Source organism: Streptomyces sp. NPDC093260 (genome assembly GCF_040683715.1).
Classification (GTDB): domain Bacteria; phylum Actinomycetota; class Actinomycetes; order Streptomycetales; family Streptomycetaceae; genus Streptomyces; species Streptomyces sennicomposti.
Window position 1 is genome coordinate 57,672 of sequence record NZ_JBFBEK010000017.1, and the last position, 55,849, is coordinate 113,520.

At 71.3% G+C, this 55,849-nt stretch carries 56 protein-coding genes, 3 pseudogenes and 1 riboswitch (2 of these 60 only partly in view); of the genes and pseudogenes, 12 read left to right on the forward strand and 47 right to left on the reverse strand.

Annotated features, from left to right (window positions below; all coding sequences use genetic code 11):
- Nucleotides 1–255, forward strand: partial view of a zinc ribbon domain-containing protein gene (locus AB0N63_RS22045; protein ID WP_365530696.1) — the 3' end only. 1,323 nt of this gene lie to the left of the window's left edge; only the last 255 of its 1,578 coding nucleotides appear in the window; its start codon lies off the left edge, out of view; its stop codon occupies nt 253–255.
- A gap of 65 nt (nt 256–320) precedes the next feature.
- Here AB0N63_RS22045 and AB0N63_RS22050 read toward each other — a convergent pair whose 3' ends face one another.
- Complete coding sequence (locus AB0N63_RS22050) at nt 321–1,535, reverse strand: spermidine/putrescine ABC transporter substrate-binding protein (RefSeq protein ID WP_365530697.1); 1,215 nt, start codon at nt 1,533–1,535, stop codon at nt 321–323.
- A 295-nt stretch (nt 1,536–1,830) separates the two neighbouring features.
- Nucleotides 1,831–3,270 (reverse strand): gamma-aminobutyraldehyde dehydrogenase, encoded by a 1,440-nt coding sequence (locus AB0N63_RS22055; RefSeq protein WP_365530698.1) that lies wholly within the window; start codon nt 3,268–3,270, stop codon nt 1,831–1,833.
- Nucleotides 3,271–3,440: 170 nt separating this feature from the next.
- Between AB0N63_RS22055 and AB0N63_RS22060 the strand changes: the two genes are divergently transcribed.
- The 6 genes from AB0N63_RS22060 to AB0N63_RS22085 all read left to right on the forward strand — a co-directional run bounded on the left by AB0N63_RS22060 (nt 3,441) and on the right by AB0N63_RS22085 (nt 9,197).
- Entirely contained in the window at nt 3,441–3,965 is a 525-nt protein-coding gene (locus tag AB0N63_RS22060) for an Lrp/AsnC family transcriptional regulator (protein WP_009190909.1), read from the forward strand.
- Nucleotides 3,950–5,329 carry an aspartate aminotransferase family protein gene (locus AB0N63_RS22065; protein WP_365530699.1) on the forward strand — a complete coding sequence of 460 codons (1,380 nt, stop codon included), beginning with the start codon at nt 3,950–3,952 and terminating at the stop codon, nt 5,327–5,329. Before AB0N63_RS22060 ends, AB0N63_RS22065 begins: the two co-directional genes overlap by 16 nt.
- A 282-nt stretch (nt 5,330–5,611) precedes the next feature.
- The gene (locus tag AB0N63_RS22070; protein ID WP_365530700.1) at nt 5,612–6,355 is read left to right on the forward strand and encodes an ATP-binding cassette domain-containing protein; all 744 of its coding nucleotides are present in this window, start codon (nt 5,612–5,614) and stop codon (nt 6,353–6,355) included.
- Nucleotides 6,337–7,596, forward strand: coding sequence for a hypothetical protein (locus AB0N63_RS22075; RefSeq protein ID WP_365530701.1), 1,260 nt, complete (start codon nt 6,337–6,339; stop codon nt 7,594–7,596). Before AB0N63_RS22070 ends, AB0N63_RS22075 begins: the two co-directional genes overlap by 19 nt.
- Nucleotides 7,597–7,728: 132 nt before the next feature.
- On the forward strand, nt 7,729–8,136 hold the full coding sequence (locus AB0N63_RS22080) for a VOC family protein (protein ID WP_365530702.1): 408 nt from the start codon (nt 7,729–7,731) through the stop codon (nt 8,134–8,136).
- A gap of 332 nt (nt 8,137–8,468) precedes the next feature.
- Entirely contained in the window at nt 8,469–9,197 is a 729-nt protein-coding gene (locus AB0N63_RS22085; RefSeq protein ID WP_365530703.1) for an LAETG motif-containing sortase-dependent surface protein, read from the forward strand.
- Nucleotides 9,198–9,328: 131 nt separating this feature from the next.
- On the opposite strand, the gene AB0N63_RS22090 is transcribed toward AB0N63_RS22085, so the two are convergent.
- The 9 genes from AB0N63_RS22090 to rpsB all read right to left on the reverse strand — a co-directional run bounded on the left by AB0N63_RS22090 (nt 9,329) and on the right by rpsB (nt 19,797).
- On the reverse strand, nt 9,329–10,348 hold the full coding sequence (locus AB0N63_RS22090) for an ABC transporter ATP-binding protein (RefSeq protein ID WP_365530704.1): 1,020 nt from the start codon (nt 10,346–10,348) through the stop codon (nt 9,329–9,331).
- The gene (locus tag AB0N63_RS22095; protein ID WP_365530705.1) at nt 10,348–11,952 is read right to left on the reverse strand and encodes an iron ABC transporter permease; all 1,605 of its coding nucleotides are present in this window, start codon (nt 11,950–11,952) and stop codon (nt 10,348–10,350) included. The genes AB0N63_RS22090 and AB0N63_RS22095 overlap by 1 nt, the downstream gene beginning before the upstream one ends.
- 47 nt (nt 11,953–11,999) lie before the next feature.
- Nucleotides 12,000–13,076 (reverse strand): thiamine ABC transporter substrate-binding protein, encoded by a 1,077-nt coding sequence (locus AB0N63_RS22100; RefSeq protein WP_365530706.1) that lies wholly within the window; start codon nt 13,074–13,076, stop codon nt 12,000–12,002.
- Between the two features lie 83 nt (nt 13,077–13,159).
- Nucleotides 13,160–13,265: riboswitch (TPP riboswitch) on the reverse strand.
- Between the two features lie 80 nt (nt 13,266–13,345).
- On the reverse strand, nt 13,346–14,452 hold the full coding sequence (gene rlmN, locus AB0N63_RS22105) for a 23S rRNA (adenine(2503)-C(2))-methyltransferase RlmN (protein ID WP_365530707.1): 1,107 nt from the start codon (nt 14,450–14,452) through the stop codon (nt 13,346–13,348).
- A gap of 346 nt (nt 14,453–14,798) precedes the next feature.
- The gene (locus AB0N63_RS22110; protein ID WP_365530708.1) at nt 14,799–16,040 is read right to left on the reverse strand and encodes a phosphatidate cytidylyltransferase; all 1,242 of its coding nucleotides are present in this window, start codon (nt 16,038–16,040) and stop codon (nt 14,799–14,801) included.
- A gap of 131 nt (nt 16,041–16,171) precedes the next feature.
- Nucleotides 16,172–16,729, reverse strand: a complete 558-nt coding sequence (gene frr, locus AB0N63_RS22115; RefSeq protein WP_009190895.1) for a ribosome recycling factor — start codon at nt 16,727–16,729, stop codon at nt 16,172–16,174.
- Between the two features lie 209 nt (nt 16,730–16,938).
- A complete protein-coding gene (pyrH, locus tag AB0N63_RS22120; RefSeq protein WP_027758276.1) occupies nt 16,939–17,697 on the reverse strand; it encodes a UMP kinase in 759 nt (252 codons plus the stop codon).
- A gap of 207 nt (nt 17,698–17,904) precedes the next feature.
- Nucleotides 17,905–18,741 carry a translation elongation factor Ts gene (tsf, locus tag AB0N63_RS22125; RefSeq protein ID WP_365530709.1) on the reverse strand — a complete coding sequence of 279 codons (837 nt, stop codon included), beginning with the start codon at nt 18,739–18,741 and terminating at the stop codon, nt 17,905–17,907.
- 156 nt (nt 18,742–18,897) lie between these two features.
- Nucleotides 18,898–19,797, reverse strand: coding sequence for a 30S ribosomal protein S2 (gene rpsB / locus AB0N63_RS22130; RefSeq protein WP_365530710.1), 900 nt, complete (start codon nt 19,795–19,797; stop codon nt 18,898–18,900).
- Nucleotides 19,798–20,067: 270 nt separating this feature from the next.
- On the opposite strand from rpsB, the gene AB0N63_RS22135 reads away from it, so the two are divergent.
- Nucleotides 20,068–20,820: a M23 family metallopeptidase gene (locus AB0N63_RS22135; RefSeq protein WP_365530711.1), complete on the forward strand. Its 753-nt coding sequence runs from the start codon at nt 20,068–20,070 to the stop codon at nt 20,818–20,820.
- 79 nt (nt 20,821–20,899) lie between these two features.
- Here the strand turns inward: AB0N63_RS22135 and AB0N63_RS22140 are convergent, their stop codons facing one another.
- The 13 genes and pseudogenes from AB0N63_RS22140 to AB0N63_RS22200 form a co-directional block, all read right to left on the reverse strand.
- Entirely contained in the window at nt 20,900–21,457 is a 558-nt protein-coding gene (locus AB0N63_RS22140; protein ID WP_365530826.1) for a helix-turn-helix domain-containing protein, read from the reverse strand.
- 88 nt (nt 21,458–21,545) lie between these two features.
- Nucleotides 21,546–22,388, reverse strand: a complete 843-nt coding sequence (gene whiG / locus AB0N63_RS22145) for an RNA polymerase sigma factor WhiG (protein WP_365530712.1) — start codon at nt 22,386–22,388, stop codon at nt 21,546–21,548.
- 308 nt (nt 22,389–22,696) lie between these two features.
- A pseudogene (locus tag AB0N63_RS22150) lies at nt 22,697–23,074 on the reverse strand (DNA-protecting protein DprA); the annotation flags it as partial.
- Between the two features lie 144 nt (nt 23,075–23,218).
- A pseudogene (locus AB0N63_RS22155) lies at nt 23,219–24,982 on the reverse strand (recombinase family protein); the annotation flags it as partial.
- 96 nt (nt 24,983–25,078) lie between these two features.
- Entirely contained in the window at nt 25,079–25,582 is a 504-nt protein-coding gene (locus AB0N63_RS22160; protein WP_365530713.1) for a hypothetical protein, read from the reverse strand.
- Nucleotides 25,583–25,892: 310 nt separating this feature from the next.
- Nucleotides 25,893–26,336: a hypothetical protein gene (locus AB0N63_RS22165; RefSeq protein WP_365530714.1), complete on the reverse strand. Its 444-nt coding sequence runs from the start codon at nt 26,334–26,336 to the stop codon at nt 25,893–25,895.
- Between the two features lie 413 nt (nt 26,337–26,749).
- Nucleotides 26,750–27,166 carry a hypothetical protein gene (locus AB0N63_RS22170; RefSeq protein WP_365530715.1) on the reverse strand — a complete coding sequence of 139 codons (417 nt, stop codon included), beginning with the start codon at nt 27,164–27,166 and terminating at the stop codon, nt 26,750–26,752.
- The gene (locus AB0N63_RS22175) at nt 27,153–27,731 is read right to left on the reverse strand and encodes a hypothetical protein (protein ID WP_365530716.1); all 579 of its coding nucleotides are present in this window, start codon (nt 27,729–27,731) and stop codon (nt 27,153–27,155) included. Before AB0N63_RS22175 ends, AB0N63_RS22170 begins: the two co-directional genes overlap by 14 nt.
- Nucleotides 27,718–27,924 carry a hypothetical protein gene (locus AB0N63_RS22180; RefSeq protein WP_365530717.1) on the reverse strand — a complete coding sequence of 69 codons (207 nt, stop codon included), beginning with the start codon at nt 27,922–27,924 and terminating at the stop codon, nt 27,718–27,720. The genes AB0N63_RS22175 and AB0N63_RS22180 overlap by 14 nt, the downstream gene beginning before the upstream one ends.
- Nucleotides 27,917–28,267 carry a hypothetical protein gene (locus AB0N63_RS22185; RefSeq protein ID WP_365530718.1) on the reverse strand — a complete coding sequence of 117 codons (351 nt, stop codon included), beginning with the start codon at nt 28,265–28,267 and terminating at the stop codon, nt 27,917–27,919. Before AB0N63_RS22185 ends, AB0N63_RS22180 begins: the two co-directional genes overlap by 8 nt.
- A complete protein-coding gene (locus tag AB0N63_RS22190) occupies nt 28,264–28,479 on the reverse strand; it encodes a helix-turn-helix transcriptional regulator (protein ID WP_365530719.1) in 216 nt (71 codons plus the stop codon). Before AB0N63_RS22190 ends, AB0N63_RS22185 begins: the two co-directional genes overlap by 4 nt.
- 621 nt (nt 28,480–29,100) lie before the next feature.
- Entirely contained in the window at nt 29,101–31,428 is a 2,328-nt protein-coding gene (locus AB0N63_RS22195; RefSeq protein ID WP_365530720.1) for an AAA family ATPase, read from the reverse strand.
- A gap of 106 nt (nt 31,429–31,534) precedes the next feature.
- Nucleotides 31,535–31,765: a helix-turn-helix transcriptional regulator gene (locus tag AB0N63_RS22200; protein WP_365530721.1), complete on the reverse strand. Its 231-nt coding sequence runs from the start codon at nt 31,763–31,765 to the stop codon at nt 31,535–31,537.
- Between the two features lie 807 nt (nt 31,766–32,572).
- Here AB0N63_RS22200 and AB0N63_RS22205 point away from each other — a divergent pair.
- Entirely contained in the window at nt 32,573–32,818 is a 246-nt protein-coding gene (locus AB0N63_RS22205; RefSeq protein ID WP_365530722.1) for a hypothetical protein, read from the forward strand.
- A 457-nt stretch (nt 32,819–33,275) separates the two neighbouring features.
- The gene (locus AB0N63_RS22210; RefSeq protein WP_365530723.1) at nt 33,276–33,488 is read left to right on the forward strand and encodes a hypothetical protein; all 213 of its coding nucleotides are present in this window, start codon (nt 33,276–33,278) and stop codon (nt 33,486–33,488) included.
- Nucleotides 33,489–33,618: 130 nt separating this feature from the next.
- On the opposite strand, the gene AB0N63_RS22215 is transcribed toward AB0N63_RS22210, so the two are convergent.
- A complete protein-coding gene (locus tag AB0N63_RS22215; protein ID WP_365530724.1) occupies nt 33,619–34,269 on the reverse strand; it encodes a hypothetical protein in 651 nt (216 codons plus the stop codon).
- A 135-nt stretch (nt 34,270–34,404) separates the two neighbouring features.
- Complete coding sequence (locus AB0N63_RS22220) at nt 34,405–34,638, reverse strand: winged helix-turn-helix domain-containing protein (RefSeq protein ID WP_365530725.1); 234 nt, start codon at nt 34,636–34,638, stop codon at nt 34,405–34,407.
- A 116-nt stretch (nt 34,639–34,754) separates the two neighbouring features.
- On the opposite strand from AB0N63_RS22220, the gene AB0N63_RS22225 reads away from it, so the two are divergent.
- Nucleotides 34,755–34,940, forward strand: coding sequence for a hypothetical protein (locus AB0N63_RS22225; protein WP_365530726.1), 186 nt, complete (start codon nt 34,755–34,757; stop codon nt 34,938–34,940).
- Here the strand turns inward: AB0N63_RS22225 and AB0N63_RS22230 are convergent.
- The 16 genes and pseudogenes from AB0N63_RS22230 to AB0N63_RS22305 all read right to left on the reverse strand — a co-directional run bounded on the left by AB0N63_RS22230 (nt 34,937) and on the right by AB0N63_RS22305 (nt 46,898).
- Entirely contained in the window at nt 34,937–35,248 is a 312-nt protein-coding gene (locus AB0N63_RS22230; RefSeq protein WP_365530727.1) for a hypothetical protein, read from the reverse strand. The two genes, AB0N63_RS22225 and AB0N63_RS22230, sit on opposite strands and share 4 nt — an antisense overlap.
- Before the next feature lie 229 nt (nt 35,249–35,477).
- Nucleotides 35,478–36,251 (reverse strand): annotated as a pseudogene (gene dprA, locus AB0N63_RS22235) (DNA-processing protein DprA); the annotation flags it as partial.
- A gap of 326 nt (nt 36,252–36,577) precedes the next feature.
- Nucleotides 36,578–38,206, reverse strand: a complete 1,629-nt coding sequence (locus tag AB0N63_RS22240; RefSeq protein WP_365530728.1) for a YifB family Mg chelatase-like AAA ATPase — start codon at nt 38,204–38,206, stop codon at nt 36,578–36,580.
- The gene (locus AB0N63_RS22245) at nt 38,206–38,607 is read right to left on the reverse strand and encodes a YraN family protein (protein WP_365530729.1); all 402 of its coding nucleotides are present in this window, start codon (nt 38,605–38,607) and stop codon (nt 38,206–38,208) included. Before AB0N63_RS22245 ends, AB0N63_RS22240 begins: the two co-directional genes overlap by 1 nt.
- A 77-nt stretch (nt 38,608–38,684) precedes the next feature.
- On the reverse strand, nt 38,685–38,993 hold the full coding sequence (locus AB0N63_RS22250) for a DUF2469 domain-containing protein (protein WP_009190879.1): 309 nt from the start codon (nt 38,991–38,993) through the stop codon (nt 38,685–38,687).
- A 56-nt stretch (nt 38,994–39,049) separates the two neighbouring features.
- Nucleotides 39,050–39,574, reverse strand: a complete 525-nt coding sequence (locus AB0N63_RS22255; RefSeq protein WP_365530730.1) for an NUDIX hydrolase — start codon at nt 39,572–39,574, stop codon at nt 39,050–39,052.
- Complete coding sequence (gene lepB / locus AB0N63_RS22260) at nt 39,564–40,340, reverse strand: signal peptidase I (RefSeq protein ID WP_365530731.1); 777 nt, start codon at nt 40,338–40,340, stop codon at nt 39,564–39,566. The genes AB0N63_RS22255 and lepB (AB0N63_RS22260) overlap by 11 nt, the downstream gene beginning before the upstream one ends.
- 109 nt (nt 40,341–40,449) lie before the next feature.
- Nucleotides 40,450–41,460: a signal peptidase I gene (gene lepB / locus AB0N63_RS22265; protein WP_365530732.1), complete on the reverse strand. Its 1,011-nt coding sequence runs from the start codon at nt 41,458–41,460 to the stop codon at nt 40,450–40,452.
- Nucleotides 41,348–42,442, reverse strand: a complete 1,095-nt coding sequence (gene lepB / locus AB0N63_RS22270; RefSeq protein ID WP_365530733.1) for a signal peptidase I — start codon at nt 42,440–42,442, stop codon at nt 41,348–41,350. Before lepB (AB0N63_RS22270) ends, lepB (AB0N63_RS22265) begins: the two co-directional genes overlap by 113 nt.
- A complete protein-coding gene (gene lepB / locus AB0N63_RS22275) occupies nt 42,435–43,244 on the reverse strand; it encodes a signal peptidase I (RefSeq protein WP_365530735.1) in 810 nt (269 codons plus the stop codon). Before lepB (AB0N63_RS22275) ends, lepB (AB0N63_RS22270) begins: the two co-directional genes overlap by 8 nt.
- Nucleotides 43,245–43,289: 45 nt before the next feature.
- Nucleotides 43,290–43,640, reverse strand: coding sequence for a 50S ribosomal protein L19 (gene rplS / locus AB0N63_RS22280; RefSeq protein WP_009190873.1), 351 nt, complete (start codon nt 43,638–43,640; stop codon nt 43,290–43,292).
- 133 nt (nt 43,641–43,773) lie between these two features.
- Nucleotides 43,774–44,607 carry a tRNA (guanosine(37)-N1)-methyltransferase TrmD gene (trmD, locus tag AB0N63_RS22285; protein WP_365530737.1) on the reverse strand — a complete coding sequence of 278 codons (834 nt, stop codon included), beginning with the start codon at nt 44,605–44,607 and terminating at the stop codon, nt 43,774–43,776.
- The gene (gene rimM, locus AB0N63_RS22290) at nt 44,607–45,221 is read right to left on the reverse strand and encodes a ribosome maturation factor RimM (RefSeq protein ID WP_365530739.1); all 615 of its coding nucleotides are present in this window, start codon (nt 45,219–45,221) and stop codon (nt 44,607–44,609) included. Before rimM ends, trmD begins: the two co-directional genes overlap by 1 nt.
- A 109-nt stretch (nt 45,222–45,330) precedes the next feature.
- On the reverse strand, nt 45,331–45,570 hold the full coding sequence (locus AB0N63_RS22295; protein ID WP_009190870.1) for an RNA-binding protein: 240 nt from the start codon (nt 45,568–45,570) through the stop codon (nt 45,331–45,333).
- Between the two features lie 5 nt (nt 45,571–45,575).
- The gene (rpsP, locus tag AB0N63_RS22300) at nt 45,576–45,995 is read right to left on the reverse strand and encodes a 30S ribosomal protein S16 (RefSeq protein WP_365530741.1); all 420 of its coding nucleotides are present in this window, start codon (nt 45,993–45,995) and stop codon (nt 45,576–45,578) included.
- A gap of 300 nt (nt 45,996–46,295) precedes the next feature.
- Nucleotides 46,296–46,898, reverse strand: a complete 603-nt coding sequence (locus tag AB0N63_RS22305; RefSeq protein WP_009190868.1) for a hypothetical protein — start codon at nt 46,896–46,898, stop codon at nt 46,296–46,298.
- 545 nt (nt 46,899–47,443) lie between these two features.
- Between AB0N63_RS22305 and AB0N63_RS22310 the strand changes: the two genes are divergently transcribed.
- Complete coding sequence (locus AB0N63_RS22310; RefSeq protein ID WP_365530743.1) at nt 47,444–48,325, forward strand: SAM-dependent methyltransferase; 882 nt, start codon at nt 47,444–47,446, stop codon at nt 48,323–48,325.
- Nucleotides 48,326–48,418: 93 nt separating this feature from the next.
- On the opposite strand, the gene ftsH is transcribed toward AB0N63_RS22310, so the two are convergent.
- The 5 genes from ftsH to AB0N63_RS22335 all read right to left on the reverse strand — a co-directional run.
- Nucleotides 48,419–50,449, reverse strand: coding sequence for an ATP-dependent zinc metalloprotease FtsH (gene ftsH / locus AB0N63_RS22315; protein ID WP_365530745.1), 2,031 nt, complete (start codon nt 50,447–50,449; stop codon nt 48,419–48,421).
- Between the two features lie 168 nt (nt 50,450–50,617).
- Nucleotides 50,618–52,168, reverse strand: coding sequence for a signal recognition particle protein (gene ffh / locus AB0N63_RS22320; protein ID WP_365530747.1), 1,551 nt, complete (start codon nt 52,166–52,168; stop codon nt 50,618–50,620).
- A gap of 117 nt (nt 52,169–52,285) precedes the next feature.
- Nucleotides 52,286–54,739 (reverse strand): [protein-PII] uridylyltransferase, encoded by a 2,454-nt coding sequence (locus tag AB0N63_RS22325; RefSeq protein ID WP_365530749.1) that lies wholly within the window; start codon nt 54,737–54,739, stop codon nt 52,286–52,288.
- Between the two features lie 25 nt (nt 54,740–54,764).
- Nucleotides 54,765–55,103: a P-II family nitrogen regulator gene (locus AB0N63_RS22330; RefSeq protein WP_009190863.1), complete on the reverse strand. Its 339-nt coding sequence runs from the start codon at nt 55,101–55,103 to the stop codon at nt 54,765–54,767.
- On the reverse strand, nt 55,100–55,849 hold the 3' portion of the coding sequence (locus tag AB0N63_RS22335) for an ammonium transporter (RefSeq protein WP_365530751.1). 603 nt of this gene lie beyond the right edge of the window; only the last 750 of its 1,353 coding nucleotides appear in the window; its start codon lies off the right edge, out of view; its stop codon occupies nt 55,100–55,102. The genes AB0N63_RS22330 and AB0N63_RS22335 overlap by 4 nt, the downstream gene beginning before the upstream one ends.

Genomic DNA, 55,849 nt, shown 5'->3' on the forward strand with positions numbered 1-55,849 from the left:
GTGTCCACGCGCCCCGACCAGCTCTCCCAGTCGGCGCTGCCGCACCGCGTGGAGGCGCTGATCACGCTGGCCGACGGCAAGACGACGAAGCGGGAACTCGTCCTCGACCAGGGCGCGGGCGGCCAGCGCCGCGCGTTCCGGGTGGGCAAGGTCTCGGCGGTGCGCTTCGTCCTGGAGACCGCGTACCAGCCCTCGGCCAGCAAGCAGGTCTCCATCGCCGAGATCGAGTTCTTCGGCCCGTCCAACGGCGGCTGAGCCGCCCCTGCGGCAGGACAGACGAAGGCCCCGCCGCCCGCGGGGCCTTCGGCCGCACCCGCGGCCTACAACCCCACGATCTTGTTCCACCGCCGGGCGAACTCCAGGCGTTCCGTGGACGTCATGTCGCGGGCGACGGCCAGGCGGCGGCGCATGGCGGCGTCGGGGAAGATCAGGGGGTTGCCGGCCAGGGCGGCCGTGTCCTCGTCCTTGGACCCGGCCAGCACCTCCTGGGCGGCCGGGACCGGGCACACGTAGTTCACCCAGGCGGCCAGCTCGGCGGCGACCTCGGGTTCGTAGTAGTAGTCGATCAGGCGTTCGGCGTTGGTCTTGTGGGCGGCCCGGTTGGGGATCATCAGGGAGTCGGACCACAGCTCGGCGCCCTCCTCGGGGACGACGAAGCGGATGTCCGGGTTGTCCGCCTGGAGCTGGATGACGTCGCCGGAGTAGGCCTGGCAGGCCAGGACGTCGCCGCTGACCAGGTCCTTGGTGTAGTCGTTGCCGGTGAAGCGGCGGATCTGGCCGCGCGCCACCTGCTTCTCGACCTGGTCGCACATCCGGTGGAAGTCCTCCGCCTTCCACCTGCGGATGTCGACGCCGTCGCCCTGCATCAGCAGCGCGAACGCCTCGTCGAGCCCGGACAGCAGGGTCACCCGGCCCTTCAGGTCGCTCGCCCACAGGTCGGAGACGGCTCGGATCTCGCGGCCGAGGCGGCGGCGGTCGTAGGCGATGCCGGTGATGCCCGACTGGTACGGCACGGTGAACCGCCGGCCGGGGTCGAAGGCCGGCGTGCGCAGCAGCGGGTCCAGTTCGGCGGCCACGTGGGGCTGGCGGGCGCGGTCCATCTCCTGCACCCAGCCGAGGCGGACGAACCGCGCGCACATCCAGTCGCTGATGACGATGAGGTCGCGGCCGGGCTTCTGGTGGTTCATCAGCGCGGGACTGATCTTTCCGAAGAACTCGTCGTTGTCGTTGATCTCCTCCGAGTAGTGCACGGAGATCCCGGTGCGCTTCTCGAAGGCCTCCAGGGTGGGCCGCCGGTCGGGGTTCTTGTCGTCGGTGTCGATGTAGAGCGGCCAGTTCGACCAGGACAGCTGCTTGTCGGTGGCGGAGGTGTCCGGGACCGCGCGCTCGCCGGGCCGGACGTAGGCGGCGGGCACCCCGCAGCCGGCGAGCGCGCCGAGCGCGGACGCGGCGCCGAGCGCGCGCAGCAGGGAACGGCGGGAGGGTGCGGGCGCGCTCGCGAGGGGCTTCGGGGGCGTCATCGGTGTCCGGGGCATTGGCGCAGCATGCCGCGACGGCCGGGACCGGGACAATCGACGCTCCGTCGAGCCCGCCGGTACACAGGCGACACGTTGTCGATCAGCGCCCGCCCCCTCGGTCCCGCCGGCGGGCCGGAGCGCGGTGCCGCTCGCCGGACGGCACGACGCGACCCCGGACGGTCCGTCCTCCGTCCGGGGTCGCGGGTCATACGGCGGGCGCCGGTCGTACACCGGGCGCCACGGGTGCCGGAGGGCCGCCGTTGCGACGGCGACTTCTCGCACCCGAGGACGGACCCGGCGGCCCCGCGGAGCGTTACGCGTCCAGCGACGTCATCACGTGCTTGATCCGCGTGTAGTCCTCGAAGCCGTACGCCGACAGGTCCTTGCCGTAGCCGGACTTCTTGAAGCCGCCGTGCGGCATCTCGGCGACCAGCGGGATGTGGGTGTTGATCCACACGCAGCCGAAGTCGAGCTTCTTGGACATCCGCATGGCGCGGGAGTGGTCCTTGGTCCACACCGAGGAGGCCAGCGCGTACTCGACGCCGTTGGCCCACTCGACGGCCTGGTCCTCGTCGGTGAAGGACTGGACGGTGATGACCGGGCCGAAGACCTCCTTCTGGATGATCTCGTCGTCCTGCTTGAGGCCCGAGACGACGGTCGCGGCGTAGAAGTAGCCCTTGTCGCCGACCTGGTGGCCGCCGGCCTCGACCTTGGCGTGGGCGGGCAGCCGCTCGATGAAGCCGGCGACCTGCTTGAGCTGGTTGGGGTTGTTCAGGGGGCCGAAGAGCACGTCCTCGTCGTCCGGCTGCCCGGTCTTGGCCTCCTCGGCTGCCTTGGCGAGCGCGGCGACGAACTCGTCGTGGATCGACTCGTGCACGAGCACGCGGGTGGCGGCCGTGCAGTCCTGGCCGGCGTTGAAGAAGCCCGCCACCGAGATGTCCTCGACGGCCTTCTCGATGTCGGTGTCCTCGAAGACGACGACCGGGGCCTTGCCGCCCAGCTCCAGGTGGACCCGCTTGAGGTCCTTGGAGGCGGACTCGGCGACCGACATGCCGGCGCGCACGGAGCCGGTGATGGAGGCCATCGCCGGGGTGGGGTGCTCCACCATCAGACGGCCGGTGTCGCGGTCGCCGCAGACGACGTTGAAGACGCCCTTGGGCAGGACCGAGCCGATGATGTCGGCGATCAGGACCGTGGAGGCGGGGGTGGTGTCCGAGGGCTTGAGGACGACCGTGTTGCCCGCGGCGAGGGCCGGGGCGAACTTCCACACGGCCATCATCATCGGGTAGTTCCACGGCGCGACCTGCGCGCAGACGCCGATCGGCTCGCGGCGCACGATGGAGGTCAGGCCCTCCATGTACTCGCCGGCCGAGCGGCCTTCCAGCATCCGCGCCGCGCCCGCGAAGAAGCGGATCTGGTCGACCATCGGCGGGATCTCCTCGGAGCGGGTGAGCCCGATGGGCTTGCCCGTGTTCTCCACCTCGGCCGCGATCAGTTCCTCGGCGCGCTCCTCGAAGGCGTCCGCGATCTTCAGCAGGGCCTTCTGGCGCTCGGCCGGGGTGGTGTCGCGCCAGGCCGGGAAGGCCGCCGCGGCGGCGGCCATGGCGGCGTCGACGTCCGCCTGGCCGGACAGGGGCGCGGTCGCGTACGCCTCGCCGGTCGCGGGGTTGACCACCTCGGTGGTCCGTCCGTCGGCGGCGTCCCGGAACTCACCGTCGATGTAGTTGCGCAGACGACGCAGCTCGGTGCTCACTGCCGGCCCTCCTTGGCTGGTGCAGGTGTCCAATCACTGAGACACCCACCCTAGTCGGCGCGGCCGCGTTTTCAACACCCCCGCCGCCACCAGTTCTGCGAAATCCGCAAACCGCGAGCACTCAAACAACGAATTTCATCGCCCAAGCCTTGCAAAACTGTCGAGACGTCGTGCACAGTGAGGTCGTGGCCAGTCGAAGCGCAGAGCAGAGGGACTCGTCCCGCGAGTCCCGCAACGGGAACGGCACCCCCCAGCTGGACGCCGTCTCCCTCGCCATCATCCAGCAGCTCCAGGAGGACGGCCGCCGGCCCTACGCCGCGATCGGCAAGGCGGTCGGCCTCTCCGAGGCGGCCGTGCGCCAGCGCGTCCAGAAACTGCTGGACCAGGGCGTCATGCAGATCGTCGCCGTCACGGACCCGCTCACCGTGGGCTTCCGCCGGCAGGCGATGGTCGGCATCAACGTCGAGGGCGATGTCGAGGCCATAGCGGACGCGCTGACTGACATGTCGGAAGTCGAGTACGTGGTGATGACCGCGGGCTCGTTCGACATCCTCGCCGAGATCGTCTGCGAGGACGACGACCACCTGCTGGACGTCATCAACAAACGCATCCGGGCCCTGCCCGGCGTGCGCTCCACCGAGAGCTTCGTTTACCTGAAGCTCAAGAAGCAGACCTACATGTGGGGAACCCGATAACCGTGAGCAAGGACCTCAGCCGAACCGCGTACGACCACCTGTGGATGCACTTCACCCGCATGTCCTCGTACGAGAACGCGCCCGTGCCGACCATCGTGCGCGGCGAGGGCACCTACATCTACGACGACAAGGGCAAGCGCTACCTCGACGGTCTCGCGGGTCTGTTCGTGGTCCAGGCCGGCCACGGCCGCACCGAGCTGGCCGAGACCGCCTTCAAGCAGGCGCAGGAGCTGGCGTTCTTCCCGGTGTGGTCGTACGCCCACCCCAAGGCCGTCGAGCTGGCGGAGCGGCTGGCCGACTACGCGCCGGGCGACCTGAACAAGGTCTTCTTCACCACCGGCGGCGGTGAGGCGGTGGAGACCGCCTGGAAGCTCGCCAAGCAGTACTTCAAGCTGGTCGGCAAGCCCACCAAGCACAAGGTCATATCCCGCGCGGTCGCCTACCACGGCACCCCGCAGGGCGCCCTGTCCATCACCGGCCTGCCGGGCCTGAAGGCCCCCTTCGAGCCGCTGGTGCCGGGCGCGCACAAGGTCCCGAACACCAACATCTACCGCGCCCCGCTCTTCGGCGACGACCCCGAGGCCTTCGGCCGCTGGGCCGCCGACCAGATCGAGCAGCAGATCCTCTTCGAGGGCCCCGACACCGTCGCGGCCGTCTTCCTGGAGCCGGTGCAGAACGCCGGCGGCTGCTTCCCGCCCCCGCCCGGCTACTTCCAGCGGGTGCGCGAGATCTGCGACCAGTACGACGTGCTGCTCGTCTCCGACGAGGTCATCTGCGCCTTCGGCCGCCTCGGCACCATGTTCGCCTGCGACAAGTTCGGCTACGTCCCGGACATGATCACCTGCGCCAAGGGCATGACCTCGGGCTACTCCCCGATCGGCGCGTGCATCATCTCCGACCGCCTGGCCGAGCCGTTCTACAAGGGCGACAACACCTTCCTGCACGGCTACACCTTCGGCGGCCACCCGGTCTCCGCCGCGGTCGGCCTCGCCAACCTCGACCTGTTCGAGCGCGAGGGCCTCAACCAGCACGTGCTGGACAACGAGGGCGCGTTCCTGTCCACCCTGCAGAAGCTGCACGACCTGCCGATCGTCGGCGACGTCCGCGGCAACGGCTTCTTCTACGGCATCGAGCTGGTGAAGGACAAGAACACCAAGGAGTCCTTCAACGACGAGGAGACCGAGCGCGTCCTGTACGGCTTCCTCTCCAAGGCGCTCTACGACAACGGCCTGTACTGCCGTGCCGACGACCGCGGCGACCCGGTCGTCCAGCTCGCCCCGCCGCTGATCTCCGACCAGGAGACCTTCGACGAGATCGAGCAGATCCTGCGCGCCACGCTGACGGAGGCCTGGACCAAGCTGTGACCGACGCGTCACGGTGAACGCGCGCCCGGGGCGCCTGCCGCACGGTGGGCGCCCCGGGCGCGAGCCTGCGATCAGATGATCATCACCGGCCCCGGAGCCGTCCGTTCGAGTGGGAAACGGCGGCCCGGGGCCGTGTGCTGTCCGGGCTCCCGGCGTCGGCTGCCTAGCGTTCAGTGACCGATCGGCTTCGCCTTCGTTCCCTCGTACGGGGGATTCGTACGAAGGATCCCCGAACCCGTACGGCAACGCGCGGCATTTCTGATCCGAACCGAGGTGTACGCCATGGTGGACCCGCCGGACAACGACGTGCTCTGGGCACGCGCCCTGCACTACACCCACAAGGACGGCTCGCCCGCACTCGCCGGCGTCTCGCTCGGCGTCCGGCAGGGGGAGATCCTCGCCGTCGGCGGCCCGAGCGGGAGCGGCAAGACCACGCTGCTGCGCTGCCTGTCCGGCATGGCGCGGGTGCGCGAGGGCGAGGTCTGGTTCAACAGCTCCCCCGTGCACACCCTCGGCCCGCTCGCCCGCGAACGCCTGCGCCGCGAGCGGTTCGGCTGGATCGACCCGGCGCCCGCGCTCGTCCCGGAACTGAACGTCTGGGAGAACACCGCCCTGCCGCTGATGCTGCGCGGCTCCACCCGCCGCCGGGCCAAGGCGGCCGCCCTTGAGTGGCTGGAACGCCTGGACGCCGGCGAGCTCTCCGGCAAACGCCCGCACCAGCTGCGCCAGGCCGAACGGCAGCGCGTCTGCATCGCCCGCGCCCTCGCCTCCACGCCGACCGTGCTCTTCGCCGACGAGCCGACCGCCCCGCTGCACCGCGCCGACCGCGCCCACGCGCTGCGCACCCTCACCACCGCCGCCCGCTCGCACGGCATCACCGTCGTCCTGGCCACCCACGACGCGCAGACCGCGGCCCTGGCCGACCGCACGGTGAACCTGCTCGACGGCCGCTGTGTGAAGACCGTGCACCTGCCGCCGGCCGGTGACACCACGGAAGGCCGGGCGGCGTGCTCGCTCTCCGTCTGATCCGCGTCGCGCACCCCGCCGTCCAGCTGCGCCGGCTGACCGTCGTGGCGGCCTCGGCGGGCACCGGCTTCCTGCTGCTGTGCAGCCTCGGCCACGCCCTCGGCCACCCCGCCGACCCGTCCGCCGCGCTGCTGCGCCTGGCCTGGTGCGGGGTGCCGCTGGCCGCCACGGCCTATCTCGCCGTCGCGGTCGCCCGGTCCGACCCCGGCACCCGGCCGCGTGGCGGCCTGTCCGCGCTCGGCCTCGGCCCCGCCCGGATGATGGCCGTCTCGGCCGCCACGACCGCCCTGTCCTGCGCCTTCGGCGCGCTGCTCGCCCTGCTGCTGTTCCTCTCCCTGCGCGGTGACCTGCCGGGGCCGCCGTTCCCGCTCGACGGCGCGCCGCACGCGGTCCTCGCCGCGCGCGAACGGCTGCCGGTGCCCGGCACGCTGCTCCTGCTCGCCGCCGTCCCGGCGGCAGCCTCCGCCGCGGTCGCCGCCGCCCTGCGCCCGCGCGAGCCGAAGGCCCCGCCCGCGCGCGCCGCCGGAGCCGGGCGGGAGACGGCCGGCACCGGCCAGGAGACGCCCGCCGACGGGGCCGAGACGGCCACCGCCCCGGCCGTGGAAGACGATCCCGGCCGACCGCTCCCGCCCGACCGGTCCCCCACCGGCCTGCCCTGGGGCATCGCCGTGCTCGCCGCCGGCCTCACCGTCGAGACCTACGCCGGGGGCACGGGCGACGGCGCGCGCGCCGTCCTGCCCGGCGGGCTCAGCGCGGGCTCCGCGCCCGTGCTCGTCGGCTGGCTGCTCACCGCCGTCGGTCTCGCCCTCGCCGGTCCCGGCCTGACCCATCTGTGCGGCCGACTGCTCCAGGCGGTGCGGCCGGGCGCCGTACGCCTGCTGGCCGGGCGGGTCCTGATGGCGGAGGCGGGCCGGATCGGCGGTCCGCTCGGCGTCCTGTGCGCGGTCGCCTCGGCGGCGTTCGCCGTGATCGCGCTGCACGGCCGCGCCTCCGGCCGCTTCGGCCCGCTCACCGCGCTGGGCGCGCTGCTGGTGGCCGGCTGCGCGGTGGCCGCGCTGGTCACCGCCGCCGTCGAGGCCCGGCAGCTGCGGGTCGGCACCACCGCCGCGCTCCGGCGGCTGGGCGCACCCGCCACCGTGCTGCGCTCGGCGGCCGCCCTGCGCACCGCCACCCTGCTGGCCCTGTTCGCCCCGCTGACCTGGGCGATCGCCACGCTTGCCGCACTGCCCCTGTCCCGCTGAGGCAGCCGGCCACGGCGCTCCGGGAAAACCGACGGAAGAAGTCCGCCGGCCACCGATGAGTTGCGCGGGCCCGCTCCGTCTACCCCTGCGCACGGCACGCACGGCACCACCCACGACGGGAGCGACCCCACCATGTACCAGCAGATGATCTTCGTGAACCTGGCGACCGCCGACGTGGCCGCGGCGAAGAAGTTCTTCACCGCCCTCGGCTACCCGATCAACCCGCAGTTCTCCACCGACGACTGCGCCTGCGTCGTCATCAGCGACACGATCATCGCCATGCTGCTCGGCAAGAAGCGCTACGCCGACTTCACCGACAAGGAGATCGCGGACTCCACCCGCACCAGCGAGGTGCTGATCTGTCTGAGCGCCGAGAGCCGCGAGAAGGTGGACGAGCTGGTCGAGAAGGCGGTCGCGGCCGGCGGCACGGCGTCGGACAAGGTCCAGGACCACGGCCACATGTACGGCCGTGCCTTCGACGACCTCGACGGCCACACCTGGGAGGTCGTGTGGATGGACCCGGCGGCGGTGGAGGGCTGATCCTGATGTCGGGGGGTCGTTCCGACGGCGGTGGTCCTGCGGGGGCCGCCCCCGGACGGATTCGTTCCGGCCCGGGCGGGATGCGCCCGGGCGGGCCCAATCGGCCCCGCCGTCCGGATCGGACCGGTTCACAACGCGTCCAAACATGCGGACGGTTAATGAACGGGCAAAGTCAACGCCCATACAGGACGGACGCGTTGACACTGCTGACCGAGCGCCTATAGATGTGGGCCTCCTGGGGGTGCCGGGGCACTCCTCGTCGTCCGGTGGCCGCCCCAACACCCCCTTCACCCCCCGCAATCGCACCTCCCGTGAAGGGCAAAGTGGCCATCTTGTCGATATCCCGCCGCACCGCACGTCCCCTGCGCATCCTGGGGATCGCCGCCGCGTCCGCCGCAGTCGCCCTCGGCACGGCGGGCACCGCGCTCGCCTGCGACATCAGCGAGTTCTCCGCCGAGGCCAAGTGCCTCGATGGCAACGGTGTCATCGTCGTCACCGACAAGGACGCCTCCGGCACCCCGGCCGTCGTCACCGTCTTCCTGGAGAACAACGGCGCGGACGTGAAGCAGATCGGCAGCCCGCAGACGGTCAGGGGCACCGCCAAGGGCGCCACGGCCTCCTTCGCCGAGGCATGGGAACCGAACGCCGAGTACCGCGTCCACGTCAAGGCCGGCGGCAAGCTGGTCGACGCGGACATCAAGCCGAACCTCAGGACCCCGTCCGCCGCCTGCGCGCCCGCCACCCCGAGCGCGCCGGCCACCCCGTCCGCGCCGGCCACACCCTCGCAGCCGGCCACCGCGACCCCGTCGGCCCCGGAGACCTCCGCGGCGCCCTCGACGCCCCCGGCCGGGACTCCGGCCCCCTCGCAGAGCAGCACCGCCCCGGCGGGCACCACCGTGGACAACGCCCCCTCGCCCGCAGCCGGTGACTCCAACCTCGCGGAGACCGGGGCGAGTTCCAACACCGGACTGATCGCCGGCGTCGCCGTCGCCCTGGTCGCAGTCGGCGGTGGCGCCGTCTTCTACGGCATGCGCCGCCGTGGCGCCAACAGCGGTCGCTGACACCACCGCTCGACGTCCCGTCCGTGGCCCGCGTCCCGACCAGGGTGCGGGCCACGGGCATTGATCCGCGCTGCGGACGCCCTGGGGCGGAGCGGCGGCGCGCCGCCACGGCCGCCATCCGCCGCGCGGGATCAGCCCAGCAGGACGACGTCGGCCGGGTCGAACTCCACCCCCACCTCGGCGCCGACCTCCGGCGCCGACCGCAGTGCGCAGGCCGCCTCCAGTCGCGGCGCGTCCGCCGGCTGGAGGTGGACCGCGACATGAGTGCCCTTGAAGGCGCGGGCGGCGACCGTGCAGCGCAGGCCGTCCCCCGCGGGGACCAGGCGGACGCCGGCCGGCCGGACGAGGAGGGTGCGGGCGCCCACGGCGGAGCCTTCCGGGACCGGCACCTTGCCCCAGGGGGTGAGCGCGGCCTCCCCCTCGACGCTCGCCTCGACCACGTTCTCGAAGCCGAGGAAACGGGCCACGAAGGCGTCCGCCGGGCGCTGCCACACCTGAAGCGGGGTGCCGGACTGCGCGATCTCGCCGTCCCGCATCACCACGACCCGGTCGGCGAGCGCGAAGGCCTCGCCCTGGTCGTGGGTGACGGCGAGCACGGTGGTGCCCAACCGGCCGAACAGCTCCCGCAGTTCGACCACCAGGCGTTCGCGCAGGGTGCGGTCGAGCTGGCCGAGGGGCTCGTCCAGCATCAGCAGCCGGGGCCGGGGGGCGAGCGCGCGGGCCAGCGCGACACGCTGCTGCTCGCCGCCGGACAGGGCGGCGACGGCCCGGCCGCCGGCCCCGGGCAGCCCGACCAGGTCCAGCAACTCCTCGACGCGTGCGATCCGTTCGCCCTTCGCAGTGCCGTGCATCCGCAGTCCGAAGCCGACGTTCCCGGCCACGTCGCGCTGTGGGAAGAGCTGGTGGTCCTGGAACATCAGCCCGACCTCGCGCCGGTGCACCGGCACAACTGCCTGGTCCCGGCCGTCGAGCAGCACCCGTCCCGAGTCCAGCGGTTGCAGTCCGGCCACCGCGCGCAGCAGCGTGGACTTGCCGCTGCCGCTGGGGCCCAGCACGCACACGATCTCGTGCTCGGCCACCGCCAGATCGACGGCGTCGAGCACCGCCCGACCGCCGAAGCGGACGGTGGCGGCTTCCAGCCTCAGCAGCATCAGAACTCCCCGCTCCGGTCGGCGGTCCGCAGCCGCTCCAGCAGGAGCAGGGCCACGGCGCACACCACCATCAGAATCGTGGACAGGGCCATCGCCTGCCCGTAGTTGAGGTCGCCGGGGCGGCTCAGCAGCCGGGCCACGGCGACCGGCAGCGTGGGGTTGTCGGGCCGCGCGATGAACACGGTGGCCCCGAACTCGCCGAGCGAGACCGCGAAGGCGAACCCGGCGGCGACCAGCAGCGCCCGCCGCGCCATCGGCAGATCGACCTCCCGCCACACCCGCCACGGGGACGCGCCGAGCACGGCGGCCGCCTCCCGCAGGCGTACGTCGACCGCGCGCAGCACCGGCAGCATGGTCCGTACGACGAAAGGCACGCCGACCAGGGCCTGGGCGAGCGGGACCAGGATCCAGGACTGGCGCAGGTCCAGCGGCGGTTTGTCCAGGGCGATGAGGAAGCCGAAGCCGACGGTCACCGCGGAGACGCCGAGCGGCAGCATCAGCAGCGCGTCGAATCCGCGGACGAGGCGTCCGGCGTCCCTGCGGGTGAGCGCGGCGGCGGCCAGGGAGCCGATCACGACGGCGATGGCGGTGGCCGCGGCGGCGTAGGACAGGGAGGTGCCGATGGCGGTGATCGGGGCGACGAGGAAGACGCCGCCGTCGGGGTCGGTGAGCGCCCGGTAGTAGCCGAAGCCGGGTGCCGTCAGGGAGCGTTGCACGAGGACGGCGAGCGGCAGCAGGAGCAGCAGCGCGATGGTGGCGAGCACTGCGGCGAGCAGCGCCCACTGCCCGGCCCCGCGCGGCCGGCGGGCGGTCAGGGCGGCGTCCACCAGCTTCAGCGCGCCCTCCCGGCGCCGTACGGTCCAGGCGTGCACGGCGAGGATCGCCCCCACGGCCAGGAACTGGACGAGGGTGAGGACGGCGGCGGTGGACAGGTCGAAGATCTCGGAGGTCTGCCGGTAGATCTCCACTTCGAGGGTGGAGAAGGCGGGGCCGCCGAGGATCTGCACGATGCCGAAGGAGGTGAAGGTGAACAGGAACACCATGAGCGCGGCGGCGGCGACGGCGGGGGCCAGCGCGGGCAGGGTGACCTTGCGCCAGGCGGTCAGCGGCGAGGCGCCGAGCATCCGGGCGGCCTCCTCCTGCCGGGGATCGAGCTGGGCCCACAGGCCGCCCACCGTGCGGACGACGACGGCGTAGTTGAAGAAGACGTGGGCGAGGAGGATCGCCCACACGGTGGTGTCCAGGCGTACGCCCCACAGCTGGTCGAGGAGGCCGCCGTGCCCGAGCAGGGCGAGGAAGGCGGTGCCGACGACGACGGTGGGCAGCACGAACGGCACGGTGACCACGGCGCGCAGCACCTGGCGGCCGGGGAAGTCGAAGCGGGCCAGGACGTAGGCGCCGGGCAGCGCGATGAGCAGGGTGAGCGCGGTGGAGGCGAGGGCCTGCCAGGTGGTGAACCACAGCACGTGCCGGATGCCCTCGTCGCCGAGGACGTCGGCGAACCGGCCGAACTGCCAGGCGCCGCCGACCCGCAGGCCGCGGCGGACGATCGCGGCGACCGGGTAGGCGAAGAACACCGCGAAGAACGCGACGGGCAGGGCCATCAGGCCGAGCCGCGCCGCGTTCCGCGGACGGCGGCGTCGCCCGCCGGTCACTTCACCGCGAGCGAGGTCCACGACTTGACCCACTGGTCGCGGTTGGCGGCGATCTTCTCGGGTGCCATGGTCTCGGGGTTCTTGGCCTGGGGGCCGTACTGGGTGAACTCCGCGGGGACCCGGGCGTCTTGGCGCACCGGGTAGACGAACATGTTCAGCGGCATGTCCTCCTGGAACCGCTTGCCGATCAGGAAGTCGAGGAAGGCCTTGCCGCCCTCGGGGTTCCGGGCGCCCGCGAGCAGTCCGGCGTACTCGACCTGGCGGAAGCAGGTGCCCTCGGCGACGCCGGTGGGTGCGGTCCTGGGCTGCGGCTTGGCGTAGATGACCTCGGCGGGCGGCGAGGAGGCGTAGGAGACGACCAGCGGGCGGTCGGCCTTGGCCTTCTTACCGCCGGCCGAGCCGGAGAACTCCTGGTCGTAGGCCTGCTCCCAGCCGGAGACGACCTTGACGCCGTTGGCCCTGAGCTTCTTCCAGTACGCCTGCCAACCGGTGTCGCCGTACTTGGCCGCGGTGCCGAGCAGGAAGCCGAGGCCGGGCGAGGAGGCGGCGGCGTCCTCGGTGACGAGGAGGTTCTTGTACTGCGGCTTGACCAGGTCGTCGAAGGTGGCCGGCGGGGCCAGCTTGTGGTCGGCGAAGTACTTCTTGTCGTAGTTGACGCAGATGTCGCCGGTGTCGATCGGCGTCACCCGGTGCTTGGCCTCGTCCGCCCGGTACCGCGGCTGGATCCGGTCGGCGCCCTTCGGCTCGTAGGGCTGGAAGAGGCCGTTGTCCAGGGCGCGGGACAGAAGGGTGTTGTCGACGCCGAAGAAGACGTCGCCCTGCGGGTGGTCCTTGGTGAGGATGGCCTTGTTGACGGCCTGCCCGGCATCGCCGTCCATGAGGACCTTGACCTTGTAGCCGGAGGACTTCTCGAACTCCGTGATGACGCTCTGGGACGCCTTCCACGAGTCATGGCTGACCAGGGTCACGGTCTTGGAGTCGGCGGCGCTCTTCTGCCCGCCGGACGATCCGCACGCGGACAGCGTGACCAGTCCCAGCCCGACCGCGGCTGCGACGAACGTCTTGGTGTGCACTGGATTTTCCTCCTGGATGGTGGCCAGGAAGAGACGCGGCCCTGCCCGGGCATCCGCGGGGATGCCCGGGCAGGGCGCAACAGCTCGAGTGATGACCGAACTTCCTACCCAGAATGACCTGGGCGAGGTTCAGAGGGTCTGCGGCCGGTGCCGCACTCTCAGCGCTGTGGCGCTCCCCTGTCGGAATATGAAGATGTGTACGGCCTCAGAGTACCGCCCGGCCGCCGTACGACGGCCTGCGGCCCACGGTCGTGGCCCTCCCCGGGGAGCTACCGCTCGGTGGCGGCCAGCTGACCGCAGGCGCCGTCGATCTCCTGGCCGCGGGTGTCGCGGATGGTGACGGGCACGCCGTGGGCGGCGATCGCCTCCACGAAGGCCTTCTCGTCCTCGGGCCGCGAGGCGGTCCACTTGGAGCCGGGGGTCGGGTTGAGCGGGATGCAGTTGACGTGCACGGGCCTGCCCTTGAGCAGCCGGCCGAGCCGGTCGCCGCGCCAGGCCTGGTCGTTGATGTCGCGGATCAGCGCGTACTCGATGGAGAGCCGGCGCCCGGACTTCGCGGCGTACTCGAAGCCCGCGTCCAGCACCTCGCGCACTTTCCACCGCGTGTTGACGGGCACGAGGGTGTCGCGCAGCTCGTCGTCGGGGGCGTGCAGGGAGATGGCGAGCCTGCACTTGAAGCCCTCGTCGGCGAACCGGTGGATCGCCGGGACCAGGCCCACGGTGGAGACGGTGATGCCGCGCTGCGACAGCCCGAGCCCGTCGGGCTCCGGGTCGGTGAGGGCGCGGATGGCGCCGACGACGCGCTTGTAGTTGGCGAGCGGCTCGCCCATGCCCATGAACACGATGTTGGACAGCCGCGCCGGCCCTCCGGGTACCTCGCCGTCGCGCAGGGCGCGCATGCCGTCCACGATCTGGTGCACGATCTCGGCGGTCGACAGATTGCGGTCCAGGCCCGCCTGCCCGGTGGCGCAGAACGGGCAGTTCATGCCACAGCCGGCCTGCGAGCTGATGCACATGGTCACCCGGTCCGGGTAGCGCATGAGCACGGACTCGACCAGCGTCCCGTCGAACAGCCGCCACAGCGTCTTGCGGGTGGTGCCCGCGTCGGTCGACAGATGCCGCACGACCGACATCAGCTCGGGCAGCAGCGCGTCGCGCAGCTTCTCCCGCGACCCGGCCGGGATGTCGGTCCACTGCTCGGGGTCGTGCGCGTACCGCGCGAAGTAGTGCTGCGAGAGCTGCTTGGCACGAAACGGCTTCTCACCGATCGCGGCGACGGCCTCCTTGCGCTCGGCAGGCGACAGATCGGCAAGGTGCCGCGGCGGCTTCTTGGCTCCGCGCGGGGCGACGAAAGTAAGTTCTCCGGGCTTGGGCATGGTGGTACCAGTGTCGCAGATCGACTTGGGTGGGCCGGCGCTGCCGCCTGTCGCGACCGTCACGAGCAGCCGCCGCCGGTCGCCGGCGGGCGTCCTCGGACGCCCGGGCCGGGAGAAGATGCCGAGGACCGCGGGGAAGGCGTCGGTGACGTATCACTTCGTGCGGTGCCGGCCGTTGCAGTAGCGGCGTGGTTTCCGGCGGCCGCCCCGGTCGATGAGCGCCTCGCACCGGCGGCACGCGAGGTCGCCCCGGTATGTGCCGTCCTTCTCCGGCCTCGCCCGCGCCGTGGAACGTGCCCCTGCCCGCCGGCCCCCGCCCGGGGGAAGGCGACCGGCGGACAGGGGGTCAGGCCGAGCCGACGAAGGCCACCAGGAGGAGCCAGGCGATCGGGGCCGTGGGGAGGAGGGAGTCGAGGCGGTCCATGATGCCGCCGTGGCCCGGCAGCAGCGTGCCCATGTCCTTGATGCCCAGGTCCCGCTTGATCATGGACTCGCCGAGGTCGCCGAGGGTGGCGCTGGCCGCGACCGCGAGGCCGAGGAGCAGACCCTGCCACCAGGCGCCGTCGTCGATCAGGAACTGCATGCACAGCGCGCCCGCCGCCATCGCGAAGGCGACCGCGCCGAACAGGCCCTCGCGGGTCTTGCCGGGGCTGATGCGCGGGGCGAGCTTGTGCTTGCCGAAGCGCCAGCCGACGGCGTACGCGCCGGTGTCGCTGACCACCGTGAGGATCAGGAAGGTCAGCACCCGGTACGGGCCGTCGTCCGCGGTGAGCATCATCGCCACGAACGTGGCCAGGAACGGCACGTAGAAGGCGGCGAAGACGCCCGCCGTGACGTCCCTGAGGTATCCCTCGGGGGGCTGGGTCATACGCCACACCAGGACCGCGAGCGTGGTCAGGGCCATCGCCACCCACGCGCCCTCGGCGTCGCGCACGTACCCGGCGACCACCATGGCGGCGCCGCCGACGGCCAGCGGCACCAGCGGCGCCCTGATCTCCTTGCGCTCCTGGAGACGGCTGGTCAGCTCCCACAGGCCCACGACGACCGCGACGGCGATCACGCCGACGAAGACCGCCTTGACGATGAACAGGGAGGCGACGATCACCACACCGAGCCCGAGACCGACTCCTATGGCAGCACCGAGGTCGCGGCCCGCGCTCTTCTTCTGCGGGGCGGGCGCCGGCTGCGGGGCGTCGGGCATGGGCTCCGGATTCTGCGACGCCGTCCGGTGGACGGGCGGCGTCTGCGGCGTGTCGTAGGGCCGCGGCTGCGGCGCTTCGTACGGCTGCGGGTGCGACCGCGACGGTGACTGCGGCCGCTGGTCGTGCTGCGGCTGGTGCTGCGGTATCTCGAACGGCTGCGGCTGGGCCGGTACGCCGTAGGCACCCGGGTGCCGCGTGTCGTACGACTGCGGCTGCGCGGCGAAGGGCTGCGGCTGTCGCGGGTCGTAGGACCGGGGCTGCGGGGGTCGGCCGCCCTGGTGCTGCGGGGCCTCGTCCCGGAACAGGGGGCCGCCCGTCCGGACGGCCCCCCGGTCGTCGTCCTCCTGGGTACCGCCGTGTGCGGGCACCCCGGGCACGATGGGCATGGGGCGAGTCTGCCGGGCGCCCGGCGGCGCATCGTGGGCGGGGCCTTCGGCAACGGGCCCCTGGGCGGGTGAACCGTCCGCGGGCTCCCAGTACCCGGCTTGCTGCGGCGCTCCCCAGGAAGAGTCGTTCATCAGACCTCGAGCAGCTCCGACTCCTTGTGCTTCAGGAGCTCGTCCACCTGCGCCACGTACTTGGCGGTGGTGTCGTCGAGCTCCTTCTCCGCACGGCGGCCCTCGTCCTCGCCGACCTCGCCGTCCTTGACGAGCTTGTCGATCGCGTCCTTGGCCTTGCGGCGCACCGAGCGGATGGAGACCTTGGCGTCCTCACCCTTGCCCTTGGCGACCTTGATGTACTCGCGGCGGCGTTCCTCGGTCAGCTCGGGGAAGACCACCCGGATGATGTTGCCGTCGTTGCTGGGGTTGACGCCCAGGTCGGAGTCCCGGATCGCCTGCTCGATGTTGCGCAGCGCGGTCTTGTCGAACGGGGTCACGACCGCCATCCGCGGCTCCGGCACGGAGAACGAAGCCAGCTGGTTGATCGGCGTCGGCGCGCCGTAGTAGTCGGCCACGATCTTGTTGAACATCGCCGGGTGCGCACGGCCGGTGCGGATCGCGGCGAAGTCCTCCTTGGCGACCACGACGGCCTTCTCCATCTTCTCCTCGGCCTCGAGGAGGGTCTCTTCGATCACCACTTGCTCCTGCGTGTCTTGAGTAGGCCCGGTCGCGGTTCCTTGTCGGGGCCGACGGCCGGCTGCGTCGCGTCTTCTTCCTGCACGGTTCCCGACCGGCAGGACATTGTCCATCCCCCGGCCCGGGTCCGTCCCGCCCGTCCCCCGGACAGGTGCCGGGCCGCGGGCGGGCCGAGCCGCCAGGTCGGGGCGATCTGCGCCGGGTCGGGTCAGCCCCGGCCGGCCTGGTCGCCCACAAGCGTGCCGATCTTCTCACCCTTGACGGCGCGGGCGATATTGCCCTCCTTCAGGAGTTCGAAGACGACGATCGGAAGCCGGTTGTCACGGCAGAGCGTGATCGCCGTGGCGTCGGCGACCTTCAGGTCGCGGGTGATGACCTCGCTGTAGCCGAGGGAGTCGAACTTCACGGCGTCCGGGTTGGTCTTCGGGTCGGAGTCGTAAACCCCGTCCACGCCGTTCTTGCCCATGAGCAGCGCCTCGGCGTCGATCTCCAGGGCGCGCTGGGCGGCGGTGGTGTCGGTGGAGAAGTACGGCATGCCCATACCCGCCCCGAAGATGACCACGCGGCCCTTCTCCAGGTGGCGCACGGCGCGCAGCGGGATGTACGGCTCGGCGACCTGGCCCATGGTGATGGCGGTCTGGACCCGGCTGTCGACGCCTTCCTTCTCGATGAAGTCCTGCAGGGCGAGGCAGTTCATCACGGTGCCGAGCATGCCCATGTAGTCGGAGCGGGCGCGGTCCATGCCGCGCTGCTGCAGCTCGGCGCCGCGGAAGAAGTTGCCGCCGCCGATCACGACCGCGATCTGCGCGCCGTCCCGGACGACGGCCGCGATCTCACGGGCGATGGCGTGCACCACGTCCGGGTCTACCCCCAGGCCCCCGCCGCCCGAGAATGCCTCTCCGGACAGCTTCAGCAGAAACCGGCCGGTCACTTTGCCGTCGTCGCTTTTCCGGGGCTTGCTGGTCATTGAGATCCCGCCTCTGTTACGTGGTGCACATGCGAAGAAGGCCATTGCCGGTGGGGCGTGTTTCGCATCCCATGCTCGGCAATGGCCTCCTCGTCAGATCTGCTGTCGTCCGTCACCCACGCGTGCGTGGCGCCATACGCGGGCGACGTGGACGACTGCTGTCGACCCTATCCGGGCCGGGTGTCCGTCGCGGTACGGACCGTGGACTCAGATGCCGACCTTGATGCGCGCGAAGCGCTTCAGGGTGACACCGGCCTCGTCCAGGACCTTCTGGACGGACTTCTTGTTGTCCAGCGCGTAGGGCTGGCCGAGCAGCGTGGCGTCCTTGAAGAAGCCGTTCAGACGACCCTCGACGATCTTGGCGATCGCGGCCTCGGGCTTGCCCTCGGCGCGGGTGGTCTCCTCGGCGATACGGCGCTCGGACTCGACGACGTCGGCCGGCACGTCCTCCTTGGAGAGGTACTTCGGCGCGAAGGCGGCGATGTGCTGGGCGATGCCCTTGGCGACCTCGGCGTTCGGCTTGTCCAGCTCGACGAGGACACCGATCTGCGGGGGCAGGTCGGGCATCGTGCGGTGCATGTACGCGGTGACGAAACCGTCGGTGAACTGCGCGAAGCGGTCCAGGACGATCTTCTCGCCGAGGTTGGCGTTGGCCTCGTCCACGAACGCCTGGACGGTCTTGCCGGGCTCGATCTCGGAGGCGAGCAGGGCCTCCAGGTCGGCCGGGGCGGTCTTGGCGACGTGCTCGGCGATGGCCTTGGCCACGGCCTGGAACTTGTCGCCCTTGGCGACGAAGTCCGTCTCGCACTTCAGCTCGACCAGGACACCGGAGGAGTTGTCGTCGGCGATGATCGAGACCACGGCGCCGTTCTCGGCGGAGCGGCCCTCGCGCTTGGCGACGCCCTTCTGGCCCTTGATGCGCAGCGCCTCGACGGCCTTCTCGACGTTGCCCTCGGCCTCGTCCAGCGCCTTCTTGCAGTCCATCATGCCGGCGCCCGTGAGCTCACGAAGCTTCTTGACGTCGGCGGCGGTGTAGTTCGCCATGAGTCTGTGAATCTTTCTCGAAGTCTGGAAGATCGAAGATCAGGGGGCCTGCGGTCCCCCGCCGCCCATGGAGCGGGAGCCCGCTGACGCGCCGCTGACCTACGGGTGAACGGCGGGAGCGGGGTTCACACCGCTCCCGCCGTCAACGCTGACGGGTCAGGCCTGCTGCTCGTCCTCGGCCTTGACCTCGGCGGCGGCCTCCTCGACGGCCTCGGAGACCGGGGCGTCGGGGGCCGGCGTCTCGGCGGCGGCCTCGACGGCCTCGGCGGACTCGTCCGCCTTCTTCTCGCCCTCGAGCAGGTCGCGCTCCCACTCGGCGAGCGGCTCGCCCGCGGCCTTCTCGCCCTTGTCACCGGCGTTGACGCCGGAGCGGGCGATGAGGCCCTCGGCGACGGCGTCGGCGATCACACGGGTGAGCAGGGTGACGGAGCGGATCGCGTCGTCGTTGCCCGGGATCTTGTAGTCGACCTCGTCGGGGTCGCAGTTGGTGTCGAGGATGGCGACGACCGGGATGTTGAGCTTGCGGGCCTCGCCGACCGCGATGTGCTCCTTCTTGGTGTCCACGATCCAGACGGCGCTGGGCACCTTCTGCATCTCGCGGATACCGCCGAGGGTCTTCTCCAGCTTGGCCTTCTCGCGGGAGAGGACCAGCAGCTCCTTCTTGGTGAGGCCGGAGGCGGCCACGTCCTCGAAGTCGATCTGCTCGAGCTCCTTCAGGCGCTGCAGGCGCTTGTAGACGGTCGAGAAGTTGGTGAGCATGCCGCCCAGCCAGCGCTGGTTGACGTAGGGCATGCCGACGCGGGTGGCCTGCTCGGCGATGGCCTCCTGCGCCTGCTTCTTCGTGCCGACGAACATGACCGTGCCGCCGTGGGCCACGGTCTCCTTGACGAACTCGTAGGCGCGGTCGATGTACGACAGCGACTGGAGCAGGTCGATGATGTAGATGCCGTTGCGCTCCGTGAAGATGAAGCGCTTCATCTTCGGGTTCCAACGACGGGTCTGGTGACCGAAGTGGACGCCGCTCTCCAGCAGCTCCCGCATCGTGACGACGGCCATGGCCGTATCTCCTCGAATTTCTCGGTTGTGCCGCGGGAACCGGACGGCTCCCGCGCCTGACGCCCGCGTGCGCCTGCCGCGAAGGACCGAGGGGCGCTGACACCGACCGTTGCCGGCCGGGGTGTCGGGGCGTGCGAAGTCGACCCGGTGACCCGGGTCGCCACCAGAAGTGTACGGGACACGGAAGGCCCCGGGTGACGCCGCTGTCCACAACCCGTCGGTTGTCCACAGGTCCCGGCGGCGGACGGCGGGAGTCGGCACCGTGGTGGCATGTCTGGGATGCGCGGGAAGCGCTGTGCGGAGGGGCGGCTCGGGCCGCTGGTGGGACTGGCGGGACTGCTGGCCCTGACCCTGACCCTGGTCTTGGGCGTGCCGGCGCTGATGCCGGGGGCGGGTGGTGCGGCGGAGGCCGCCGACGGGGCGCTCCCGGCCCGCACGACGGCGCCGGACGGTGGGCCGGCGGCGCCGGCTGGGGGCGGGGCGCGGGCCGAGGGGGCCGTGCCGGCCGCTGGGTCGGCACCCGCCGACGATGGGGCGCCCGCCGGCGGGTCCGTGCCGGCCGTGGGGCGGAACTGGCCCGTGGGGGCGCGGCCGCCGGTGCTGCGCGGCTGGGAGCCGCCGGCGACGCCGTACGGGCCCGGGCACCGGGGCGTGGACCTCGGGGCGCCGCCGGGCACTCCGGTACGGGCGGTGGCGGCGGGCCGGATCTCCTTCGCGGGTCCCGTGGCGGGGCGAGGCGTGGTCTCGGTGGAGCTGCCGGGGACGGGCGGGCCGCCGTTGCGGACGACGTACGAGCCGGTACGGGCCTCGGTGCGGGAGGGCGAGCGGGTGGCGGCCGGCCAGATCGTCGGGACGGTGCAGGGAGCAGGACCCGCGTCCGGGTCGCACTGCGGGAGCGGTTGCCTGCACTGGGGGCTGCGCAGGGGCGAGGTCTATCTCGATCCGCTGCTGCTCCTGCCGCCGTGGCTGCTGCGCGCCGGCCCGTCGAGACTGCTGCCGGTGCCGGGGACGCCGACGGCGTGACGGCCGTCCGGCGCCGCAGGGAGCGCTGCCGAGCCGTACCGGGGCGCCCCGCAAGGCCGGGCGTCGCCGCCCAGGAGCGTCAGCCGCGGACCCCTCGCAGGATCATCCCCACGGCCGCCTCGGCGATCACCGGCGGTTCCTCGGCCGCGCCCAGTTCGATGCGGCGCACGGCCGCGTCCACGACGCCCTGGAGCAGCATCGCCGCCAGGCGGGGCTGGCCGTGTCCCAGCTCTCCCAGCGCCTCGACGATCATGGCGACGAGTTCGCCGTGCGCGGCGCGGATCCGCTCCCGCGCACCCGCGTCCAGTTCGCTCGCCGAGATCGCCACGACGGCCCGGTGCCGCCGGTCGCCGACCAGCTCCAGCTGCTTGCGGACGTACGCCTCGACCCTGGCCTCCGGCCCGTCCACGGCCGCCATCGCCGCCGCGACCTCGGCGGCCCAGACCGGGAAGTCGACGGCGCACAGCTCCTCGACCACGGCGGCCCGGGACCGGAAGTACTCGTACACCGACGACCTCGCCAGCCCCGTCCGTTCGGCCAGGGCGGGGAAGGTCAGGGCCTCCGTCCCGCCCTCGGACAGCAGGGTCCGCGCCGCGTCCAGCAGGGCGGCTCGCTGCATCGACCGGTGCTCGGCCACGGAGGCCGCTCGAATCCTTGGCACGTCGACCACTGTACGGACGCCGGGCCCGGGACGGGAGTGACTCCCCCGGCACGGGCCCCGTCGGTCACCGTCCGAAACTGGCCAGCTTGGCCCGCAACTGCAGTACCGACTTGGTGTGGATCTGGCTGACCCGGCTCTCGGTCACACCGAGCACGTTGCCGATCTCGGCGAGGGTGAGGCCCTCGTAGTAGTACAGCGTGACGACGGTCTTCTCGCGCTCGGGCAGGGTGTTGATCGCGCGGGCCAGAAAGCGCCGCAGCTCGCGGTCCTCGGCCACCTCCACCGGGTTGTCGGCGGCGGTGTCCTCCAGGGTGTCCATGAAGCTGAGCCCGTCGCCGTCCTCGCCGCCGACGTGCAGCAGCTCCTCCAGGGCGACGACGTTGGCCAGCGACAACTGGCTGAAGACGGCGTGCAGTTCGTCCACAGCGATGCCCATCTCGCCGGCCACCTCGATCTCCGTCGGGGTGCGCCGCAGCCGGGCCTCCAGCGTCGCGTACGCCCGCTCGACGTTGCGCGCCTTCTGCCGCACCGAACGGGGGATCCAGTCCAGCGCGCGCAGTTCGTCGATCATCGCGCCCCGGATGCGGGTGATCGCGTACGTCTCGAACTTGATCTCCCGGTCGATGTCGAACTTCTCGATCGCGTCGATCAGCCCGAAGACGCCCGAGGAGACGAAGTCGGCCTGCTCCACGTTGGGGGGCAGACCGACGCTGACCCGTCCCGCCACGTACTTCACCAGCGGCGAGTAGTGCAGGATGAGCTGCTCCCGCAGCCGTTCGTCCCCCGTCGCCTTGTACGACCGCCACAGCTCGTCGAGCGTCGAGGGAGCGGGCGGCCGCACGCTGCCACCGTCGCGGGCGGCTGGGGGGAGCGCCGCCCGGTCGGACCCGGAGGTGTGCTGGGGCATTCGTCGCCTTGTGCCGTTCTGCCGTGGAGTGCGGGCTTGTGGATTCTTGGGGTTTCCGGTCGCCTGGGCGAGTCGTCGGTCTCGGTCGGTTCTGGTCCGGTTTTCGTCGGTCTCAGCGTCGGAACCCCGTGAGCGTAGCGTGACTGGAGTGTCGCGGTGCGCGAACGGCGAGGCGTGGGGCGTGCGCGGATTCGTTCCGCACCGCGCCCCAGCGGGTCACTTCGATTACCGTGAGTGACAGACGGGCCGCTCAACTGCTGGATTTTCCGCAGCCTTCGGCGTTCCCCCGGACGGCCGAACACGCTCGGTCAACAACCGTCCTGGCCCGCGCGCGCCGAGTTCACCGCCCGGCGTGTCAACTTCCATCCCTCGCCGTGTCGTTCGACGTAGCCAAGCGATCGGAGTTCGTACAGTCTCGCGATCGCGTCGTCCGGCGTCGTCCCGGCGCCCCGGGCGATGTCGGCCGCGGTCGCGACGCCGCGCGCGGGAAGTGCGGCCAGGACCTGCCGGGCGTCCGGTTCGAGCAGGTCGCGCGGGAGGACGGGGCCGTGCCGGGCCGGGGCCAGCTCGCCCATGTCTCCGACGAGTTCGACGACCTCCGCGGCGTCGGTGACCAGCGTCGCCCCGCCGCGCAGCAGCTCGTGGACGCCGGCCGAGCGCGCGCTCGTGGCCGGGCCCGGGACACCTGTTTCTCCGGGTGCCGCTTCTTCCTGGATACCCGGGCCGGTCAGCACGCGCGGGTCCACGCGGCCCTCGACCCGCAGCGGCGGCACCTGGGGCGGCGTCCACACCGGCTGACCCGCGTCAGGCAGGGCGGCCATGATCTCGTCCCAGACCCCACAGCTCCGCCACGCCTTGTAACGCGAATGGATGCCCTTCCACAGGCCGAACCGCTCGGGCAGCTCCTCCCAGCGGCACCCGGTGCGCGCCTTGTAGAACATCGCGTCGAGCATCACCCGGCCTGGTCGGCACTTGTGGTTCTTGGGTTCCCACGCCTTCACGATCGGCTCGACCAGTGCCCACGCCTCGTCGGTCAGCTCGTCCGGCACCAGCCGTCCGGCATCCTGGAACCACTCACGCAGCGAGCACCCAGAGCCGAGACGCGGCTTCGGGATCTCACCCGTGATAGTGACGTGGACATCAAGCAGGGCCAGCACCTCACCCTGTTCAGCCGGGGTCATGTCGGCCAGCCGCTCACTCGCCACGGTGGCCAGGGCTGCAAGGTCGTTTGCGCGCTGCTCGGCGGCCTCGGTCTCCTCCAGCCACGCGGCGGCCTCGTCACGCATCGCCCGGAGCTGCTCGATCTCGTCAGTCAGGGCACGGGTGGCCGCCTGCAATGCGACCGCCGGAAGCCCTGCCTTGGCGTAGTCGGTCATCACCTTGGTCACCGCCTGCTCGCGCTCGGCGATCTGGCGATCAAGGTCGGCGATCCGGTCCGCGTGGCTGGTCTGCTCACCAGCGGCCATGCCCACCCATTCGGTGGCCATCGCCTTCAGTCGGTCCGGGTCGCTCAGCAGCTTGACGACGTCGCGCCACACGGCGGCCTCAACGGCATCGGCGTCGACCATGTCGCACGAGCACATCGGGTCGCCTGGGTACTTCTGGGCCTTGCCCGTGCACCGGTACCACCGCCCCCTGCGGCCCGAGCGCTTCATGCCGACGTAGTGCGCGCCGCAGTGGCCGAACAGTCGCTTCGACAGCGGGTAGCCGTGCGGCTTCGGCTTCGGCTTGCCGTTGCCCAGCCTCCCCATGGCCCGGCTGAGGTCGGCGGCCTCCTCCGGCGCGAAGATCGGGTCGAGCTGGGTGGTGACGGTCTTGCCGTGCTTGGCGGTGCCGTCCTTATTGAGGGCCGCGCCATGCCCGGCGTGTGCCCGGTTCGGGTTCCGGAAGGTCCAGCGGGCGTTCAGCGTCGATTCGCTGATGAGCTTGCCCCGGAGGTTGCTGTGCGACCAAGGTTTACCCGATCGTGTGACCATCCCCAGTGCGTTGAGCCGGGCGGCCATCTGGCGCGTGTTCAGCCCCTCCTCTACGGCCATCTTCCAAGCCGCCTTGAGAATGGCGGCCTCGTGCTCGTCGATGACCAGGTACGACCCGCGCTTGCCCTTGCCCTCGATCCGGTAGCCGTAGGGCGGGGCACCGCCGGGCCACCCGCCCGCCTCGGCCTTCTTCTGCAACCCGCCTTGAGTGCGCTCGCGGATCAGGTTGTACTCCATCTCCGCGATGGCGGCGTACTGCTGCAACATGAACTTGCCGTGCGTGGTCGTCGTGTCGATCTCCTGGGTGACCGACACGATGGCGGTCTCAAGGTCTTCGAGCTGCCAGATCCATCGCCAGAAGGCACGACCGGTGCGGCCGACCCTGTCGAACTTGTGCACCACGACCACATCAACCAAGCCGGCCTTGACGTCGGCCATCAGCCGGTCGAAGCCGGGTCGCTTGGTCAGCGAGCCACTGACGCCCTCGTCCTTATAGACGTCGTGCAGCCGCCAGCCCTTGCGCTCGACATACGCCCGACACGCCTCGTCCTGGACATCGAGCCCATAGCCTCGCGTCTGCTCCTCGGTGCTGACCCGCTCCAGGATGGCGGCCCGCATGACCGCCGTGTTCTGCTTGTTCACGCTGGGGTTGTCCTCATCTCTCAGCGTCGGCCCGGCCGGGGCTGCATCCCCGGCCGGGCTCGTTCGTGTCGGTCAGGCGGCCTGGAACTTGAGGGTGCGGCGCTCCTTGCCCTTCACCTCGTAGACGAAGTGGTCGCCGTCCATGTGGCCCTGGTAGGTGACGCGGCCGACCTTGGCCTTGATGACCTCGGGCGCGGGGGCGGACTTCTTGGCGGCGCGGGCTGCGGCGCGCTCGGCCTTCTCGGCGGCCTTGGCCTCCGCGCGCTTCACACCGGCCGTGACCATGTGGGCGAAGGCGTACCGGGCGGCGTGCTTGGCCGGGCTGGCGCTCGTGGCCACGCCGCCCTCGTTGCGCCGGATCTCCAGGCCGAGGGCACCCCAGCGGATCAGCGCGCTCTTGAGCTTGGCGTCGTGGCCGGGAGCGAACTGGCGCTTCGTGGTCGCCGTGCACCCGGTGGTCAGGATCTCGAAGTCACCGCTGGCCACCTGCTCCTCGGTCAGGTCTGCCGGGAGGGCGTCGTACATCGAGCATTCACACTTCGTGGGCTCGGTGGTCTCGGTCTTCTTGGCGGCCATTTCTAGTCTCCCTAATTCCGAATTCCAACCCGGCGGAACCGCCGGGGAATTCAAGGAAATCACGGGATTTGCGCAGCGCACAATTTCTGAAATTTGACCAAAGCCAAGAGGGTGCGCGGCATGGGCGGGACCACACCCATTCGCACACCGCCATTCACGGCAAGTGACAACCGCCTTTTGTCACCGCCCGTAATTGTGACTGTGACTGTCACACCCCCGGCATACCCCCGTGCCCGGGCACGTAGCCGGTGAGAGGGGGTCTCTCCCGGCGTCACAGTCACAGTCACAGTTACGAGTCGTGACCGCCGGCTCAGGGTCGATTGACCTTCTCGCCTGGAATGTGCGCCTGCGGCGGCAGGCCCTCGCTGGCGAACTCGGCCACCTGCTGGCCGCCCCTGATCTGGCGGGCCTTGGTGGCGAAGTACGCCCACTCCCCCGCTGTCCAGCGCGCGACGCGGTAACCGGCCCACAGCGCACCGCAGATAACCAGGCCACCCGCCGCTGGTCCCAGCTCGGCCACCGCCCACGCACCGCCAAGGACTGCCGAATTGATGCCGAAGACCGCCCACGGCACCCAGCCACGCGGACGCCTCACGACTGTGCCCGCACCCACCGTTTCGACCTTCGGGCGACCGGCCTTGGTCAGCCCCGCCCTGCGCTTTGCCTTGGTGTCGTGGGTGTAATTCGCGCCGAAGCTGACACGCTTTCCGTCGCGCGTCTTGAATTCCGGCTGGAACACTTTGGTGGCGGTCATCGGTGGTCCCTTCCGGCCACCTGCCGCGCGTGCTTTCCTGGAGGTGCGGCGGTGGCCTCAGTCGGTCATTCGGTCGTGGAAGGTGAACCCCGGAATTCGCTTGGCGGTGAGGTCCGGGGTTCATCTGTGTCCGGGTCCGGCGGACCCGGCTTGCTGGGTCGACAAGGTCGGGCGGATCTGGTCCGGATCCCGTGAGCCGGCGGTTTGCTTGGTCGGCAAGATCCGGGGGTCTGGCTGGCCGATCCGGCGGACCCGGTCCGGACCGGACGAGCGTCATCCGGAACAGGAGGGCTGACGCCCATTCCGCGCACCGATCTGGCTGCGGCCACGGGCGGCTCTCCCCCGATCTCTCGTGGCCCGGCCCGACCCGGCGGACCCCGGCGGGAGGAGAGGCCGCCCGTGGCCCCGTCCCGCTACGCGGCGGGGTCGTCCCCGTACCAGACCCGGGGGTACTCCACCCGGTCCGGTCCGGCCTTGGTCGGCTCGGCGTCCAGGTCCACGACCCGGCCGTCGCCGTAGGTCCGGATCGTGTGGCCCGAGATCGGATCGCGGCGGTCCATGTAGGACTCGGCGGCCTGGAGGGCGTGCCGGTGGTCGGCCCCGATCCCGGCGGTCTTCCGGATCTCGTCGGCCTGGTCGTCGGTCATGGTGCCGTCGCCCTCGACCGGCTGGCCCTGGATCACCGCCGAGTCCCGCTCGGTCCGGCCGTCCCGGTAGAAGAACCGCCCGGCCACCTGACCGCCGTACATCTCCGCCCGGATCTCGTCCACGCTCGGGCCGTCCGTCGACCTCGGACCCTGCACGGCCTCGCTGAAATCACGGTTGCTCATCGGTGTTTTCCTCCTGGCGCATTCGGTTGAAAATCTCACGGGCCTCGTCGCTGTCGAGCGGCACGCCGTGTTCCTGCTCAAATTGGGCGCGCATCAGGCCAATTCCGGCATGTAGGTCCAACAGGAACTGCTTGGTCTCGTCGATTTCGTCCTGTTCGCTGACCTCAGGGGTCATGCGCTGGGCGGCCTGGGTGAGATCGCTGATCGCTTTTGCAGCGAACGCGAAATCGCGGTGCGTCGTCGCCATCCGCAGCAGCCCCCGCGCTGATGTGATGTCTTCGACCAAGCCCAGGGCGATTCCGGCTTGGCGCTGCTTCAGCTCGGCAATCCGAGCCTTCAACGCCACCTCGGTCTGTGAGCCGTCGAACTCGACGCCATGCGCGGCTGCGATTCGGGAAACCGAAGCGGTAGAAATGCCGGTGCGGCGTGAAATTTCATTTCGCCCGACACCTTGCTGCGCAAGCACAACAACCATTTCCGCGCGAGGGTGTACCGGAACGGCCGCGTCGGCTGCTGCCAGCTCCTTGCCGATGCTTTCCGGCGCTTCCCCCTCAAACTTCGGCACCTCGGGCCACCTCCTCCAGCCGGTCGAGCAGCCCCGAGATGGCCTCGGCCAGGTTCTCCGGAACCTGGATTCCGTAGGGTGCTTGGTTGGTGTAGATCAGGGGCGTGATGCCATCTCCGGCCACCCTCATCCCGACCACCTGCCCGGCGACGACCCCGTTTCCAGCCCGGCCGACGATGAAGGCATCAGCCATCGCCGACCGCCAGCCTCAGCCCCGGGTCACCCGGCTCCCAGTCGGCCAGCCACCTGGCGATCCGCCGCAGGTCGGCCCGCGCTTCGTCGGTGGTGCACCGCTCGGCCACGCCCACCAACTTGTGCATCCACGCCAGCTTGGCCGCGTGCAGCGGGTCCGTCTTGATGACCTCGACCGCGTGCGGGTCCGGCACCATCAGGCCGTCGGCGTTCTTGGTCAGCGCCGTTACGCCCTCCCCGGTCAGCTCGAACATCCGCACCGGCTTCACGCCGACGCGCCCCCTCTGGTCGCGGGTTATGGCCACCCACCCCGCGTCTGCGAATTCGATCTCAGGCGCGTTCATTCGGTCACCTCCTCCAATTCACATCCGAGTGCCCTCAGCAGAAGCACCATGTTCACGCCATTGGGCGCGTACCGGTTGTTTTCCCAGTAGCTGATGTAGAGCCCACTGAGACCCATGCGGGCGGCCACGGCTGCCTGACTCAGTCCCCGCTTGGTGCGAGCTTCCTTGAGCTTGTGCCCTGAGAACACCGGGCTTTTCGTCGCCCTGTCCATACCCCAATTAAAGCCCCCACAGGTGGGCCTCTGTAATACCAGTCGGGCATTGCGGTAACCGCAAATAGACGGGGGTCCATCGGAGTGTTTCACTGGCGGTGGGAACGCCCGAGGGGGACGAGGCCCCGGCCGAGTGCGGAAATTTGGCCGGGGCCTCGTCATGTCAGGTGACCCGGCAGCCGGCCATCACCTCTCGTGGTCGGCTGTCACCTCTCGTCGTTGGCGTCCTGGGCCAGCTCCGCCGGGGGCCACCTGCCGCCGCGCCCTGGTGTCGTCGTGGGGTCTTTCTGGCTCTCCCCGGGCCTCTGGGGGCCGCCCCGGTACTCGGTGCCGCCGGGCCGCTCTCGTGCCCTCCGGAGTACCGTCCCGGGCCTCAGCCCCTCTTGACCCGCCAACCGCGCCGTTCCCACACGTCAGGCGGGGTGTTCGCGCGGCGGGGGTGTGTGTTCTGGGGGTGTTCTCGCCCCTCCCTCATAGAGGGCGAGAACACCCCGAACACCCCCTGTTCGAACAGTGTTTGGAACACCCGAACACCCTCTCTGACCGGGGACGGAGCACTGTTCTGGGGGGTGTTCGGCCGGGTGTTCCGAACACCCCCTCTGGCGGCACCCGGCCAAACACCTACGCCGACCGTGCCAGCCGGTATTGCTTCGCACTCGGGCTGTCCGGGTGCTGCCGCTCCTCGACCTTTTCGCTCAGCGCCTTCAGCGCGTTGACGATGGTGGGCCGTTTGGCCCCGATGTCGGTTTCAAGCTCTGCCACCGTCATCCACGCGCGGCTGTTCCGCTGGAACGCGAGGATGATCCGATCAGACGCGTTGAGCTTCTTCTTGCCCGGGTCGATCGCGCTGCTGGCGGTTTCGCCGCCCGCCTGGCCCTTGACGCCTTCGTCGGTCCACTCGATATGGAACGGCTCGTCGTCCTGCCGGACGATCACGTTGCCGCGCCAGGTGTGGCCGGTGCTCTCGCCGTTCCGGTGCTTGTGCACCTTGACCTTGATCTGACCGTTGCGGTCCCGGGCGAACTTGGCGACCGACGACACCTGAAGCACGACCGACGACATCTGAGCCTTGCCGGTTGCGCCCCGGGCGTGGCCCCCACCGCTGTGACCCTGGTGGTCGATCAGCAGGACCGCCACCTGCGGGTACTTCGCCGCGAACCGCTCGAAGACGGTCCACAGCGCGACCGCCCCGGGGTTGTCCTCCTCCAGCCCGGCCAGCTTGGTGATCTTCATGATCGAGTCGACGATCAGAAGCGTGGTGCGCGGGTGACGCTCCATGAGCGCATCGAGCATCTCGGGCGTGGCCACCAGGTTCCAGCCCTGGTAGTTGTACGGCTGGAAGCGGTCTTCCTCCTCCTCCGTGAGGCAGAAGGCATCGAGCTTGCCCCACGTCTGGTCGGCGGCCTCGTCCTCCTGGATCACAACGACCTCTTCGCCCTTGCGCAGCCGGTCAGCCGCCAGCGAATAGGCCAACATGGTCTTACCGACCTCGTAGTCGGCCATGAACAGCGTGATCCAACCCGGTTGGATGAACAGACCCGGGGCGGTCGTGTCGTAGACCACCCCGGTGCAGTCCTTGCGGCGCGACGGCCGACCAAGCTCCTTGTTGCCGGGTGCGGCCAGGACCTTGGCTTTCTCCTCGGCCCGTGCGCGGTTGATCTGCCGAAGCAACTCGGTGCGTGCGAACGGGGTCGCGTCGAATGCCTCGGGGTCGGTCTCCGCCAGCTTCAGCAGCGGCCCGTAGTAGCGCTCCTGGGCGACATTGCTGATGTGGATGCCGGCGATGTCGTCGAAGACCCGCTCGTTGAAGTCGCTCCACGACTCCACCGCCTCGACCGGGTCGATCTCGCCCTTGGCAAGCTGGGCGGCCAGCGCGGTCTTGGAGCTGCTGTTCTTCCGGCCGTCCTCCTCCCACTTGTGTTCGAGGATCTCGAAGAACTGGTCTTCGTCGTGCAGCCGCCTCGGTGCGTCCGATGCGGCGTCGTGGCTGATCATCCGGGCGATGTAGTCGTGCTGGCTCGGGTTGGGCTTCATCCACTCGGTGCGCGACTCATGCCCGGCAACCCGCTGGAGCCAGTGCCAGCTGCTCCGGTCCTCGTGCTCAGGCGGCAGCGACAGCAGGTCGCCCAGCGTCCTGCACTCGGCCAGGCTGTCCGGCGCATCCGGCGCGGCCCACACGGCGGCCTCGTCCCGGGCTCCGGTGGGGGTCTCCCGGGCCTCCGGCAGCATCCGGGCCAGCTCTGCCGGGTCCCAGCCCGCGAAGCCCTCCGGGCAGGTCTCCAGGACCACGGGGCGGCTGGGGTCCGTCTTGTGGTTGAAGGTGCCGGGGAACCGCAGGACCGAGCTGGCGTTCTCCTTCGAGCTGTCGCCAGCGAACGCCGCCGTGAGCTGAGCATTCAGCCGGTCGATAATCTCGCGCGGCGTGTCCCGGTCGAGCTTCACGTAGGCGTGGAAGTTGCCGTTCGTGCCGGACTTCACCACTGCCGCCTTCAACCGGTCGAGCAGCGCCAAACGGGTGGCCTTCTCCTCAGGCGTCCACTCGTCGGTGTGGTCGGCGTCGACCTGGCAGATACGGCCGTTGGCGGTGGCGTTGTGCGCCTTGCGATCCTCCGAGTCAAGGAGAGCAGGCGTGAACCACACCTCGCGGCTGTTCATCACCATCTCGGCGTAGGCCGGGATCTTCTCCCGGTGCTCCGGCCACCGGTACCAGGCCGCGTTACGGAAGTCGCTCGACTTGCGTCCGGACTTGAGGTCACGGATGCGGTGGTCAGTAGCCAGGCAAATCCACCCGGGCCGGTCGTCCCACAGCCAGTCGAACAGGGTGAGCGCCGCGTCGAGCCCAGATTGCGGCGCGCTCAAATCGCGTGCTTCGCTGGGGGTGACGGGAAGTTCGTTCTCCTGGCAGCCCTCGGCCTGGTCCGCCGGGGGCTGCTGCGTGTTCGTGGTCACTTGGTCTCGTCACCGCCGCCCTGGTCCTTGGGCGTGCGGGTGCCGAACAGCAGCCGGAGCAGTCGCGCCCGCTCCGCGTCGGTCATCTTGCGAGCGTCCTTGGCGATCACGCCGACACCTCCTCGCGGTCGGCGCGGACCATGAAGTCGTCCATGGACGCGCCCAGGGCGTCGGCGATGGCGGCCAGCGTGACGAGCGACGGAGCACTACGGCCGTTCTCGTAGCCGCTCACGTTGGTGTGGGTGCGGTCGATCTGGCGGGCAAGCCGACGCTGGCCGATGCCGCGCTCAGTGCGGATTCGTCGGAGAGCAGCAGGGCTGAACTCGAAAGCAGACACGGGGGTTCCTCATCGGGAACGTTCGCACCTCGGTGGGTGGCAGGTAAGGCCCCGCCCTGTCGGCGGTCCGAACCCCGCAAGCTGCCGCGCTCATCGCGAACCTTGCCCCGGCTGTCCCCCCGCTCCCCGGTGTCAATCACCCGCTGAAGCGGGGGCCGGACGGCTACGAGCCTGCTGTGGTACCAGGAGAACACACCAGGACTAGGGGGCGGTATCACCAGTGCACGAGTCGTGATCCCCAAGCACGGGAGGTTATGGCCGGCTAATCCGGAGGCCGCTGACCTGACGACTGGCCGTCCGGCGCTCCGGCCAGCGGCACCGGCCATATATCGTCCCGGCCTCCCGTGGGGTCTCCGGCGGCCTCTCGTGCCCGCCCGGGGCGTCCGGCCGTATCCGCCCCCACGAGGCCCGGGGAGAGCCACGGAGAACCCGCTCCAAGTCGACTTCAGTGCAAGTCACTTGTTCTTCGCGCACTGCATATCAGCCTGCGCTACCATCGGTGCTGAGGGCTACGAAGACCCTCCGCACCTGGGCGACCCGGCATCGTCGGGAACCAGGACGCTGCACCGTTGGAGCTGGGCCCCCTAGTCCGACAGGGGACCTGACGCACAGGCTATGAAGACGGAGCAGCCGCCGAAAGGGATGTACTACTTTCACAACCTGGGCTGATCACCGGCCCACCCGAGAACATTTGCGCTGCTGTGCGTCGAGCGTAGGTGTCTCGGTCCGAACCGTAAGAGGGTTCGGATCGAGGCTGCCTGCGCGCAGACCCACCGATCCGGCCCATGACAGGGAAGGTAAGGATCGGTGGACGGCAACGCCATCACCATCATCATTCTCGCCGTCGCTGGCGTGGCCTCTGTGCTGCTCTTCGCGATAAAGGGCATCTCTGATCAGCTCCCCGACCTATTCGAGTCGTTCCGCCGTGCGCGCGACGCGTGGAAGCGCCTCAAGGAGGAGCAGGACGAGGCGGTCAGGCCCGACGACACCGAGGAGCCGCCGCCCCCGGTGACCGTCCCGGCGGACGACAAGGAGCCACCCGCCGCCGCATAAAGATCATCGTGGCCCGTCCTCGCCAACTCGACTGCGATGGGACCCAGTTATAGCCAGGTCGAGATGCGATCTTGTGGGGGCATGACCTAACATCGACTCGCGCGCCGGAGTGCAACCTCCTGCGCGCAGTCGAAGCCCTTTGCGTCGCTTCTTGATCTGCACCTTCGCGGGGAGCAGGGGAGGCACGAGACCGGGGCGGGGCACGCAGGGTCATATACCTGCAACTCCCTGCCCAATCGATGTCGGCTCGCAAAGTCGCTTGAGGAGCTTTCGACTCTTACGGTCCACCAGTCATACCCGTGTTTCGCCGGGCGCACCCGCCTCGGCCACTGAGACACCCAGCGTTGCGTCGAGCGCAGGGCTTCTCGGTTCGAGCCACTTGAGCAGTGGCCGAGCTGACGAATGCCCTGCGCATGAGCCCCGGCTCGGTCACCCGAATAGAAAGGTACCGAGTCAGTTGGACGGCGCAGTGACGCTCGCCATTCTTGCCGTCGCGGGGGTGGCCTCGATCTTCCTGTTCGCGCTCAAGGGCGTATTGGATCAGGTTCCGGACGTGATCGATTCGGCCAGCCGCGCGCGCGATGCTTGGCACCGCTTTAAGCGCAAGCCCGATGAGCCGCCCGTCGCCGCGACGGTGGCGGAGATCCCGCCCCGGGCCGATAACGAGTAGCCGCCCGCCGCCGCGTAGGCCCGTCCCGGGCTCCCGTGGGGTCTCCCGCCGCACGAGAGCCCGCCCGGGGGCGCGGGTGCCGGCCAGCGTGCGAAAGGCCATGGGGGGAGCCGTCCCTGGCCTCTCGCCGTCAGGCGGTCGGCTCCCCCGGCTCGATCTCCTTGGTCTGCGAGTCGGGAAGCAGTCGGTTGACCATGGTCTCGGGCTGCGCGTCCATACCCAGGGCCTTCAACGCGGCGGCCGAGTTCAAACGGTCCTTGGCCTGCGTGTCCTCGACGCGGTCGATGAAGGTCGTCGCGACTTCGAGCTTGTGGTCGATGTCGATCTTGCTCTCGTTGTCCTCGGCGGCCTTGGTGAGGTTGGCCATCGTGCGCTTCGAGTGCAGCGCCAACGCGCCACCGCCGGTGGTAATCAGCGCACCGGTAAGGGCTGTCACGTATGGCAGGTAGCTGAGGTCGGGGTTCCCCGCGTGAACCAGGGCCAGCACGCCGCCCGCAAGGATGATCAGCGCACCACCGGTCATGAACCACACGCTCAGCCGGAACGTCCACTCGGCCTGCTTCAGTGTGTGGTTCAGGAAGTCAAAGTGGAACTTCTGCCGCCGTTCGGCGAGGCTCCCTCCGTTGACGCGGTCTTCATCGGCGCCACGCGCATATTGATTAACAGTGAGACGATTGACACGGAGCGTGCCAGAACCCTCATTCGCTACCGTGATTCTTGGATACTCTGCCGGACCAGGCGCTTCATCGAGGTTGCCGCCATCGTCTGTCGTGTCTGTCATCTGGCCCCCCTCCCGCCACAGTTACTGACTCGACTCCATCCCCTCCAGGATAGTGGTGTGCATGCGGCACCGGGCCGTCTGTCGACACGTCACCGGAAACTCGGCCAGTCGCTGGCCGCGTCGACGTTAGCCGGCCTACTTCGAGTCGGCGACGAAGGTACCGAGACCCAGTTCGGTGCGGACCACTCCGGTGGTCCTGAGGTGCGCCAACGCCTTCTGCGCCGTCGACGCGGCGATGCCGAACTCGGCGCTCAGCTCGACGATGCCCGGCACCCGGCTGCCGGGCGGATAGGTCCCGTCGGCGATCCGCTTGCTGATGATCTCGGCCACCTGCCGCCACACCGGGCGGGATCGATCAAGGTCACTCACATCGCGAACGTATGACCACGCGGTACCCCGCGCTACCGCAGTCTTATGCGACACCGCGAGATCGCGATACCGTGATACCGCGATACCTAGTGGTCATAGCGTTGCGAGGGGGCCAGATGGCCGGGTTAAGCATCCGGGTCTACAAGATCGACGGTGAGACGGGAGAAACCGAGGAGGTCAGCGCGCGGGAGTGGTCGGTCGACAAGATGCCGAACCTGCCGCTCATCGACACGCGGTGGCCGCTGTGCCTCTGCTGGAAGTGCAACGGCAACGGCACCAAGGGTGAGCTGCGGCGGCGCTAGCCCCTCCCCTTGGCGATGGCCTCGCCGACGAGGTCTTCCCACCCCAGGTCGGCGGCCACCTTCAGCGCGTCCTTGACGACCACCGTGTCATGCGTGGTCTGGCGCACCTGGTGGCCGCCGACGCCTGCGGCGATGAGCAGGGACTTGAGTTTGGCGTCGTGCCCCGGTGCGAACGTGCTCTGGGTCGTCGCAGCGCAACCAGTGGTCTTCTGCTGCCACACCTTGTCGCCGCCGACGTTCTCGTGAATGAGCACCTCGAAGGCGTAACTGCCGCAGGCGCAAGGGTGGTTGGGGTTTTGAGTAGTCATGGCGAGGATCATAGGGGCGTAATGCGCCGGTCTGTACAGTGATCCACTGGAATGGCCGGATCGAGCCGGGGCATAGGCCGTCGTGGGGTCTCCGTGGCTCTCCCTGGACACAGAAGACCGCCCCGGGCACCGAGCGCCCGGGGCGGTCTTCTGGGCGGCGGGAGGGCCGTCCGTGGGCTCAGGCGGCGGTGGCCAGCCGGAACCTGATCGGAGCCAGAGCGGTGCGCCCGGAAAGAGGTGTGGGCACCCCCATGGTGTGGCGGCCCAGCCGTTGCGCCGCGCGGGCGGTGGCCAGCGATCCGCTGCGGTAGGCGGCCTCCACGACCACGGTGCCCCGGGTGAGCGCCGCGATGACCCGGTTGCGGACGACGAACCTGCTCGGCGTCGGGTGATCGCCCGGCGGCAGTTCGCCGACGACCAGGCCCTGCTCGGCGATCCGGTCGATCAGGGCGGCGTGCCCGCGCGGGTAGGGCCGGTCGACGCCGCAGGCCAGGACGGCGACGGTCGCTCCGGAACTGCCCAGCGCGCCGCGGTGGGCGGCGCCGTCGACCCCGTAGGCGCCGCCGGACACCACCACCCAGCCGCGGTCGGCGAGACCGGCGGCGAGGTGGGCGGCCATATGGGCGCCGTACTCGGTGCAGGCCCGCGCGCCGACCACGGCGACCGAGCGCAGCGCCCACAGCCGCAGGCTGGGTCTGCCGCGCACCCACAGGCCGAGCGGGCGGGCGTCCCCCAGGTCGTCGAGCTGGGCCGGCCACTCGGGCGTGCCGGGGCACACGAACCGCACTCCGGCCGCGCGGGCGGCGGCGAGGTCCCGTGCGGGGTCGGACTGCGCGGCCCGGGCGCACAGTCCGGCCCATCGTTTGTCCGAGAACCCGGCGAGGCGCGGCCCGCCGTCACGCAGCCGCCGGGCCACCGCCACGGCCCCCAGTTCCCGCACCCACCGGCCGCCGGACGCGTCCCCCGGTTCGAGGACGCGGGTGAGTAAGACCCGGGCCGACAGCTCGCAGCCCGCCGCCGCGCGTCCGCTCCCGCCCGGGCACCCCGAGGGCTCGAGCGGCTCGGGAAGCTGCGACCGCTCCGAGAGGTCCGGGAGATCCGAGAACTGCCCGGACTCGGGCGGGACCGGAAGCCGGGGGCGCTCGGTACGGCCTGGCCATCCCGAAAGCCCGGCGCGCTCCGCACAGTCCCGGCGCTCCGGGAATTCGGTGCCTTCCGCGCGGCCCCGGCGCTCCGGAAGCTCGGCGCGCACCGGGCAGTCCTCGTGCTCCGGGGGATTCGGGCGCCGCCCGGAGCCCTGACGCACCAGGGGCTCGGCGCGTTCCCCGTTCATGCCGGTGCCCCGATGGCCATCGGCACGCCCCTCGGCACGCCCGTGCGCAGTTGCAGCGCCAGCGTCACGTCGCCCGCGTCGGGGCGGGTGTGGCCGCCCAGGTCCGCGATCGTCCAGGCGACCCGGAGCACGCGGTCGAGTCCGCGGGCGGTCAGCACCCCGCGTTCCAGGCTGCGCTCGGCTTCGTCCATCGCGCCGGGCGCGGCGTGCCAGCGGGTGCGCAGCTCGTGTCCGGGCACCTCGGCGTTGGTCCGCCAGGGGGTGTCAGCGAGCCGGGCCGCCGCGCGCTCCCTGGCGGCCCGCACCCGCCCGGCCACGGCGGCCGTGGACTCGCCTCGGGCGCCGCGCAGCGCCAGTTCGGCCCGGGTGACCGGTTCGGCCTCCACCCGCAGGTCCACCCGGTCCAGGAGCGGGCCGGAGATGCGGGCCTGGTAGCGGCGGATCGCCGAGGACGGGCACTCGCACTGGTTGTCGCGGCGCGGCGAGAACCGGCCGCAGGGGCAGGGGTTGGCCGCCAGGACCATCAGGAACTTCGCCGGGAACCGCACCACCCCGGCGCTGCGGGCGATCACCACATGGCCGGCCTCCAGGGGCTGGCGCAGGGCGTCCAGGGCATGGCTGCTGAACTCGGGGGTCTCGTCCAGGAAGAGCACGCCTCGATGGGCGAGGGAGACGGCGCCGGGGCGGGCGATGCCCTGGCCGCCGCCGACGAGCGCCTGCATCGTCGCCGAGTGGTGCGGGGCGCAGTAGGGGGCGAGGTCGATCAGGGGCTTGCCCGGCGGCAGCAGTCCGGCCACCGAGTGGATCGCGGTGACCTCCAGCGACTCCTGCCGGGCGAGCGGGGGCAGGACGGCGGGCAGCCGCTCGGCGAGCATGGTCTTGCCCGCGCCGGGCGGCCCCTCCAGGAACAGGTGGTGGCCGCCGGCCGCGGCGACCTCCAACGCGGTGCGCGCGGAGGCCTGGCCGATCACGTCGGCGAGGTCGTGTCCCTCGCCGTGCTGGGCGGCGCCCACGCCGTGCATGCCGGTGGCCGAGCCGGCGCCGGGCAGGCGCAGTCCGGCCAGCAACGGGTCCGGGCGGCCCTGCTCGTCCGGTTCCTCCTCGGGCACGGGTTCGTCGGTGAGCACGGCGATCAGCTGGCGCAGGCTGCGTACGCCGAGCACGGAGACGCCGGGCACGAGCGAGGCCTCGGCGGCGGCGCACTCGGGGACGACCACCTGTTCGTAGCCGGCGTCGGCGGCGGCGAGCACGGCGGGCAGGATGCCCCGCACGGGGCGCACCCGGCCGTCCAGGCCGAGTTCCCCGATCATGACGATGTCGGCGAGGACCCGGGGATCGATCCGTTCGGCCGCGCCGAGCACCGCGCAGGCGACGGCGAGGTCGAAGCCGCTGCCGGCCTTGGGCACCGAGGCGGGGCTGAGTCCGACCGTGAGTTTCTTCTGCGGCCATTCGCCGCCGGAGTTGACCACGGCGGCCCGGACCCGGTCCCGGCTCTCGGTCAGGCTCTTGTCGGGCAGGCCCACCAGGGTGAAGGCGGCGACGCCCGGTTCCAGATCGGCCTGGACCTCGACGACCACGCCTTCCACCCCGACGAGGGCCACAGAGCACGTGCGTGCGAATCCCATCAGGCCGCCCCTCGCACATGCTCGACCACCGGCGCTCCACGCCGGGGCAGCAGGACGCCGACGAGGTCGATGCGGACGCCGCCGGGCGGCGCTCCGCCGTGGGTCTGGATCCAGCGTTGCGCGAGGCCGCGCAGCCGCTCGGCCTTCTCGGCCGTGATCGCGGCCATCGGGTGCTGGAAGCCGGCCGCCCTGCGGGTCTTCACCTCGCAGACGACCAGGACGTCGCCGTCCCGGGCCACGATGTCGATCTCACCGGTCCTGCCGTCGCGCCAGTTGCGCGCCAGGACCGTCAGCCCGGCCGTGGCCAGCCGGCGCGCGGCCAGCCCCTCGCCGTACCTGCCGAGTGCGCTGCGTGCCTGATGGGTGTTCATGTCGGCACCACCTCCGGCGCCCACCGTCACGCATCCGCGCCCACCGAGTGGATCTTGGTGGGTTACTCAGCGGTTGTGGACAACTCCGTCACCCACACGGGTGCACCTCACCCGCCCGGCAGCTCCAGCTCGCTCTTGCTCAGCTCCTCGATGTTCACGTCCTTGAACGTGAGGACACGCACCTGCTTGACGAACCGGGCCGGCCGGTACATGTCCCACACCCAGGCGTCAGCCATCGACACCTCGAAGAACACCTCACCCTGGACCGAATGGACCTGCATCTCGTAGTCGTTGGTGAGGTAGAAACGCCGCTCGGTCTCGATCACGTATTTGAACAGACCGACGACATCGCGGTACTCCCGGTAGAGCTTCAGCTCCATCTCGGTCTCGTACTTCTCGAGGTCCTCGGCGCTCATGGCATGTTCCCCTTCAGCCGTACGGTCCCCCCATTGTGCGCCAGTCCCGTGCGCCCCTAGACGATTTCGGTGTCCAGGGTCACGGGTTCGGCCGGAGGACCTTCGTCGAGCAGAGTGCGCAGCAGCCCGGCGAGTCTGGTCGGGTACACGGTCTCATGCGTGCGGGCCAGTTCCCGACAGGTCCACCAGCGTGCGCCCGCCACGCTGCGCCGTTCCAGCTCGGTCAGGGCCGTGGCGGCGGTCGCCGTCTGGGTGGTGCGGGCCAGGTAGTACCACTCGTCCTGGTCCCACCGGCGGCCGGCGAACGGGAAGGAGCACCGGCGCCGCCACAGGACCGGGCCGAGCGCGACGTCGGTGATGCCGGTCTCCTCGGCGAGTTCCCGCAGGGCGGCGTCCTCACGGCTCTCGTCGCCCTCCAGGCCGCCGCCGGGCGTGAACCACCAGTCGTCGGCGGGGTCGTCCGGCTCGTGGCCGTGCAGCAGCAGGACGCGGTCGACCGGGTCGAGCAGCACCACCCGGGCCACCTTGCGCAGCCCGCCCGCGTACGTGTCCCCGCCCGCGTCCCGGGCCTCAGCGGGCACCGGCCGGCTCCGTCCGGGCACGGGTGCGGGAGCGGCCCAGCAGCTTGGCGAGGGGACCGTAGGCGCCGCCGGCCAGGACGAGCACGGCGCCGGCGACGATCAGGGCGACGACGGTGCGCAGCGGGCCCGGCTGCGAGAGGGCGCCGAGCGCCTCGAAGCCGGTGGGGCGCTCCAGCATGCCCTTGGCGGGCCAGATCACGGCGTCCACACGCGCGCTCACGTCGCTGCGGGAGACGGTGCCCTTGGCGGCGTCGGTGAGGTGGGCGGTGGAGTCCAGGGAGCCCTCGCGTTCGTCGCCGAGCAGGAACAGCCGGCCCTCGGGCACCTTCACGGTGGGGAAGCCCTGGACCTCGGCGACGTCGCCCTTGAGGTAGGGCTCGTCGATCTTCTTGCCGTTGACGGTCAGCTTGCCGTCGGTGCAGCAGGCGACGGTGTCGCCACCGACGGCCACCACGCGCTTGACCACGGGGGCGTCGGCCACCCAGGTGCTGTCGCGGAAGACGACGACGTCGCCGCGGCGCACCTCGTCGCCGTCCACGCGCTGGGCCAGCACCCGGTCGCCCATGCCGATCGTCGGCGACATCGAACTGGTCGGCACGGTGTACGGGCGGTAGACGACGGCCGCCCACGCGAAGCCGCCGAGGAACAGCACCAGTCCCAGCGCCACGGCCAGCCCGGACAGCCGCTGTCCCGTCCTGCCACCCGCCGGGGCCCTGCCTGTGCCGCCGCTCAGCGGGGCCGTACGCGTCGTGCTCTCGCCACCCATGGACCCGCACCCTACCCGGCGGTACCGGAACGGGGCAGCCCCCTTCCGCACGCAACCGCGTACGCCCCCGAGGGCCCCGGACGGGACCCTCGGGGGCGCGTCGGACGGCTCAGCGGCCGCCGGTGGGCGTCGTGGGGACGCCCGTGCCGTTCAGGGACTCCATGGAGCGCCTGCGGCGCCACACCGCCACCGGCACGACCGCGCTGAGGGCCACGCCGGTCGGCGCGACCGTCAGGGCGCCCGCCGCGGAGGAATGCTCACCGAGACCCGGCTGGTCGAAGGTGTCCGGGACCGGCAGCGTGCCCCAGCGGTTGATCGGCCAGGCACGCACGATGGCACGGCCGACGACGTCCTTGACCGGCACCATGCCGTGGTGCTCGTCGGTCTGGTTGTAGCGCGAGTCGCGGGAGTTCTGCCGGTGGTCGCCCATGACCCAGATGTAGCCCTTGGGCACCGTCACCTTGAACTGGCCGCCCTGGTCGTCCACGCTGCACGGGGTGTTGCCCGGGTAGACGTACGGCTCGTTCAGCGCCTTGCCGTTGACCAGCAGGGGGCCGGAGTTCTTGCATTCGACGGTGTCGCCGCCGACGCCGATGACGCGCTTGATCAGGTCCTTCTCCTCGGCGGACGGCATCAGGCCGATCCAGCTGAGGACCTTCTGCAGGGGGTTGGGCTTGGCCGTGGGCTCACCGGCCAGCCAGTCGTCCGGGTCGTGGAAGACGACGACCTCGCCGCGCTCGGGCTCCGAGCCGAACCACGGGGTCAGCTTGTCGACCAGGACCCGGTCGCCCCGCTGGAGGGTGTTCTGCATCGAGTCCGACGGGATGGAGAACGCCTGCACGAGGAAGGTCTTGATCAGCAGCGCCAGCACCAGCGCGATACCGATGAGGATCGGCAGCTCCTTCCAGAAGGAGCGGGGCTTCTTCGCTTCCGGGGAGCCGCCGCCGGCCCCCTGCTCTTCGCTCTGACTGTGCTCCGTCACCGTGCCGTCCTCGGCTGTATCGCTGTCACTCCCGGAGGGCACGGCACCGTCCGCGGCGGGGGCCGCCGCTCCCACCGGGCGCCGGCGGTGCTCCTCGCCGTCGCCTCCGGTCCGTGCGCCAACCGCCACATCCCCCACGCCAACTCCTCACTCCGTGCCGCCGCCTGCGCCAGGTGCGGTGCAGGCCCACCACTCCCATAACGAGCGGGAGTTCCGCAGGGCTCGGGAGTCGAACCGATCTCTTGGGATCGTAGGGGGCAACCCTATGCGACAGCGGGGCGGCGGCGGTCGACCCGGCCGCCGCGTCGGACACGGAGGCGAAGGTCGTGGGCTCCTTCAGCGTGCTCCAGTGACCGAACGGCCAGCCGATCACCATGGCCCGGCCGACCACCGAGTCCAGCGAGACGGTCCCCTTGTAGGCCGAGTCCTGGTGGAAGCGGGAGTCCGCGGAGTTGCCGCGGTGGTCGCCCATCACCCACAGCCGGCCCTGCGGGACGGTGATGTCGAACGGCTCGTCGGAGGGGGCGTCACCCGGGAAGATGTAGTCCCGCTCGTTCAGGGGAACGCCGTTGACGGTGATCCGGCCCTGCGCGTCGCAGCACTTGACGTGGTCGCCGCCGACGCCGACGACCCGCTTGATGAGGTCCTTCTCGTTGTCGGAGGGCAGCAGGCCGATGAAGGTGAGCCCTTCCTTGAGCTGCTTGACGACGACGGGGTCGTTCTTCTTGGCCGGCTGCTCGTCCTTGAGCCAGCCGCCCGGGTCGTGGAAGACCACCACGTCCCCGCGCTGCGGCATCGAGCCGAACCACGGGGTGAACTTGTCGACCAGGACCCGGTCGCCGATCCGGATCGTCTGCTCCATGGAGCCCGACGGGATCACGAAGGCCTGTACGAGGAACGTCTTCAGCACCAGCGCGATGAGCACGGCGACGCCGACCAGCAGCGGGATCTCCCGCACGGCGGAGCGCCTGCGCTTGCGCTTGACCTTGCGCTGCAGCTTGCGCCGCTCGGCGCGGGTGCGCCCGCCGGCCGGGCTGGAGGCGCGCCGGGCCCCCGTGGGCAGCAGGCCCGCGGTGCCGTCGGACGCCGGGACACCGCGCGGTCGGCCGCGGCTACCCATGGACGCCGCCGTCCGGAGCGGGGACGCCGCCGTCCCAGGCGCCGCCCGCGTCCACACGCGCGTGGACACCGGCCACGGGCACGCGCGCACAGGCGCCCGCCTCGGGCACGCGCGCGTACGCGTCGGGCCGGGTGATGCGCGTCCAGTGCCCGGGGGGCCAGGCGATCCAGTCGGCGCGGCCGACGACGGCGCCGACCGGGATCATGCCGCCGCCAGGCGAGCCGAGGTGGTCGCGGGAGTCGCTGGAGTCGTCGCGGTGGTCGCCGAGCAGGAACAGGGTCCCCTCGGGCACGACGACGTCGAACGGCACCGCCGAGGGGCGGTCGCCGGGGTGCAGGAACGTCGATTCGTCGACCGGTCGGCCGTTCACCTCGATCCTGCCCTCCTTGTCACAGCAGACCACGTGGTCTCCCCCCACGCCCACGACGCGTTTGACGTAGTCGGAGTCCCCGAAGTACCCGGTGCCGTCGAAGACGACGACGTCGCCGCGGCGCGGCCCGGCTCCGAAACGGTACGCCAACTTGTTTACGAGAACGCGGTCGCCGATCCTCAATCCCGGCTCCATGGACCCGCTCGGGATCTGGAACGGCTGGGCCACGAACGTGTTGAGCAGGAACAGCAGGGCCAGGCAGAGCAGCGCGGCCAGGGTGATCCGCCCGCCCGGAAGCCGTCCGGTGAGCCGCGCCGGCAACGACGAACGCGACCGCCCCTGTCGGCCCTGTGCGTCCGGAGCCTCGTCGGGTCCGGCGTCGCAGGGGCGGCAGGAGCGGTCGCGCTCCATCGACTGTGCTTCGGTGTCCATCGGGGCGGAATGCTATCCGCCCCGGCCATGAACCCCGGAGGGCGCTCAGTTCTCGCGCTTCTCCTTGATCTTCGCGGCCTTGCCGCGCAGCTCACGGAGGTAGTACAGCTTGGCGCGGCGCACGTCACCGCGGGTGACGAGCTCGATCTTCTCCACGATCGGGGTGTGCACCGGGAAGGTGCGCTCGACGCCGACGGAGAAGGAGACCTTGCGGACCGTGAAGGTCTCGCGCACGCCCGAGCCCTGGCGGCGGATCACGACGCCCTTGAACTGCTGCACACGGGAGCGGTTGCCCTCGATGACGCGGACGTGCACGTTGACCGTGTCGCCCGGGCGGAAGGCGGGGATGTCGTCGCGGACCGACGCGGCGTCGACGGTGTCGAGCAGGTGAGACATTTCGTCTGCTTTCCTCGTTGATGCCACAGGTCATCAACGGAACTAGAGGTTCTGGGATGGTGTCGCGCGGATCGGGGCGGGCGTCGTGTCCCCCTGTGGCAGGGGCGCACGCCGGACGGCGCACAACAGCGGCCTATTCTTCCACGTCGTCGGCCCTGCGCCAAAATCGCCCGTACGGCTCGCCCTCGGGGTCCGGTGCCCAGCCCAGGATGGAGAGCATCTCGCGGTCCTTCTTGTCGAACGCCTCGGGCTCGCAGCGCTCGATGAGGTCGGGCCGGTGGGCGGTGGTGCGCCGCAGGGCCTCGTCGCGGCGCCAGCGGGCGATCTTCCCGTGGTGGCCGCTGAGCAGCACGTCCGGGATGTCCCGGCCGCGCCAGACGGGCGGCTTGGTGTAGACGGGGCCCTCCAGCAGGCTGGCCATGGCGCCGGGGGCGAAGGAGTCGTCGCGGTGGGACTCGGCGTTGCCGAGGACGCCGGGCAGCAGGCGGGCCACCGCCTCGGTGACGACCAGGACGGCCGCCTCGCCGCCGGCCAGGACGTAGTCGCCGATGGAGACCTCGTAGACGGGCATCCGGGTCGCGTACTCGTCCATGACACGGCGGTCGATGCCCTCGTAGCGGGCCGGGGTGAAGATCAGCCAGGGGCGCTCGGAGAGTTCGACGGCGAGTTCCTGGGTGAACGGCCGGCCGCTGGGGGTCGGGACGATCAGCGCGGGCGCGTGCGCGCCGCCCTCGTAGCCGTCGGCGAGGACGGTGTCCAGGGCGTCGCCCCAGGGCCCGGTCTTCATGACCATGCCGGGGCCGCCGCCGTAGGGCGTGTCGTCGACGGTGTTGTGCCGGTCGTAGGTCCACTCGCGCAGGTCGTGCACCCGCACGTCCAGCTGCCCGCGCGCGCGTGCCTTGCCGACGAGGGAGACGTTCAGCGGTTCGAGGTACTCGGGGAAGATCGTGACGACGTCGAGGCGCATCAGGACGCGTCCCCGGACCCGCGCGACTCCGGCTCGGCCTCGCCTGCCTCCTGCCCGGCATCGCGCGACTCCTGCCCGGCGTCGCGCGCGGAGGCGATCTCGGCGCGATCGTCGATCAGGCCGGGCGGCGGGGCGATGACGGCCCGCTGCTCCTCCAGGTCGATCTCGGTGACGATCTCCTGGACGAACGGGATCATCACCTCGCTGCCGTCGGGGCGCTCCACGATGAACAGGTCCTGCGAGGGCAGGTGCGAGATCTCGGTGATCCGCCCGACCTCCGTACCGTCCTCGGTGACCACGTCGAGGTCGATCAGCTGGTGGTCGTAGTACTCGTCCTCGTCCTCGGGCAGTTCCTCCGGGTCCACCTCGGCGATGAGCAGGGTGTTGCGCAGCGCCTCGGCGGCGGTGCGGTCGCCGACGCCCTCGAAACGCAGCAGGAGGCGGCCGCTGTGGACCCGGCCGGTCTCGATGGTGAGCGGGCCCGTGGATGCGGGATCGGTGGCGAGTACGGCGCCGGGCGCGAGCCTCAGCTCCGGCTCGTCGGTACGCACCTCGACGGTGACCTCGCCCTTGATGCCATGGGCACGGCCGATCCGTGCGACTACCAGCTGCACGTGTCCAATTCTCCTGTCGTCATCCTGCTCGTGCGACTTTCCCACTGATACGGCTCGGGCCGGGGACGGCCGTGTGGCCCTCCCCGGCCCGAGCCGGTTGCGATAAGCGTCAGCGGACGTGGTCCACGTCGACGAGGTCGACGCGGACACCGCGGCCGCCGATGGCGCCCACGACGGTGCGCAGCGCGCGTGCGGTACGGCCGTTGCGACCGATCACCTTGCCGAGGTCCTCGGGGTGCACCCGGACCTCCAGCACGCGTCCGCGACGCAGGTTGCGCGAGGCGACCTGCACATCGTCAGGGTTGTCGACGATGCCCTTCACGAGGTGCTCAAGCGCCTCTTCGAGCATGCTGCTCAGGCCTCGGTCGACTCGGACGCGGCAGCGGCCTCGTCCTTCTTCTCAGCCTTCTTCTTCGGGGTGATCGCCTCACCCTTGCCCTCGTCGTCGCCGCCGAGAGCCTCGAACGCCGGACGCGCGGCCTTCTCCTGCGGCTGGAGCAGCGGAGCCGGGGCGGGCTCGCCCTTGAACTTCTGCCAGTCGCCGGTCTTCTTCAGGATGGCGAGCACGGGCTCGGTCGGCTGGGCGCCGACGGAGAGCCAGTACGCCACGCGCTCGGCGTTGACCTCGATGCGCGAGGGGTTCTGCACCGGGTGGTACAGACCGATCTCCTCGATGGCCCGGCCGTCACGGCGGGTACGGGAGTCGGCGACGACGATGCGGTAGTGAGGCGAACGGATCTTGCCCAGACGCTTCAGCTTGATCTTGACTGCCACGGGAGTGGGTTCTCCTGGATTTGACGTGGGTGGGCACGGCGAGACGCCGCGTGGGGTTGCGGTACCCGAGTGCCCGATGGACGCGTCAGCCGGAGGAGAGAGGGGTCCTGTGCGACTGTCGAGTACAGCTGGCCATTCTGCCACACCCCGCGGACCCGATCGGGCATGGGGTGCTGCGGCCGTATGCGGGCACGCCTCGGCGGCACCCGGCGCGACGGCTCCGCGGCAGAACTGCCCGCGGCCGCGCCGTCGCCCCGGCGCGCCGTGGCGCGTCCGGCACCCACGAGATGCCGGACGCGGTCAGCTCGCCGCCGCCCCCACCGTCTCCGGGATCCGGAACGGCTTGCCGCATCCCCCGCACACGATCGGGGCCTGCGCCAGGACCGAGGGCACCACCCGGACGTTGCGGCCGCAGTCGCAGACCGCCTTGACCCGGACGCCGCCGCCGGAGGAGCCGTGGCGGGCGGCCGGACCCCGGAAGGTGCGGCTGGTGTCGGCGGAGGTGGCCGCGGTGTGCGCCTTCAGGGCGCGCTGGAGGCGCTCCATGGTCGGGCGGTAGCGCCGCTTGGCCTCGGGGCTGAGCGTGACCAGGGAGAAGCCGCTGCTGGGATGCGGCTCGTCCGGGTGGTCCAGCCCCAGCTCCTCGGCGATGGCGAGGAACCGGCGGTTGTGGTACCGGCCGGCGCGGGAGGTGTCACGCACCCCGCGCGCGGCGGCGATGCCGTGGACTGCTTCGTGCAGCAGTCGCTCGAAGGAGAGTTCGTGCCCGCACGCGGACGACGACTCTCCGATCAGGGATTCCGGCGCGGCCAGATCCGGCAGTTCGGGGTGGTTCCGCTGAATGTCGGCCCACGCCTGCGCCAGTTCCGCTGCGAGAACAGGTGTTGTCTGTGTCGTGCTCACGTAATGACAACGAGCGTGGGTGCCGCCGTGTTCCTATTCCGGGGCATCCCAAATAATTTGCACGTACCCGTCAGTTGCCGCTGATGCGTCCTGACGAGGGCGGGTGCGCTGATCTGCGGAGAAGCCGCACAGCTCGGCACAAGCTGGTGCGTAGTCCCGGCTACGCACCAGCGGCCGCCGTCCGGTGGTCACGGGGTGCTGAACGGGGCAAGAGGCGTTTCGGCCGCTTCCGAGGGCGAACGCCGTCACTCGGTCAGCGCGCCCGGTGCCCCTGACGTTACCGGGCCCGCTCCCCCTGTCCCGCACCGGCCCGCTCCCGCCGTCCGGGGCGGCCGGGTCCATGTCCGGAAACAGCTTGTCGAGGCCCCGGTTACCGGCATGTGAAATATCGCGCCGCACGCCCGAAACCGGCAACCGAGAGCCCCTCGACCCCTGGACGCGATGCGGAGCGGGGAGTTACCTGACATACGGGAAGTGCGAGCGCGCGGCACGGGGGCCACGGAACCTGCACAGCGGCAACTCTCGGCGGATTGGGGCGCTTATCCATGACACCTACGCTCGTGCGTCAGCACGCCGCCCACGCGGGGCCGGCTCCCCGGGTGGACCAGCGTGCACGCGCGCGTGACTGGTCCGAGATCCAGGAGCGGATGCTGGTACCGCTCTACGAAGCCGTGTACGAACGACTGGAAGTGGGCGCCGGCACCCGGCTGCTGGCCCTGGGCTGCGGGTCCGGGCTCGCCCTGCTGATGGCGCACGCCCGGGGGGCGGCGGTCACCGGCGTCGGCCCCTCCTGCCCCGAACGGCTCGCCCTCGCGCGCCGCCGCCTGCTGCCGCAGACGGGGGGCACACAGGCGCGTGCGGCCGCCCGGATCGTCGACGGGCCGCTCTCGGCCCTCCTCGACGACGGCGAGCAGGGCGGAAAGACGGACGCCGGGGACGCGGACGGCGGCCTGAGGCCGCCGTACACCCTGATCACCGCGTTCGACCCGGTCGGGTGCCTGACCGGCGACGGCGAACGGCTGAGCGAACTGCTCTCCGCGGCAGCGCCGCTCGCCGGGCGCGGGGCCCCGGTCGTGCTGGCCGGCTGGGGACCGCCCGAGCGGTGCGCGACCTCCTCGGTGCTGCGGGTGGCGACCGGGCCGGACGCCCCGCGCCCCGCCGCGCGCGACGGCCTGGAGGACGTCGCCCGGCGCGCCGGACTGCGGCCCGACGGCTCCGGGCGGGTGGCCTGCCCGTTCGGATACGCCGGTCTCGACAGCGCGGTGCGCGGCATGCTCTCCACCGGACTGTTCGACGCCGCGATCGAGGCGGGCGACCCCGCCCAGGTCGCCAAGGAGCTGGCGGAGACCCTGCACGCCCACCAGCGGGCCGACGGCACGGTGTGGATGCCGAACGTGTTCCGCTACCTGATCGCGCTGACGCCCTGAGCGGACGACGCACCGGCCCGCCCCACGGGCCCCGGGCCGGCCGCCCCGCACGTGAACGCTCACGCCGCGTCCGCCCGCCCGCGTGGCGGCCGGTCAGGCCCGGTGGGCGCCGCGGCCGTCGTCGCCGCCCCCGTCCTCCGGGCGCCGGGAGTGCGCCTCCGGCTCGGGCTTCGGCTCCGGTTCGGCCTCCGCCTCCAGGTCCTTCTTCAGACGCGTGATGCCGGCGACCCGGTAGGCGTCGGCCTCCTCCAGGGTCTCGCTCTCCAGCAGGGCCGCCGCCAGCGCGTCCAGCTGCGGCCGGTGGTCGCGCAGCTTGCGGCACGCCTCCTCGTAGCACTCGTCCACGATCCGCCGCATCTCGGTGTCGATGGCGTCCAGGGTCTGCGGGGCGGCGGCGAGCCCGTAGGCCTGCTGGGAGTCGTTCGGCAGCGCCGACAGCCGTCCCAGGTGCTCGCTCATGCCCCACCGGGCCACCATCCCGCGCGCGATGTTGGTCACCTGCTCCAGGTCGCTCTCCGAACCGGTGGTGATGACGTCGTAGACCACGTGTTCGGCCGCCATGCCGCCGAGCGCGCCGATGATCCGGCCGCGCAGATACTCCTCGGTGTACGCGTACTTGTCCGACTCCGGCGTCGAGAGGGTGACGCCGAGCGCCCGTCCGCGCGGCACGATGGTGATCTTGCGGACCGGGTCGGCGCCGGGCTGGAGCATGCCGAGCAGCGCGTGCCCGCTCTCGTGGTACGCGGTGCGTCGGCGCTCCTCCTGCGGCATGACCAGGGCGCGTTCGGCGCCCAGCTGCACTTTCTCCAGCGCCTGGGAGAAGTCGGTCTGCGTCACCTGCCGCTGACGCCGCTTGACCGCGAGCAGCGCGGCCTCGTTGGCGAGATTGGCCAGTTCCGCGCCGGTCATGCCCGGCGTGGTGCGGGCCACCCGGTTGAGGTCCACGTCTGGGGCCAGCGGGATCTCCCGGGTGTGGATCCGCAGGATCGCCTCGCGGCCGCCCCGGTCCGGCGGCGCCACCTGCACCAGCCGGTCGAACCGGCCCGGCCGGGTCAGCGCCGGGTCCAGCACGTCGGCCCGGTTGGTGGCGGCCAGCACGATCACGCCCTCGGAGCCCGAGAAGCCGTCCATCTCGGTCAGGATCTGGTTCAGCGTCTGCTCGCGCTCGTCATGGCCGCCCATCGACGCGCCGCCGCCCCGCGCCCGCCCGATGGTGTCGATCTCGTCGATGAAGATGATCGACGGGGCCACCTTACGGGCCTCGGCGAACAGCTCGCGCACCCGGGAGGCGCCCACGCCGACGATCATCTCGATGAACTCCGACGCGGACGCCGAGAAGAACGGCACCCCGGCCTCGCCCGCCACGGCCCGCGCCAGCAGCGTCTTGCCGGTGCCCGGCGGTCCCGTGAGCAGCACACCGCGCGGCATCTTGGCGCCCATGCGCCGGTAGTCGTCGGGGTGCTTCAGGAAGTCCACCACGTCGTCCAGCTCGCCCTTGACCTCGTCGATCCCGGCGACGTCGGCGAACGTGGTGCGCTGGGTGCCCGGCTGGAGCTCGACCGGCCGGGGCGGCGTCTTGCGGCCCAGCAGGCCGCCGGGACCGCCCAGGCCCGAGCCGATCCGCCGGGCGAAGAAGACCCACAGGACGGCCAGCACCGCGATCGGGGCGAGCGACAGCAGCAGATTGGACAGGAAGCTGCGCTCCTGCACGACCGGCTGCGCGGTCACCGTGACCCTGTGGCTGCTCAGGCTCTGCCAGAGCCGGTCGTCGGCGAACGACGGCCGCTGGGTGCGGAACTTCGTGTACGTGCCATGACCGCCGGGCTTGGTCCGCGCCGTCTTCAGCTGGCCCTGGATCGCGTCGCCCTTGGCGTAGATCTTGCCGACGTTGCCGGCGTCGACCTGCCGGCTGAACTCCGTGTACGAGATCGTCGGCTCGCCGCCGCTGCTGTAGTAGCTCAGCCCGCCGTAGGCCAGCAGGAAGACGATCACCGCCGTGACCAGCAGGCCCCACCATCTGCCGCGCGTCCTCCGGCCGCCGGGCCGCCCCGGCGGCTGGTCCGGCGTGCCCTCGGTGCGCCACGGCTGGTCAGGGGCCTTTCGTGGTGGCGCGGCATCGCTCATATCTGGACGTTACGGCAGATGCCGTGCCCCGGCACGCGCTGAGGGCGTCCCCTCCGCACGGAAGGGGACGCCCTCTACGGCCTCTGCGCCGCCGGTGCGCGGACCGGGGCCCGCCGGTCGGGAGCGGGGCCCGTCGGTCGGGAGCGGGGCCCGTCGGTCCGGGAACCGTCAGCCCATGAACTTCTTGAACTCGTCCGGCAGCTCGAAGTCCTGCGCGCCCTGCTGCGGCAGGCCCAGCGCGCCGCCCGCCTGGGCCGCCGCGGCGCGCCGCGCGGCCTCCTCCTGCTCCTGCTGCTTGCGCTTCATCGGGTTGCCCGAGCGCTGCTTGCCCTTGGCCTTCTTCGGCTGCTTCCTGGAGCGGCCGGGGCCGCCGCCCATGCCCGGGATGCCCGGCATACCGGGCATCCCGCCGCCCTGCGCCATGCGGGACATCATCTTGCGGGCCTCGAAGAACCGCTCGACCAGGTTCTTCACGGCGCTGACCTCGACGCCGGAACCCTTGGCGATGCGGGCGCGGCGCGAGCCGTTGATGATCGTGGGGTCCTGGCGCTCACCCGGGGTCATCGACTTGATGATCGCGGCGGTGCGGTCCACGTCGCGCTCGTCGATGTTGTTGATCTGGTCCTTGATCTGACCCATGCCCGGGAGCATGCCGAGCAGCTTGGAGATGGACCCCATCTTCCTGACCTGTTCCATCTGGGACAGGAAGTCGTCCAGGGTGAAGTCCTGGCCCTTCTTCGACGCCAGCTTGGAGGCCATCTTCTCGGCCTCTTCCTGGCTGAACGTCTTCTCCGCCTGCTCGATCAGGGTGAGCAGGTCGCCCATGTCGAGGATGCGGGAGGCCATCCGGTCCGGGTGGAAGGCGTCGAAGTCGTCGAGCTTCTCACCGTTGGACGCGAACATGATCGGCTTGCCGGTGATCTGCCGGATCGACAGGGCCGCACCGCCGCGGGCGTCGCCGTCGAGCTTGGAGAGCACCACGCCGTCGAAGCCGACGCCGTCGCGGAAGGCCTCGGCGGTGTTGACCGCGTCCTGGCCGATCATGGCGTCGACGACGAAGAGGATCTCGTCCGGGGAGACGGCGTCGCGGATGTCCGCGGCCTGCTGCATCATCTCCTGGTCGATGCCGAGGCGGCCGGCGGTGTCCACGATCACGATGTCGTGGACCTTGGCCTTGGCGAACTCGATGGAGTCCTTGGCGACCTTGACCGGGTCGCCGACGCCGTTGCCCGGCTCGGGGGCGTAGACGGCCACGCCGGCGCGGTCGGCGACGACGCTGAGCTGGTTGACGGCGTTGGGGCGCTGCAGGTCGCAGGCGACCAGGAGCGGGGAGTGGCCCTGCTCCTTGAGCCACTTGCCGAGCTTGCCCGCGAGGGTGGTCTTGCCCGCGCCCTGGAGGCCGGCGAGCATGATCACGGTGGGGGGCTGCTTGGCGAAGCGGAGACGGCGGGTCTCGCCGCCGAGGATGGTCACCAGCTCGTCGTTGACGATCTTGAGGACCTGCTGGGCGGGGTTCAGCGCCCGGGAGACCTCGGCGCCGAGGGCGCGCTCCTTGACGTTCTTGATGAACGTGCGGACGACGGGCAGGGCCACGTCCGCCTCGAGCAGGGCGATACGGATCTCGCGCGCCGTGGCGTCGATGTCCGCCTCGGACAACCGCCCCTTGCCGCGCAGGTTCTTGAAGGTCGCTGAGAGGCGATCGGAGAGAGTATCGAACACGGCGGCGTCGGTCCTCGGGGTAGGAGTCGTCTTGGGCTGCCCTCCAGGGTATCCGCCCCCGCAAGCGAATCGTCCCCGCCCGCCGGCGGCGGGCGGGGCACGGTCGCCGGCGACGGATCATCCCCGCAGCGTCTCCGCCACCCGCCGGGTCAGCGACGCGGCCTCCTCGTCCGGCAGCGGGGTGCCGTCCAGGGCCGTGACGTAGAAGGCGTCCACCGCGTTCGCGCCGAGCGTCGAGACGTGGGCGCTGCGCACCCGTACCTTCGCGTCCTCCATCGCCTGCCCGAGCCGGAACAGCAGGCCGGGCGCGTCCTGGGCGCGGACCTCGATGACGGTGGCGTGCCGGGAGGCGGCCGGGGCGACCGTCACCCGCGGCGGGGGCGGCACGACGCCGCGGCGGCGCGGATAGGCGGCGTCGCGCTCGGCGAGGCGGCCGGCGACGTCGAGGCTGCCGTCGAGTGCCCGGACCAGGTCGGCGCGGAGCCGGGTGGCCTGCGGCAGTGAGCCGTACTCGGCGGCGACGCGCCAGTTCAGCAGCAGGACGGTGGCGTCACCGAAGCCGTCGGGCAGGTCCAGGGTGCGCAGTTCGGCCGTGCGGACGGTGAGCCGGTGCACGGCGAGGACGCCGGCGACCGCGGGAAGCACTCCGGGCTGGTCGGGGACGGCGAGCAGCAGTTCGACGCCGAGGGGTTCGGGCTCGCGTGCGGGGTCCTCGTCCAGGGGGTCGGCCTGGGGGCGCAGGGTGAGGACGGGGCCGCCGGTGCGGAAGGCCTCGACGGCGAGCCGTTCCTGCTCGGCGGTGGGCGCAGTGGCGGGTTCGGAGTCCTCGGGCTCCTCGCCGGCGAGGAGGGCGGAGACGCGGCGCACCAGGTCGGCGACGAGGGAGGCGCGCCAGGAGGACCAGGCGGCGGGGCCGGTGGCCAGGGCGTCCGCCTCGGTCAGGGCGTGCAGCAGTTCGAGGGTGCCCTGGGTGCCGACCGCCTCGGCGACGGCGCGGACGGTGGCGGGGTCGTCGAGGTCGCGGCGGGTGGCGGTCTCCACCAGCAGCAGGTGGTGGCGGACGAGGACGGCGAGGACGGCCGCGTCCGCCTGGTCGAAGCCGATGCGCCCGGCCACGTCGTGGGCGATGGTCTCGCCGGCGACGGAGTGGTCGCCTGGCCAGCCCTTGCCGATGTCGTGCAGCAGTGCGGCGGCGAGCAGGAGGTCGGGGCGGTGGACGCGGCGGGTGAAACCGGCGGCGCGTACGGCGGTCTCGATGAGGTGGCGGTCGACGGTCCACACGTGGACGGCGTTGCGCTGGGGGCGGCAGCGCACCCGTTCCCAGTCGGGCAGCAGCCGGCTGATGACGCCTTCCGCTTCGAGGGCTTCCCAGACCTGGACGGTGGGGCGGCCGGAGCCGAGCAGGGTGACGAGCTGTTCGCGGGCCTCGGCCGGCCAGGGCGTGGGCAGCGGGCCCGCGGCGGCGGCCAGGCGGCGCACGGCGTGCAGGGAGAGCGGGAGGCCGGCCTGGGCGGCGGCGGCCGCGGCGCGCAGCGGGAGCACGGGGTCGCGTTCGGGGCGGGCGGTGCGGGCGAGGACGACTTCTCCGTCCTGTTCCACGACGCCCTCGGCGAGCGGGGTCCGTTCGGCGAGGTGGGTCTTCCCACCGCCGAGGAGAGCGCGCAGCTTGGGGCGGGCGGCGCGGGACTTGAGCACGCGCCCCACTTCGCGCCAGGTGACGTCGCCGGCGTAGGAGATGACGCGGGCGGCCTCGTAGACCTGGCGCAGCAGGGTGTCGGCGTCGAGGAGGCCGAGGTGGGCGGCGACCTGGTCCTGTTCCTGGAGGGCGAGCCGGTCGGTGGCGCGGCCGGTGGTCAGATGGAGGGCGTCGCGTACGTCGAGGAGCCGTCGGCGGGCGTCGGCGAGGCCTTCGCGGGGGGCGTCGGCGAGCCAGGAGGCGGCGACGGCGCGCAGGGCGGTGGCGTCGCGCAGGCCGCCGCGGGCCTCCTTGAGGTCGGGTTCCAGGAGGTACTGGAGTTCGCCCTGGCGTTCGGCTCGCTCGGCGCACAGGTCGCGCAGTTCCGGCAGGCGCTTGGGGGCCTGGTTGCGCCAGTCGGCGAGGACCTGGGTGCGCAGTGCGGTGGTCAGGCCGCGGTCGCCCGCCAGGTGCCGGGCGTCGAGCAGGCCGAGCTGGGCCTTGAGGTCGTCGGCGGCCGTCCGGCGGGCCTCGGTAGGGGTGCGGACGGAGTGGTCGAGGGCGAGCCCGAGGTCCCAGACGGGGTACCAGAGGCGGTCGGCGAGGGCGGCGACCGCCTCGGGGGCGCTGCCGTCGTGCAGCAGGAGCAGGTCGAGGTCGCTTCGCGGGGAGAGTTCGCCGCGGCCGTAGCCGCCGACGGCGACGAGGGACGCGCCGGGCAGGTTCTGGGCCGCGGCGGCGAAGAGGCCGGCCAGCCAGTCGTCGGTGAGGGCGGAGAGGGCGGCACGGCGCGGCGGCCCGGGCCGCGTCTCCTCGGTGAGGAGGCGCAGCCGGGCCGCCGCGTAGCCGCTGGGTCCCGAGTCCTCTGCTTCGTTGCGCATGTCGGTGTCCGTCACCCGGCGACTCCCGTCCTCGTGGCTGTCAGAGCGCGTCCGGGCCGCGTTCGCCGGTGCGGACCCGTACGGCCGTCTCGACCGGCAGGGACCAGACCTTGCCGTCTCCGATCTTGCCCGTTCGGGCCGCCTTGACCACGACGTCGATGAGCTGTTCGGCGTCGTCGTCCTCGGCCAGCACCTCGATGCGGATCTTGGGGACCAGGTCGACGGTGTACTCGGCGCCGCGGTAGACCTCGGTGTGTCCGCGCTGGCGGCCGTAACCGCTGGCCTCGGTGACGGTGAGGCCGTGGACGCCGAAGGCCTGGAGGGCCTCCTTGATCTCGTCCAGCCGGTGCGGCTTCACGACGGCGGTGATGAGCTTCATGCGTCCACCTTCTTGCTCGGCTTGCTCTGCGTCGCGCCGCCCGCGGCGGCGGTGGGTCCGGCGGCGATGACGCCGCCGCCCGCGCCGGTGAAGTCGTACGCGGTCTCGGCGTGTTCGGCGCGGTCGATGCCGGAGATCTCCTCGTCCTCGCTGACCCGCATGCCGATCGTCCTGTCGATCAGGAAGGCTAGGACGGCGGAGGCGACGAGGGAGTAGGCGAGGACCGCGAAGACGCCGGCGCACTGCTTCCAGAACTGGTCGAGGCCGCCGCCGTAGAAGAGGCCCTTGACGTCGGACTGGCCGCTGCCGCTGGCGAACAGGCCGATCAGCAGGGAGCCGATGACGCCGCCGACCATGTGGACGCCGACGACGTCGAGGGAGTCGTCGTAGCCGAACCGGTACTTCAGGCCGACCGCCATGGCACAGAGGACACCGGCGATGGCGCCGACCGCGATGGCGCCGAGCGGGGAGACCGCGCCGCCGGAGGGCGTGATGGCGACGAGGCCGGCGACCGCGCCGGAGGCGGCGCCGAGCGTGGTGCACGCGCCGTGGCGGATCTTCTCGTAGCCGAGCCAGGCGAGCATGGCGGCGGCGGTGGCGATCTGGGTGTTGACGAACATCAGCGGGCCGACGCCGTCGTCGTTGCCGAGCCAGGAGCCGGCGTTGAAACCGAACCAGCCGAACCACAGCAGTCCGGCGCCGAGCATGACCAGCGGGAGGCTGTGCGGGCGCATCGGGTCCTTCTT

Bases quoted from the DNA above. Each gene is read 5' to 3' on its own strand.
- AB0N63_RS22215 (WP_365530724.1), bottom strand. From the start codon at position 34,269: ATGACAGACACGACAGACGATGGCGGCAACCTCGATGAAGCGCCTGGT.
- AB0N63_RS22250 (WP_009190879.1), bottom strand. From the start codon at position 38,993: ATGAGCGCCGAGGACCTCGAGAAGTACGAGACCGAGATGGAGCTGAAG.
- lepB (WP_365530735.1), bottom strand. From the start codon at position 43,244: ATGGACACCGAAGCACAGTCGATGGAGCGCGACCGCTCCTGCCGCCCC.
- AB0N63_RS22295 (WP_009190870.1), bottom strand. From the start codon at position 45,570: ATGCTCGAAGAGGCGCTTGAGCACCTCGTGAAGGGCATCGTCGACAAC.
- AB0N63_RS22165 (WP_365530714.1), bottom strand. From the start codon at position 26,336: ATGACCGCCACCAAAGTGTTCCAGCCGGAATTCAAGACGCGCGACGGA.
- AB0N63_RS22095 (WP_365530705.1), bottom strand. From the start codon at position 11,952: ATGGCCCTGCCCGTCGCGTTCTTCGCGGTGTTCTTCGCCTACCCGGTC.
- AB0N63_RS22135 (WP_365530711.1), top strand. From the start codon at position 20,068: ATGTCTGGGATGCGCGGGAAGCGCTGTGCGGAGGGGCGGCTCGGGCCG.
- rpsB (WP_365530710.1), bottom strand. From the start codon at position 19,797: ATGGCCGTCGTCACGATGCGGGAGCTGCTGGAGAGCGGCGTCCACTTC.
- whiG (WP_365530712.1), bottom strand. From the start codon at position 22,388: ATGCCCCAGCACACCTCCGGGTCCGACCGGGCGGCGCTCCCCCCAGCC.
- AB0N63_RS22185 (WP_365530718.1), bottom strand. From the start codon at position 28,267: ATGAACGCGCCTGAGATCGAATTCGCAGACGCGGGGTGGGTGGCCATA.
- AB0N63_RS22160 (WP_365530713.1), bottom strand. From the start codon at position 25,582: ATGGCCGCCAAGAAGACCGAGACCACCGAGCCCACGAAGTGTGAATGC.
- rplS (WP_009190873.1), bottom strand. From the start codon at position 43,640: ATGTCTCACCTGCTCGACACCGTCGACGCCGCGTCGGTCCGCGACGAC.
- AB0N63_RS22240 (WP_365530728.1), bottom strand. From the start codon at position 38,206: ATGGGATTCGCACGCACGTGCTCTGTGGCCCTCGTCGGGGTGGAAGGC.
- lepB (WP_365530731.1), bottom strand. From the start codon at position 40,340: ATGGGTGGCGAGAGCACGACGCGTACGGCCCCGCTGAGCGGCGGCACA.
- rlmN (WP_365530707.1), bottom strand. From the start codon at position 14,452: ATGCCCAAGCCCGGAGAACTTACTTTCGTCGCCCCGCGCGGAGCCAAG.
- AB0N63_RS22050 (WP_365530697.1), bottom strand. From the start codon at position 1,535: ATGCCCCGGACACCGATGACGCCCCCGAAGCCCCTCGCGAGCGCGCCC.
- AB0N63_RS22080 (WP_365530702.1), top strand. From the start codon at position 7,729: ATGTACCAGCAGATGATCTTCGTGAACCTGGCGACCGCCGACGTGGCC.
- AB0N63_RS22225 (WP_365530726.1), top strand. From the start codon at position 34,755: ATGGCCGGGTTAAGCATCCGGGTCTACAAGATCGACGGTGAGACGGGA.
- trmD (WP_365530737.1), bottom strand. From the start codon at position 44,607: ATGCGCCTCGACGTCGTCACGATCTTCCCCGAGTACCTCGAACCGCTG.
- AB0N63_RS22330 (WP_009190863.1), bottom strand. From the start codon at position 55,103: ATGAAGCTCATCACCGCCGTCGTGAAGCCGCACCGGCTGGACGAGATC.
- AB0N63_RS22070 (WP_365530700.1), top strand. From the start codon at position 5,612: ATGGTGGACCCGCCGGACAACGACGTGCTCTGGGCACGCGCCCTGCAC.
- ftsH (WP_365530745.1), bottom strand. From the start codon at position 50,449: ATGAGCGATGCCGCGCCACCACGAAAGGCCCCTGACCAGCCGTGGCGC.
- AB0N63_RS22110 (WP_365530708.1), bottom strand. From the start codon at position 16,040: ATGCCCATCGTGCCCGGGGTGCCCGCACACGGCGGTACCCAGGAGGAC.
- AB0N63_RS22310 (WP_365530743.1), top strand. From the start codon at position 47,444: ATGACACCTACGCTCGTGCGTCAGCACGCCGCCCACGCGGGGCCGGCT.
- lepB (WP_365530733.1), bottom strand. From the start codon at position 42,442: ATGGGTAGCCGCGGCCGACCGCGCGGTGTCCCGGCGTCCGACGGCACC.
- pyrH (WP_027758276.1), bottom strand. From the start codon at position 17,697: ATGACCAGCAAGCCCCGGAAAAGCGACGACGGCAAAGTGACCGGCCGG.
- AB0N63_RS22180 (WP_365530717.1), bottom strand. From the start codon at position 27,924: ATGGCTGATGCCTTCATCGTCGGCCGGGCTGGAAACGGGGTCGTCGCC.
- AB0N63_RS22090 (WP_365530704.1), bottom strand. From the start codon at position 10,348: ATGCTGCTGAGGCTGGAAGCCGCCACCGTCCGCTTCGGCGGTCGGGCG.
- tsf (WP_365530709.1), bottom strand. From the start codon at position 18,741: ATGGCGAACTACACCGCCGCCGACGTCAAGAAGCTTCGTGAGCTCACG.
- AB0N63_RS22190 (WP_365530719.1), bottom strand. From the start codon at position 28,479: ATGGACAGGGCGACGAAAAGCCCGGTGTTCTCAGGGCACAAGCTCAAG.
- AB0N63_RS22170 (WP_365530715.1), bottom strand. From the start codon at position 27,166: ATGAGCAACCGTGATTTCAGCGAGGCCGTGCAGGGTCCGAGGTCGACG.
- AB0N63_RS22230 (WP_365530727.1), bottom strand. From the start codon at position 35,248: ATGACTACTCAAAACCCCAACCACCCTTGCGCCTGCGGCAGTTACGCC.